The 55,413-nt window shown below is 67.7% G+C and carries 54 protein-coding genes and 1 other RNA gene; 23 read left to right on the top strand and 32 right to left on the bottom strand.

Annotated elements, in window-relative coordinates; translation table 11 throughout:
* Positions 1-170: 170 nt before the first annotated feature.
* Entirely contained in the window at positions 171-1,076 is a 906-nt protein-coding gene (locus HWX08_RS12165; RefSeq protein WP_069255776.1) for a class II glutamine amidotransferase, read from the bottom strand.
* A gap of 205 nt (positions 1,077-1,281) precedes the next feature.
* Here HWX08_RS12165 and pyrC point away from each other — a divergent pair, with 205 nt between their 5' ends.
* From pyrC to rnpB, 3 genes are all read left to right on the top strand, one after another.
* A complete protein-coding gene (pyrC, locus tag HWX08_RS12160; protein WP_174922493.1) occupies positions 1,282-2,346 on the top strand; it encodes a dihydroorotase in 1,065 nt (354 codons plus the stop codon).
* On the top strand, positions 2,343-3,233 hold the full coding sequence (locus tag HWX08_RS12155; protein ID WP_069255778.1) for a DUF3025 domain-containing protein: 891 nt from the start codon (positions 2,343-2,345) through the stop codon (positions 3,231-3,233). Before pyrC ends, HWX08_RS12155 begins: the two co-directional genes overlap by 4 nt.
* Positions 3,234-3,245: 12 nt before the next feature.
* An RNA gene (gene rnpB, locus HWX08_RS12150) (RNase P RNA component class A) lies at positions 3,246-3,657 on the top strand.
* Between the two features lie 69 nt (positions 3,658-3,726).
* Here the strand turns inward: rnpB and HWX08_RS12145 are convergent.
* Both HWX08_RS12145 and HWX08_RS12140 read right to left on the bottom strand, forming a co-directional pair.
* Positions 3,727-4,191 (bottom strand): OsmC family protein, encoded by a 465-nt coding sequence (locus HWX08_RS12145; RefSeq protein ID WP_076605865.1) that lies wholly within the window; start codon positions 4,189-4,191, stop codon positions 3,727-3,729.
* A 411-nt stretch (positions 4,192-4,602) separates the two neighbouring features.
* Positions 4,603-4,908: a DUF1090 family protein gene (locus HWX08_RS12140; RefSeq protein ID WP_174922492.1), complete on the bottom strand. Its 306-nt coding sequence runs from the start codon at positions 4,906-4,908 to the stop codon at positions 4,603-4,605.
* A gap of 311 nt (positions 4,909-5,219) precedes the next feature.
* On the opposite strand from HWX08_RS12140, the gene rplM reads away from it, so the two are divergent.
* The 4 genes from rplM to erpA are packed head-to-tail and all read left to right on the top strand — an operon-like array spanning position 5,220 to position 6,642.
* The gene (gene rplM / locus HWX08_RS12135) at positions 5,220-5,648 is read left to right on the top strand and encodes a 50S ribosomal protein L13 (RefSeq protein WP_009687896.1); all 429 of its coding nucleotides are present in this window, start codon (positions 5,220-5,222) and stop codon (positions 5,646-5,648) included.
* A gap of 11 nt (positions 5,649-5,659) precedes the next feature.
* Positions 5,660-6,052, top strand: a complete 393-nt coding sequence (rpsI, locus tag HWX08_RS12130; RefSeq protein ID WP_011883283.1) for a 30S ribosomal protein S9 — start codon at positions 5,660-5,662, stop codon at positions 6,050-6,052.
* Positions 6,053-6,061: 9 nt separating this feature from the next.
* Positions 6,062-6,250 (top strand): hypothetical protein, encoded by a 189-nt coding sequence (locus HWX08_RS12125; RefSeq protein WP_226240777.1) that lies wholly within the window; start codon positions 6,062-6,064, stop codon positions 6,248-6,250.
* Positions 6,251-6,270: 20 nt separating this feature from the next.
* A complete protein-coding gene (gene erpA, locus HWX08_RS12120; RefSeq protein WP_069255781.1) occupies positions 6,271-6,642 on the top strand; it encodes an iron-sulfur cluster insertion protein ErpA in 372 nt (123 codons plus the stop codon).
* Between the two features lie 112 nt (positions 6,643-6,754).
* Here the strand turns inward: erpA and HWX08_RS12115 are convergent, their stop codons facing one another.
* Positions 6,755-7,915, bottom strand: coding sequence for an anhydro-N-acetylmuramic acid kinase (locus tag HWX08_RS12115; RefSeq protein ID WP_174922491.1), 1,161 nt, complete (start codon positions 7,913-7,915; stop codon positions 6,755-6,757).
* A gap of 142 nt (positions 7,916-8,057) precedes the next feature.
* Here HWX08_RS12115 and tyrS point away from each other — a divergent pair, with 142 nt between their 5' ends.
* The 3 genes from tyrS to HWX08_RS12100 are packed head-to-tail and all read left to right on the top strand — an operon-like array spanning position 8,058 to position 10,440.
* On the top strand, positions 8,058-9,299 hold the full coding sequence (gene tyrS / locus HWX08_RS12110) for a tyrosine--tRNA ligase (RefSeq protein WP_069255783.1): 1,242 nt from the start codon (positions 8,058-8,060) through the stop codon (positions 9,297-9,299).
* Complete coding sequence (dtd, locus tag HWX08_RS12105; RefSeq protein ID WP_069255784.1) at positions 9,296-9,754, top strand: D-aminoacyl-tRNA deacylase; 459 nt, start codon at positions 9,296-9,298, stop codon at positions 9,752-9,754. The genes tyrS and dtd overlap by 4 nt, the downstream gene beginning before the upstream one ends.
* 23 nt (positions 9,755-9,777) lie before the next feature.
* Positions 9,778-10,440: a histidine phosphatase family protein gene (locus tag HWX08_RS12100; protein ID WP_069255785.1), complete on the top strand. Its 663-nt coding sequence runs from the start codon at positions 9,778-9,780 to the stop codon at positions 10,438-10,440.
* Positions 10,441-10,499: 59 nt separating this feature from the next.
* Here the strand turns inward: HWX08_RS12100 and HWX08_RS12095 are convergent, their stop codons facing one another.
* The 10 genes from HWX08_RS12095 to HWX08_RS12050 all read right to left on the bottom strand — a co-directional run bounded on the left by HWX08_RS12095 (position 10,500) and on the right by HWX08_RS12050 (position 21,048).
* Positions 10,500-11,627 (bottom strand): ParB/Srx family N-terminal domain-containing protein, encoded by a 1,128-nt coding sequence (locus HWX08_RS12095; protein ID WP_174922490.1) that lies wholly within the window; start codon positions 11,625-11,627, stop codon positions 10,500-10,502.
* 162 nt (positions 11,628-11,789) lie between these two features.
* A complete protein-coding gene (locus tag HWX08_RS12090; protein ID WP_174922489.1) occupies positions 11,790-12,740 on the bottom strand; it encodes an oxygenase MpaB family protein in 951 nt (316 codons plus the stop codon).
* A 28-nt stretch (positions 12,741-12,768) separates the two neighbouring features.
* Positions 12,769-13,839 (bottom strand): Holliday junction branch migration DNA helicase RuvB, encoded by a 1,071-nt coding sequence (gene ruvB, locus HWX08_RS12085; protein WP_069255787.1) that lies wholly within the window; start codon positions 13,837-13,839, stop codon positions 12,769-12,771.
* A gap of 133 nt (positions 13,840-13,972) precedes the next feature.
* Complete coding sequence (gene ruvA / locus HWX08_RS12080) at positions 13,973-14,554, bottom strand: Holliday junction branch migration protein RuvA (protein ID WP_174922488.1); 582 nt, start codon at positions 14,552-14,554, stop codon at positions 13,973-13,975.
* Between the two features lie 154 nt (positions 14,555-14,708).
* The gene (gene ruvC, locus HWX08_RS12075; RefSeq protein ID WP_069255789.1) at positions 14,709-15,251 is read right to left on the bottom strand and encodes a crossover junction endodeoxyribonuclease RuvC; all 543 of its coding nucleotides are present in this window, start codon (positions 15,249-15,251) and stop codon (positions 14,709-14,711) included.
* Positions 15,252-15,402: 151 nt separating this feature from the next.
* Positions 15,403-16,968, bottom strand: a complete 1,566-nt coding sequence (gene purH, locus HWX08_RS12070) for a bifunctional phosphoribosylaminoimidazolecarboxamide formyltransferase/IMP cyclohydrolase (RefSeq protein ID WP_069255790.1) — start codon at positions 16,966-16,968, stop codon at positions 15,403-15,405.
* A gap of 44 nt (positions 16,969-17,012) precedes the next feature.
* A complete protein-coding gene (locus HWX08_RS12065) occupies positions 17,013-17,246 on the bottom strand; it encodes a Fis family transcriptional regulator (protein ID WP_006476892.1) in 234 nt (77 codons plus the stop codon).
* On the bottom strand, positions 17,243-18,310 hold the full coding sequence (gene dusB, locus HWX08_RS12060) for a tRNA dihydrouridine synthase DusB (protein WP_006497523.1): 1,068 nt from the start codon (positions 18,308-18,310) through the stop codon (positions 17,243-17,245). The genes HWX08_RS12065 and dusB overlap by 4 nt, the downstream gene beginning before the upstream one ends.
* 124 nt (positions 18,311-18,434) lie before the next feature.
* Complete coding sequence (locus HWX08_RS12055; protein ID WP_174922487.1) at positions 18,435-19,622, bottom strand: UbiH/UbiF/VisC/COQ6 family ubiquinone biosynthesis hydroxylase; 1,188 nt, start codon at positions 19,620-19,622, stop codon at positions 18,435-18,437.
* Positions 19,623-19,662: 40 nt separating this feature from the next.
* Complete coding sequence (locus HWX08_RS12050; RefSeq protein WP_174922486.1) at positions 19,663-21,048, bottom strand: aminopeptidase P N-terminal domain-containing protein; 1,386 nt, start codon at positions 21,046-21,048, stop codon at positions 19,663-19,665.
* 183 nt (positions 21,049-21,231) lie between these two features.
* Between HWX08_RS12050 and HWX08_RS12045 the strand changes: the two genes are divergently transcribed.
* Positions 21,232-21,846, top strand: a complete 615-nt coding sequence (locus tag HWX08_RS12045; protein ID WP_069255793.1) for a glutathione S-transferase family protein — start codon at positions 21,232-21,234, stop codon at positions 21,844-21,846.
* 116 nt (positions 21,847-21,962) lie between these two features.
* Here the strand turns inward: HWX08_RS12045 and HWX08_RS12040 are convergent, their stop codons facing one another.
* From HWX08_RS12040 to HWX08_RS12020, 4 genes are all read right to left on the bottom strand, one after another.
* Positions 21,963-23,582: an FMN-binding glutamate synthase family protein gene (locus HWX08_RS12040; RefSeq protein ID WP_069255794.1), complete on the bottom strand. Its 1,620-nt coding sequence runs from the start codon at positions 23,580-23,582 to the stop codon at positions 21,963-21,965.
* 600 nt (positions 23,583-24,182) lie between these two features.
* Entirely contained in the window at positions 24,183-25,331 is a 1,149-nt protein-coding gene (gene mnmA / locus HWX08_RS12030) for a tRNA 2-thiouridine(34) synthase MnmA (protein ID WP_174922485.1), read from the bottom strand.
* Entirely contained in the window at positions 25,328-25,837 is a 510-nt protein-coding gene (locus HWX08_RS12025; RefSeq protein ID WP_069255796.1) for an NUDIX hydrolase, read from the bottom strand. Before HWX08_RS12025 ends, mnmA begins: the two co-directional genes overlap by 4 nt.
* Before the next feature lie 234 nt (positions 25,838-26,071).
* Positions 26,072-26,992, bottom strand: coding sequence for a LysR family transcriptional regulator (locus tag HWX08_RS12020; RefSeq protein WP_069255797.1), 921 nt, complete (start codon positions 26,990-26,992; stop codon positions 26,072-26,074).
* Between the two features lie 80 nt (positions 26,993-27,072).
* Between HWX08_RS12020 and HWX08_RS12015 the strand changes: the two genes are divergently transcribed.
* On the top strand, positions 27,073-27,996 hold the full coding sequence (locus tag HWX08_RS12015) for a carbon-nitrogen hydrolase family protein (protein ID WP_174922484.1): 924 nt from the start codon (positions 27,073-27,075) through the stop codon (positions 27,994-27,996).
* A 79-nt stretch (positions 27,997-28,075) separates the two neighbouring features.
* Here the strand turns inward: HWX08_RS12015 and HWX08_RS12010 are convergent, their stop codons facing one another.
* Together HWX08_RS12010 and HWX08_RS12005 are read right to left on the bottom strand one after the other, a co-directional pair.
* The gene (locus tag HWX08_RS12010) at positions 28,076-28,762 is read right to left on the bottom strand and encodes a helix-turn-helix transcriptional regulator (RefSeq protein ID WP_069255799.1); all 687 of its coding nucleotides are present in this window, start codon (positions 28,760-28,762) and stop codon (positions 28,076-28,078) included.
* A gap of 73 nt (positions 28,763-28,835) precedes the next feature.
* Entirely contained in the window at positions 28,836-29,240 is a 405-nt protein-coding gene (locus HWX08_RS12005; protein WP_047851604.1) for a VOC family protein, read from the bottom strand.
* A 169-nt stretch (positions 29,241-29,409) separates the two neighbouring features.
* Between HWX08_RS12005 and HWX08_RS12000 the strand changes: the two genes are divergently transcribed.
* Both HWX08_RS12000 and HWX08_RS11995 read left to right on the top strand, forming a co-directional pair.
* Complete coding sequence (locus tag HWX08_RS12000; protein ID WP_069255800.1) at positions 29,410-29,742, top strand: ArsR/SmtB family transcription factor; 333 nt, start codon at positions 29,410-29,412, stop codon at positions 29,740-29,742.
* The gene (locus HWX08_RS11995; protein WP_069255801.1) at positions 29,735-30,199 is read left to right on the top strand and encodes an SRPBCC family protein; all 465 of its coding nucleotides are present in this window, start codon (positions 29,735-29,737) and stop codon (positions 30,197-30,199) included. Before HWX08_RS12000 ends, HWX08_RS11995 begins: the two co-directional genes overlap by 8 nt.
* Positions 30,200-30,295: 96 nt before the next feature.
* Here the strand turns inward: HWX08_RS11995 and HWX08_RS11990 are convergent, their stop codons facing one another.
* From HWX08_RS11990 to HWX08_RS11965, 6 genes are all read right to left on the bottom strand, one after another.
* Complete coding sequence (locus HWX08_RS11990; protein ID WP_069255802.1) at positions 30,296-31,609, bottom strand: THUMP domain-containing class I SAM-dependent RNA methyltransferase; 1,314 nt, start codon at positions 31,607-31,609, stop codon at positions 30,296-30,298.
* Between the two features lie 166 nt (positions 31,610-31,775).
* Positions 31,776-33,899, bottom strand: a complete 2,124-nt coding sequence (locus HWX08_RS11985; protein ID WP_175807115.1) for a site-specific recombinase — start codon at positions 33,897-33,899, stop codon at positions 31,776-31,778.
* Between the two features lie 412 nt (positions 33,900-34,311).
* Positions 34,312-35,037, bottom strand: a complete 726-nt coding sequence (locus HWX08_RS11980) for a PqiC family protein (RefSeq protein ID WP_175807113.1) — start codon at positions 35,035-35,037, stop codon at positions 34,312-34,314.
* Entirely contained in the window at positions 35,034-36,653 is a 1,620-nt protein-coding gene (locus HWX08_RS11975) for a PqiB family protein (protein ID WP_069255805.1), read from the bottom strand. The genes HWX08_RS11980 and HWX08_RS11975 overlap by 4 nt, the downstream gene beginning before the upstream one ends.
* Positions 36,646-37,275: a paraquat-inducible protein A gene (locus HWX08_RS11970; protein WP_069255806.1), complete on the bottom strand. Its 630-nt coding sequence runs from the start codon at positions 37,273-37,275 to the stop codon at positions 36,646-36,648. The genes HWX08_RS11975 and HWX08_RS11970 overlap by 8 nt, the downstream gene beginning before the upstream one ends.
* On the bottom strand, positions 37,272-37,937 hold the full coding sequence (locus tag HWX08_RS11965) for a paraquat-inducible protein A (protein WP_174923130.1): 666 nt from the start codon (positions 37,935-37,937) through the stop codon (positions 37,272-37,274). The genes HWX08_RS11970 and HWX08_RS11965 overlap by 4 nt, the downstream gene beginning before the upstream one ends.
* Before the next feature lie 257 nt (positions 37,938-38,194).
* Here HWX08_RS11965 and HWX08_RS11960 point away from each other — a divergent pair, with 257 nt between their 5' ends.
* The 4 genes from HWX08_RS11960 to HWX08_RS11945 all read left to right on the top strand — a co-directional run bounded on the left by HWX08_RS11960 (position 38,195) and on the right by HWX08_RS11945 (position 41,434).
* Positions 38,195-38,755 (top strand): cytochrome b, encoded by a 561-nt coding sequence (locus tag HWX08_RS11960; RefSeq protein ID WP_174923128.1) that lies wholly within the window; start codon positions 38,195-38,197, stop codon positions 38,753-38,755.
* An 8-nt stretch (positions 38,756-38,763) separates the two neighbouring features.
* Positions 38,764-39,324, top strand: coding sequence for a YceI family protein (locus tag HWX08_RS11955; RefSeq protein WP_069257936.1), 561 nt, complete (start codon positions 38,764-38,766; stop codon positions 39,322-39,324).
* 64 nt (positions 39,325-39,388) lie between these two features.
* Entirely contained in the window at positions 39,389-39,970 is a 582-nt protein-coding gene (locus HWX08_RS11950) for a YceI family protein (RefSeq protein WP_174923126.1), read from the top strand.
* 186 nt (positions 39,971-40,156) lie between these two features.
* On the top strand, positions 40,157-41,434 hold the full coding sequence (locus HWX08_RS11945) for an MFS transporter (RefSeq protein WP_069255810.1): 1,278 nt from the start codon (positions 40,157-40,159) through the stop codon (positions 41,432-41,434).
* Positions 41,435-41,452: 18 nt separating this feature from the next.
* Here the strand turns inward: HWX08_RS11945 and HWX08_RS11940 are convergent, their stop codons facing one another.
* Entirely contained in the window at positions 41,453-43,009 is a 1,557-nt protein-coding gene (locus tag HWX08_RS11940) for a S41 family peptidase (protein ID WP_174923125.1), read from the bottom strand.
* 488 nt (positions 43,010-43,497) lie between these two features.
* Here HWX08_RS11940 and HWX08_RS11935 point away from each other — a divergent pair, with 488 nt between their 5' ends.
* Positions 43,498-44,004, top strand: a complete 507-nt coding sequence (locus HWX08_RS11935; RefSeq protein WP_175807111.1) for a lysozyme inhibitor LprI family protein — start codon at positions 43,498-43,500, stop codon at positions 44,002-44,004.
* A gap of 109 nt (positions 44,005-44,113) precedes the next feature.
* Here the strand turns inward: HWX08_RS11935 and secF are convergent, their stop codons facing one another.
* The 5 genes from secF to queA form a co-directional block, all read right to left on the bottom strand.
* Positions 44,114-45,064 carry a protein translocase subunit SecF gene (gene secF, locus HWX08_RS11930; RefSeq protein ID WP_069255812.1) on the bottom strand — a complete coding sequence of 317 codons (951 nt, stop codon included), beginning with the start codon at positions 45,062-45,064 and terminating at the stop codon, positions 44,114-44,116.
* 18 nt (positions 45,065-45,082) lie between these two features.
* Positions 45,083-47,104, bottom strand: a complete 2,022-nt coding sequence (gene secD, locus HWX08_RS11925) for a protein translocase subunit SecD (RefSeq protein WP_174923121.1) — start codon at positions 47,102-47,104, stop codon at positions 45,083-45,085.
* A 106-nt stretch (positions 47,105-47,210) separates the two neighbouring features.
* On the bottom strand, positions 47,211-47,534 hold the full coding sequence (yajC, locus tag HWX08_RS11920; RefSeq protein ID WP_006476868.1) for a preprotein translocase subunit YajC: 324 nt from the start codon (positions 47,532-47,534) through the stop codon (positions 47,211-47,213).
* 246 nt (positions 47,535-47,780) lie between these two features.
* Positions 47,781-48,968 carry a tRNA guanosine(34) transglycosylase Tgt gene (gene tgt, locus HWX08_RS11915; protein ID WP_069255814.1) on the bottom strand — a complete coding sequence of 396 codons (1,188 nt, stop codon included), beginning with the start codon at positions 48,966-48,968 and terminating at the stop codon, positions 47,781-47,783.
* A 206-nt stretch (positions 48,969-49,174) separates the two neighbouring features.
* Complete coding sequence (gene queA / locus HWX08_RS11910) at positions 49,175-50,254, bottom strand: tRNA preQ1(34) S-adenosylmethionine ribosyltransferase-isomerase QueA (protein ID WP_107314780.1); 1,080 nt, start codon at positions 50,252-50,254, stop codon at positions 49,175-49,177.
* A gap of 167 nt (positions 50,255-50,421) precedes the next feature.
* Between queA and recG the strand changes: the two genes are divergently transcribed.
* The 4 genes from recG to HWX08_RS34365 form a co-directional block, all read left to right on the top strand.
* Positions 50,422-52,758 (top strand): ATP-dependent DNA helicase RecG, encoded by a 2,337-nt coding sequence (gene recG, locus HWX08_RS11905; RefSeq protein ID WP_069255816.1) that lies wholly within the window; start codon positions 50,422-50,424, stop codon positions 52,756-52,758.
* A gap of 125 nt (positions 52,759-52,883) precedes the next feature.
* Positions 52,884-53,843 carry a hydrogen peroxide-inducible genes activator gene (locus HWX08_RS11900; protein ID WP_069255817.1) on the top strand — a complete coding sequence of 320 codons (960 nt, stop codon included), beginning with the start codon at positions 52,884-52,886 and terminating at the stop codon, positions 53,841-53,843.
* Between the two features lie 393 nt (positions 53,844-54,236).
* Complete coding sequence (locus HWX08_RS34600) at positions 54,237-54,365, top strand: hypothetical protein (protein ID WP_257785856.1); 129 nt, start codon at positions 54,237-54,239, stop codon at positions 54,363-54,365.
* A gap of 101 nt (positions 54,366-54,466) precedes the next feature.
* A partial coding sequence (locus HWX08_RS34365) for a peroxidase family protein (RefSeq protein ID WP_341773828.1) occupies positions 54,467-55,413 on the top strand: 947 nt, incomplete at its 3' end.

Genomic DNA, 55,413 nt, shown 5'->3' with positions numbered 1-55,413 from the left:
CGGTTTCCGGATTATACGTATTTCGATCGCGTGATTTATTCGTTTTAGAATTTAATCATTTTCTATGGGAAATGAATTAAATCAAGCGAATGCTGGATGACGACGCGTCGATTTGCCGGGGCGGGCGATATGGCCATGCGACACGCATCACGAAAGCGGGCGCGGCGCGCTCAGAAGTCGATCGCGTCGTCGGAATCGACTTCGGTGGCGAGCGCCTCGCGCGCATCGCGCGGCGCCGACGCCGATGCGTCGAGCGCCGGATTGCGCAGCTTCTCGAGCACGCGCTCGGGCACCGGAATCCGCATCCGCGCGGCGACGTCGCCGCACTGGAACATGATCAGCTCGCCCGGCTCGAACGCGGTCCAGACTTCGTTGTCGGTGAGCGGTTGCGTCGCGATCACGGCGACGCGATCCTCGGGCGTCGTGTATTTCGCGAAGTCGATCGACAGGTCTTCGTCGACGAGGTGCGCGGTCGAGAACGGCCAGCGCCGCACGAGGTAGTGCAGCCGCGTCGAGCAGTGCGCGAACAGCGCCTGGCCGTTCGACATCAGGAAGTTGAACACGCCGTGATCGGTGATGCCGCGCGTCAGCTCGCCGACGCGCTCGAACAGTTCGGGCAGCGGCGGCTGCGCGCCGGGGAACGCTTCGCGCAGCCCCTGCATCAGCACGCAGAACGCCTGCTCGCTGTCGGTCGTGCCGACCGGATGGTAGACGCTGCCGTCCATGTCCGGTGCGTAGTCCTGCAGATCGCCGTTGTGCGCGAAGATCCAGTGCCGGCCCCACAGCTCGCGCATGAACGGATGGCTGTTTTCGAGCAGGATGTGCCCCTGCGTCGCCTTGCGGATGTGCGCGATCGTGTTCTTGGACTTGATCGGGTAGCGCTTCACCATTTCGGCGATCGGCGACGTGGCCGATGCCTGGTGATCGATGAACAGGCGGCAGGCCTTGTCTTCGAAGAACGCGATGCCCCAGCCGTCGGCATGGTGATCGGTGAGCCCGCCCCGGGCCGCGAAACCTGTGAAGGAGAATGTGACGTCCGTCGGCGCGGCGCAGTTCATTCCTAAGAGTTGGCACATTTTACTTGGGGCAGCAGGCTGAGGCGGGGGGTAACGAACCGGGCGAACCCCGGTACAATGCGGCTTCTAGCATATCACCGAGCCCTGAGCGGTAAAAAGCGGATTCCGCCGGCCGAAGGCCCCGTGTTGCGGTTTGCCGTCAGTCGGCCCGCACGCGCGCGTTCCGGCCCCGCCGATGGCCAGCCTCATCCTCACGACGCCTTCTATGACTGCCTCGAACGCTTCCTCCCCGGCGACGCTCTCGCTCGCCCGTCCCGACGACTGGCACCTGCACCTGCGAGACGGCGACATGCTGGCCGCCGTGCTGCCGCACACCGCCCGCCAGTTCGGCCGCGCGATCGTCATGCCGAACCTGAAGCCGCCGGTCACGACCACCGCGCAGGCGCACGCGTATCGCGAGCGCATCCTCGCCGCGCTGCCGGCCGGGATGACGTTCGAGCCGCTGATGACGCTGTATCTGACCGACAACACGCCGCCCGACGAAATCCGCCGCGCGCGCGAAAGCGGCTTCGTGCACGGCGTGAAGCTGTATCCGGCCGGCGCGACGACGAATTCCGACCACGGCGTCACCGATCTCGCGAAATGCGCGAAGACGCTCGAGGCGATGCAGGAAACCGGCATGCCGCTGCTCGTGCACGGCGAGGTGACCGATGCGTCGATCGACCTGTTCGACCGCGAGAAAGTGTTCATCGACCGCGTGATGACGCCGCTGCGCCGCGATTTCCCGGGCCTGAAAGTCGTGTTCGAACACATCACGACGAAGGACGCGGCCGACTACGTGCGCGACGCCGACGCGGCGCCCGGCCTGCTCGGCGCGACGATCACCGCGCATCACCTGCTGTACAACCGCAACGCGCTGTTCGTCGGCGGGATTCGCCCGCATTACTATTGCCTGCCGGTGCTCAAGCGCGAGACGCATCGCGTCGCGCTGGTCGAAGCCGCGACGTCGGGCAACCCGCGCTTCTTCCTCGGCACCGACAGCGCGCCGCATGCGCGCGACGCGAAGGAAACCGCGTGCGGCTGCGCGGGCTGCTACACGGCGCTGCACGCGCTCGAACTGTATGCGGAAGCGTTCGACACCGCCGGCGCGCTCGACAAGCTGGAAGGCTTCGCGAGCTTCTTCGGCGCCGATTTCTACGGGCTGCCGCGCAGCGCCGAGACGGTCACGCTGCGCCGCGAGGCATGGGAGCTGCCGCGCGAGATCTTCGCGGGCGATACGCCCGTCGTGCCGCTGCGCGGCGGCGAGACGATCGGCTGGAAACTGGCGTGACATTCGCGCCGCCGCGCGAACCCGGCCATGCGGCCGGCCGCGCGGCGGCGGATTTTGCGCGGATCGACTGGTCCGTGCCGTGGCTCGCGCCCTACGCGGCGCGCGGCCGCGCGATACAGGCGGCCGTACGGGCAGGCGAGGCCGCGCTGCTCGACGCGCTGAACCGCGCGTCGCGCGACGCCGGGCCCGACGGTCCGCGTGTCAGCGGCTGCGGCCGGCGGCTCCGGTTCGTGCCGCAGGCCGCGTTGCCGCCCGGCGTCGCGTACGAGACCCATATCGCGGAGACGGGCCATGTTCCGACCCGCCACAATCTGCACGACTTCTTCAATGCGCTCGTCTGGTTCGCGTATCCGCGCATCAAGGCCGCACTGAATGCGCGCCAGGCCGCGGCGATCGACGCGGCGGGCGGGGTCGGCCCGGTGCGCGGCACGCTGCGCGATGCGCTCACGCTGTTCGACGAAAATGCCGCGCTGTTCGTGACGGCCGACCGCACGCTTGCCGACGCGCTGCGCGGGTTCGATTGGGCGCGGCTGCTGGTCGCCGCGCGCGATGCATGGGGCACGCGCTGCGAAGCGCGGCTCGTCGGCCATGCGCTGCTGGAGAAGCTCGTCGCGCCCTACAAGTCCTGCACCGCGCACACGTGGATCGTCGAAGTGAGCGCCGACTATTTCTCGTGGCCCGATGCGCAGCGGATCGCGCATGTCGATGCGCGCGTCGCCGCCGAACTCGCCACGCGCGCGCTCACGAGCCGCGATTTCGCGCCGCTCCCGGTGCTCGGTGTGCCGGGCTGGTGCGAGGCGAATGGCGAGGCCGCGTTCTACGACGATCCGGCCGTGTTTCGCAGCGGCCGCCGCTCGCGCGCTGCCGGCGGCGGCGCGCAGTGCTAGAATGCGCGTCGCAAAGCAGGCCAGGCAGTCGCGGCCTCGCCGCCTTCGGGCGCGCGGGGGCGAGGAAAGTCCGGACTCCACAGGGCAGGGTGATGGCTAACGGCCATCCGTGGCGACACGCGGAACAGGGCAACAGAAAGCAAACCGCCGATGGCCCGGCGCAAGCCGGGATCAGGTAAGGGTGAAACGGTGCGGTAAGAGCGCACCGCGGCGACGGCGACGTTCGCCGGCACGGTAACCTCCACCCGGAGCAATTCCAAGTAGGCAGGCGCGCATTTTCGGATGCAGGACGGGGCCCCCGTCTCGTCTGCGGGTAGGAAGCTTGAGCGCGTCAGCAATGGCGCGCCTAGAGGAATGGCTGCCACGCGTTGCGTGCTTCGGCGCGCAGCGTGCACAGAATCCGGCTTATCGGCCTGCTTTGCCGTTCGAATGCGAAAAGGCCGGCGTCTCCCAACGGAGCGCCGGCCTTTTTTCATGCGCGTTCGCCGTGCGTTCAGCCGGCGACGATGTCGAACGAATGCGTGAGTTCGGCCGTCTTCGCGATCATGATCGACGCGGAGCAATACTTGTCGTGCGACAGGTTGATCGCGCGTTCGACCGTGGCCGGGTTCAGGTTGCGGCCGGTGACGGTGAAGTGGAAGTGCACCTTCGTGAACACCTTCGGATCTTCGCTCGCGCGCTCGGCCTTCAGCGTGACCGAGCAGCCGCTGACTTCCTGGCGGCTCTTCTTCAGGATCAGCACGACGTCATAGGCCGTGCAGCCGCCGGTGCCGAGCAGCACCATTTCCATCGGGCGCGGCGCGAGATTGTGACCGCCGCCTTCGGGCGCGCCGTCCATCGTGACGAGATGGCCGCTGCCGGTCTCGGCGGAAAACGCCATGCCGTCCTGGCCCATCCAGCTTACTTTGCATTCCATGCTTGCACTCCAGCGTTGCCTGATTCGGATTCGATCCGGCATTGTAGCCCGCTGCGCAACGGTCGGCTGATGCGCTGCACGACGCGCAATGCCGGCGCCGCCCGCGCGGCCTGCCGAACGGCCAATTCCCCTGCGGAATTAGGGGTTTTGTTCTAGACGAAGGCGGTCACCGATCATGCTTGCTGCGATCATGTGATTGATTTAAAAGGGAAAATCGTTTTCTCAAGCGGGCCGTCAAAAAATCCCACATTGTGATGTTCGATTTCGTAATGCAAATTTTCTTGTGAAGTCGACGACGCGTTCGTATAATGAGCCTCATTGGTTGTCGCGCTGCGGCAACCTCCGAATGTCTCCTCCACCCTCCTCCTATGGTGGATTAAGCCCGAACCAGCCGTTCGGGCTTTTTTTCGTCTGATGCAAACATCGGCGCGCGGCTTGCGCGGCCCGGCAGCGTCACGCGGGCTGTCTGGCCGCCGGCTGCGACGTCGCCCCGGGCGGCGTGGCGGGCGAGCGTGCGTCGGGCCCCGGCGCGCGGACGGCCGACGCATGGCCGTGGCCGCGTGAGCAGAATTGGCGAACGCGTTCGCGCACCGCGCGCAGGCGGGCGACGCGCTCCTCGGCATGGGCGGCCCGGGCGTCGGCCAGGCGGGTATCGAGTGCGTCGAGCTTGGCTTCGCAGTCGGCGCGGGCAGCGGTGGCAGGCGTCGCTGCGGCCAGCAGCGCGGCCGCAAGGAAGGGCGTGAGTCGTTGATTCATCATGCTTGTTTGTTGTTTTCCGTGTTCGGCCGGTCTGGCGCGGCAAGGTCGCGTGCCGCGCGTCGATGGGTGCCTCCCCGGGCGCTCGGTTCGCCTGGCTGGTCGGGGCACGACCGGATTTTGGCCCATTTCGGCCGCCGTGCGCACGGGAAGTGGATTCTCTTTGACCGCGTTGCCGTATTTCCTTTATAATTCAGGGCTTTTCCGCATTCATGCCCACGGAAAAAGAACAGGGAGAGCCTGCACCGCGCCTCGAAGCGCACACAGACAAGCAGGAAGAACACATCGGGCAAAGCAATTTTTTTGGATCGATCATGAAGACGTTTTCCGCAAAAGCCCATGAGGTGACGCGCGAATGGTACGTGATTGACGCGACGGATAAGGTTCTCGGCCGTGTTGCCAGCGAAGTGGCACGCCGTCTGCGCGGCAAGCACAAGCCTGAGTTCACCCCGCACGTCGACACTGGTGATTTCATCATCATCATCAACGCAAGCAAGTTGAAGGTCACGGGCAACAAGACTCTGGACAAGAAGTACTACCGTCACTCGGGCTACCCGGGCGGTATCTATGAGACGACGTTCGGCAAGATGCAGGAACGCTTCCCGGGCCGCGCGCTCGAGAAAGCGGTCAAGGGCATGCTGCCGAAGGGCCCGCTCGGCTACGCGATGATCAAGAAGCTGAAGGTCTACGCTGAAGCTACGCATCCGCATTCGGCTCAACAGCCGAAGGCGCTCGAGATCTAAGGGGAGCCCACATGATCGGTAACTGGAACTACGGTACGGGCCGCCGCAAGAGCGCAGTCGCACGTGTCTTCATCAAGGCTGGCAAGGGCGACATCATCGTCAACGGCAAGCCCATCGCTGACTACTTCTCGCGCGAAACGTCGCTGATGATCGTGCGTCAACCGCTGGAACTCACGAACCACGGCCAGACGTTCGACATCAAGGTCAACGTCAACGGCGGCGGCGAAACGGGTCAGGCAGGTGCAGTGCGCCACGGCATCACCCGTGCACTGATCGACTACGATGCGACGCTGAAGCCGTCGCTGTCGAACGCAGGCTTCGTCACGCGCGATGCACGTGAAGTCGAGCGTAAGAAGGTCGGTCTGCGCAAGGCACGCCGCGCAAAGCAGTTCTCGAAGCGTTAATTCCGCTTCATGGCCGCGCCGCTTTCGGGCGGCGTTCGCCGAAAAAACCGCCAGCTTTCGCGCTGGCGGTTTTTTTATGGCCGCTTCCAGGCCGCCGCAGCGGCAGCCCGCGCGGGTCCGCTTGATGAAATCGACAAGAACCTGTTGATTTCATGGACTTCAGCACGATCTTCCGAACGGCCCTACAATAGCGGCTAAAGCTTCTTGGAGAGTTCGCAATGAACGCTGTTACCGAATCCGCAGCAACGACCACCGACATGCCGGTTCCGTTCGTCTTCACCGACGCGGCGGCCGACAAGGTCAAGCAACTGATCGACGAAGAGGGCAATCCCGACCTGAAGCTGCGCGTGTTCGTGCAGGGTGGCGGCTGCTCCGGCTTCCAGTATGGCTTCACGTTCGACGAGGAAGTCAACGAGGACGACACCGTGATGGACAAGAACGGCGTCCAGCTCCTGATCGACTCGATGAGCTACCAGTACCTGGTCGGCGCCGAGATCGACTACAAGGACGACCTCAACGGCGCCCAGTTCGTGATCAAGAACCCGAACGCGTCCACCACCTGCGGGTGCGGTTCGTCGTTCTCGGTCTGAGCGCACGACAGATCCGATCCGGTTCGCCGGAACGAGAAACGGGGCTTCATGCCCCGTTTTTTATGCCCGTTTGCGATGAAAAGACGACGCCTGCCGTGCGGCAGGCGTCGCGTCAGCGCGGATAGAGCGCGCCGAGCACGCGGTTGCCGGCCGCCCCTGTGACCGTCGCGAGATTGCCGGGCAGGCGCGCGGTGAAGCGGTACGCGAGCCATGCGAACGCGAGCGCCTCGACCTGCTGCGGCGGCACGCCGAGCGCGGCCGTCGTATCGACGGTGGCCGGCACGCCCGCGTCACGCAACGCGTGCCGGAGCGCGTCGAGCAGCACCGGATTGCGTGCGCCGCCGCCGCATACGAACACGGCCTTGCAGCCTGGCGCGTGCTGCGCGATCTCGCGTGCGATCGACACGGCCGTGAGCGCCGTGAGCGTTGCCTGCACGTCCTGCGGCGCGATTTGCGCAAACGCGGCGAGTTTCGCGTCGAGCCACGCCGGATTGAACAGGTCGCGACCGGTGCTTTTCGGCGGCGGTGCGCGGAAATAGGGCTCGTCGAGCAGCGCGTCGAGCAGCGCCGCATGGACGGTGCCGCGCGCGGCGAACTTGCCGCCGTCGTCGTACGGCTTGCCGAGATGGCGGGTCGCCCATTCGTCGAGCAGCGCATTCGCGGGGCCGCAGTCGAAGCCGCGCACTTCGCCGCGCTGCGCGTTCGTATCGCCGGGCAGGATCGTGATGTTGCTGATCCCGCCGAGATTGCAGACGACGCGCGTTTCGCCCGGCGCACCGAACACCGTCGCGTGGAACGCCGGCGCGAGCGGCGCGCCGTGGCCGCCGGCGGCCACATCGCGGCTGCGGAAATCGGCGATGACGTCGACCTGGGTCAGCTCGGCGAGCAGCGCCGGGTTGTTGATCTGCCGCGTGTAGCCGCGCTCGGGGCGATGGCGCACGGTCTGCCCGTGCACGCCGATCGCGCGGATCTCGTCGCGCGACAGCCCGGCCGTGCGCTGCAATTCGTGGCAACACACCGCATAGCGCGTGACCAGCGCGTTCGCCGCGACCGATTCGCGGTCGATCTCGTCGTCGCCGGGCCGTTGCAGCGCGAACAGCGTGTCGCGCAGCGATTGCGCGAAGCCGACGAACGCTTCCGCGAGCACGACCGGCGCGTTGCCGGCCTCGAAACGCACGGCGACGCCGTCGACGCCGTCCATGCTGGTTCCCGACATCAGCCCGAAGTAGATGCCGTCGGCCGGGTGGGCGTGTTGCGGCTGTCGTTGCGGCACGTTGGGTCCTCCTGGATCGTGCGGCGCGGGCCGGTGCCGCGCGCCTTGCGCCCGATTATCCGCGCAACGTGGCGCGCCGTTAAGCGATGCGCGCGCAAGTTATGGGAAAATCACTGTTTTTGCGACATTCTTCCTGGCACCGATGAGCACCGAACCCAGTTCCAAGCCTGTTTTCCCGATCACCGACGAAGTCCGGCATGCGCTCGCCGTCACGAAGCGCGGCGTCGACGAGCTGCTGATCGAGGAAGAGTTCGCGCAGAAGCTCGCGCGCAGCGCGGCCACGAACACGCCGCTTCGCATCAAGCTCGGCCTCGATCCGACCGCGCCCGACATCCACATCGGTCATACGGTCGTGCTGAACAAGATGCGTCAGCTGCAGGATCTCGGCCACACGGTGATCTTCCTGATCGGCGATTTCACGTCGCTGATCGGCGATCCGTCGGGCCGCAACGCGACGCGCCCGCCGCTCACGCGCGAGCAGATCGAATCGAACGCGAAGACCTACTTCGAGCAGGCCGCGCTCGTGCTCGACCGCGACAAGACCGAGATCCGCTACAACAGCGAGTGGTCGATGCCGCTCGGCGCGGACGGGATGATCAAGCTCGCGTCGCGCTACACGGTTGCGCGAATCCTCGAGCGCGAGGATTTCACGAAGCGCTTCCAGGGCGGCGTGCCGATCTCGATCCACGAATTCCTGTACCCGCTGATGCAGGGCTACGATTCGGTCGCGCTGAATGCCGATCTCGAACTCGGCGGCACCGATCAGAAGTTCAACCTGCTGGTCGGCCGCGAACTGCAGAAGCAGTACGGACAGGAACAGCAGTGCATTCTCACGATGCCGCTGCTCGAGGGCCTCGACGGCGTCGAGAAGATGTCGAAGTCGAAGGGCAACTACGTCGGTATCAGCGAGAAGCCGACCGAAATGTTCGGCAAGCTGATGAGCATCTCGGACACGCTGATGTGGCGTTACTTCGAACTGCTGTCGTTCCGTCCGATGGACGAGATCGCCGGCTTCAAGCGCGAGATCGAAGGCGGCCGCAACCCGCGCGACTTCAAGGTGCTGCTCGCGCAGGAAATCGTCGCGCGCTTCCACTCGCAGGCCGACGCGGAGCGTGCGCTCGAGGACTTCAACCACCGCGCGAAGGGCGGCGTGCCCGACGACATTCCGTCGGTCACGCTCGCTGGCGCACCGCTCGCGATCGGCCAGTTGCTGAAGCAGGCCGGCCTCGTGCCGTCGACGAGCGAAGCGCTGCGCAACATCGAGCAGGGCGGTGTGAAGATCGACGGCGCGACCGTGTCGGACAAGGGCCTGAAGGTCGAGGCCGGCGAATTCGTCGTGCAGGTCGGCAAGCGCCGCTTCGCCCGCGTCACGCTGACCGCATGATCGCGCTGATCCAGCGCGTGAAGCGCGCCGACGTGCGCGTCGGCGATCGCACGACGGGCGAGATCGGCGCGGGCCTGCTCGCGCTGGTCTGCGCGGAGCGAGGCGACACCGAAGCCGCGGCCGACAAGCTGCTCGCGAAAATGCTCGGCTACCGCGTGTTCAGCGATGCCGCCGGCAAGATGAACCTGCCGGTGTCGAACATCGACGGCGCGGGCCGCGCAGGCGGCCTGCTGCTCGTGTCGCAGTTCACGCTGGCAGCCGATACCAACAGCGGGCTGCGTCCGAGCTTCACGCCGGCCGCGCCGCCCGACGAAGGCGCGCGGCTGTTCGACTATTTCGTCGCGGCCGCGCGGGCGCGTCATCCGGTCGTCGAGACGGGCGAGTTCGGCGCCGACATGCAGGTATCGCTCGTCAACGACGGCCCCGTGACGTTCTGGCTGCAAGTGCGGCCCTGATTCCTCCCCCGAGATGCACCGCGATGGCCACCACCCAGATACTTTTCATCCGCCACGGCGAGACGGCCTGGAACCGCATCAAGCGCATCCAGGGGCACATCGACATCCCGCTGGCCGACACCGGGCTCGCACAGGCGCAAAAGCTCGCCGCGCGGCTCGTACGCGACGCGCGTGACGGTGCGCGGATCGACGCGGTCTATTCAAGCGACCTGATGCGTGCGCAGCAGACCGCGCAGCCGTTCGCCGACGCGCTCGGGTTGCCGCTGCTGCTGCGCGACGGGTTGCGCGAACGCTCGTACGGTGCGTTCCAGGGGCACGACAGCAGCGAGATCGAGGCGCTGTTTCCGGACGCGTACGCGGCGTGGCAGACGCGCGACCCCGGCTTCGCACCGGAAGGCGGCGAGTCGCAGCGCGCGTTCTATCACCGCGTGCTGCATGCGCTCGAGCCGATCGTGGCCGCGCATCCGGGCGGCCGGATCGCGTGCGTCGCGCACGGCGGCGTGCTCGACTGCGTGTACCGGTTTGCGAACGGCATCGAGCTGTCGGCGCCGCGCAGCTATCAGTTGCTCAACACGAGCATCAACGTCGTCGATTACGTGGACGGGCGCGCACAGGTTGTGCAGTGGGCCGACGTGTCGCATCTGGACGCCGCCAGCGACGACGACGGGTACCGCAAGGTGCTCTGAGCCGGCAGGCCCCGTCCGGCACGGCCGGCCGGGGTGTTCTTCTGCGCGGTGCGCGCCGCTTACTGCGGCAGTGCGTGGCGCGTCTTGTAGTCGAGCGCGTACGCGATCTTGCCGGGCTTGTCGGCCGTGATCGGCTGGCGCAGCTTGTCGAATTCCCCCTTGTTGTACTTCTTCCCGCCGTTGATCGCGTCCGCGCGCCCGAGATCGGCGCCCGTCTTGCCGTCGATCACCGGGTCCGTGGCCGCGACCATGCGCGTCGACGCGTTCCAGACCGCGTTCAGGTAGCCCGTGTCGGCCTTCGCCGGGTCCGGGTCGGTCGTGCCGGCGCGCGTCAGGTCATAGGCGGCGAGCGAGAACGTGCCCGGTTGCGCGCGCAGCCAGTCGGCCCAGTAGAACTCGAGGTAGTCCGTGGATTGAGCGGGCTTGCTGTAGCCGATGTCGCGCGTGAAATAGACGAGCGAGCGGTAGCGGTCGTTCGTCATCCCGAGTTTCAGGCCGAGCCCGGTCGGCAGTTGTGCGGCGCTGATCGGCTCGCCTTCGCCGTTCTTCAGGCGCAAGTAGCCGCGGCTTTGCATCTGCTGCCAGAACGCGTCGCCCGAGTAGTCGCTGAGGTTGTCCTTGACGACGACGTGCACGTGCAGCGCGGGGCCGCCGTCGGGCGTCTCGTAGTAGGTCGACAGACCGTGGTGGCCGTCGGTCAGGTACAGCGCGTCGCCGTTCGGGCCGATCACGACCGGGTTCAGCACCGAGCGGTCGCGGGCGTTCGCGTCGGTCGTCATGCACGTGTAGCTCGCGGGCTCGCGCAGCACCGACCTGGCCGTGTAGCCGCCCGAAGCGACGCCGCCGAGGCCTTCGTCCGCGCAGAAGTCGTCGAATTTCTTGTCGGGCTGCAGTTCGTAGCGGCCGAGCTTGTAGTAGATCTGGTCGTAGCCGATCGCACCCTGCGTCGGATGGAGATCGCCGAGCGTCACGTCGATCAGGTCGCCCGCGCGAGCGGCCTTCCACTTGCCCGCCGGCGGCGTGACGGTGGCGGGCGGCGTGGGGGCAGGCGCGGCCGGGGTGCCGCCGGACGGCGTTTGCGCGTCCGAGCGCGCGACGGCGGTGACGTCGTCGCCCCCGCAGGCGGCGAGCGCGAAGACGGTGGACAGGCTGGCGGCAAGGGCGAAACGGATCGGCAGGCGTGGCATCGCGGGCATCGGTGTCGGTCGGGTGTCAGTCTGGTGGGCGGGACACCGCGCGGGTCACGGCCAGGCGGGACGGACGGCGCGTGCGACCGTGCGCGGGTGCAAGCCCGTCAGCTTGTCACAGGTATTTGACAGTAAATTGAAATGATTCGAGAAAACGGATCGTCAGGCGGGCGGTGTGCCGTCGGGCGGTACCGCGGTGGCGCGGCGGCGCGCGCGCTTCGACGCGCCGTTCACGAGCGCCCAGCGCAGCACGGGTGCGACGGCCCGGATGCCGGGCCGGACCACCGCGCGTCGCAGCGGCGCGAACGTCGACATGCCGAGCATGCGCTGCGCCCATGGCGGCAGCAGGTCGATCCCGGCGTGCATGACCAGCGACGCCGCCGGCCGCAGCGCGGGCCTCGCGACCGGCACGTTCAGCAGGATGGACATCACGTCGAACGTGCGCGGGCCAGCCTCGAGTTCGGGCTGCATGCGCGCGAGATACGCGGCGACTTCGGCGCGCGAACGGGGGACCGCATGTGCGCCGAGCAGTTCGGCGACCAGCGCCGTTTCGGCGTAGTAGCGGTCCTGCAACTCGCCCGGCAGGGCCGGATTCACGTAGCGCAGATGCGCGGCGAGGAAGCTCGACACTTCGGCGACGTGCACCCAGGTCAGCAACGCCGGATCGTCGGCGCGATAGGGCCGGCCGTCCGGCGCGGTGCCCGATATGCGCGCGTGAATCGCTTTCACGCGCTCGATCAGCGCGAGTGCGTCCGCGCGACTGCCGAACGTCGTGCCGGTGATGAACGTCGCGGTGCGCCGCAAGCGGCCCAGGATGTCGGTGCGAAACGACGAGTGATCCCAGACGCCGGCGAGTGCGAGCGGATGGAGCGCCTGCAGCAGCAGCGCGGCGATGCCGCCCGTCATCATCGACGTGAAGTCGGCATGCACGCGCCAGCAGATCGCGTCGGGGCCGAACAGCCCCGGGTCGCCCGGCGGCGAAGAGAGGTCGAGCGACGGGCCACCGCCGCCCACCGTCAGGTGCGTGACGCCGGCCACGAGCCGCTTGCGGATCGGCTCGGCCCAGCGCGGGCCCGGTGCGGGTGCGGCGGGGTGGCTGGGGGGCGTGGTCATGGCGGGCGCGGCTCGGGCGACGGGTGGGTTAGTCCCCGTCGGGCGTATCCCATTCGCCGCGTTCGGTGCGACGGGCGTCGGGTACGGAAAGCCCGAAGTGGCGATAGGTGAGCAGCGTCGCGACGCGCCCGCGCGGCGTGCGCTGCAGGAAGCCCTGCTGGATCAGGTACGGTTCGAGCACGTCCTCGATCGTGTCGCGCTCTTCGCCGATCGCCGCCGCGAGGTTGTCGATCCCGACCGGGCCGCCGTCGAACTTGTACAGGATCGCTTCGAGCAGCTTGCGGTCCATTAGGTCGAAGCCGACCGGATCGACGTCGAGCATCGCCAGCGCGGCATCGGCGACGGCCGCGGTGATCTGGCCGTCCGCCTTCACTTCCGCGAAGTCGCGCACGCGGCGCAGCAGCCGGTTCGCGATCCGCGGCGTGCCGCGCGCACGCTTCGCGATTTCGAGCGCACCGTTCGGATCGATCTGCGCGTTCAGCAGCGACGCCGAACGCCGCACGATGCGCGACAGCTGATCGGCGTCGTAGAACTCGAGGCGCGCGACGATCCCGAAACGGTCGCGCAGCGGGTTGGTCAGCATCCCGGCGCGGGTGGTGGCGCCGACCAGCGTGAACGGCTGCAGGTCGAGCTTCACGCTGCGCGCGGCCGGCCCTTCGCCGATCATGATGTCGATCTGGTAATCCTCGAGTGCCGGATACAGGATTTCCTCGACGACCGGCGACAGCCGGTGAATCTCGTCGATGAACAGCACGTCGTTCGCTTCGAGGTTCGTCAGCAGCGCGGCGAGATCGCCCGCGCGCTCGAGCACGGGGCCGGACGTCTGGCGCAGGTTCACGCCCATCTCGCGCGCGATGATGTGCGCGAGCGTCGTCTTGCCGAGACCCGGCGGCCCGAACAGCAGCACGTGATCGAGCGGCTCGGAGCGGCGCTTGGCGGCTTCGATGAAGATTTCGAGCTGGCCGCGCACCTTTTCCTGGCCGACGTAGTCGTCGAGCTGGCGCGGCCGCAGCGCACGTTCGAACACCTCCTCGTGCGACGAGGCGGGCGTGGCGGCGATGATCCGCGGCTCGGTGGCGAGTTTGTCGGTTTCAATCATGCGGCCATTGTACCGCGCGCCGCTGTCCCGCCTACCTGGCCGAACGGCCGACTGGCGGGTGCCGCGCCGCCGCGCGACACTGGCTTCGACGCACCGCTTTCAGCGTACCGCCCGGCGGCGCGTCATGCGCACGTCATGCCTTCGACAGCGCCTTCAGCGCGAGCTTGATGCCTTCGGACACACCGGTGCCGGCCGGCACGTTCTTGATCGCGGCGAGGCCTTCCTTATCGGAATAGCCGAGCGCGAGCAGCGCGTTGAGGATGTCGGTCGCGTGGTCCGACGGCGAAGCGGCGCCGGCGAGCGCGCCGAGATCGGCGCCGAGCTTGCCCTTCAGTTCGAGCAGCAGGCGCTCGGCCGTCTTCTTGCCGATGCCGGGCACGCGCGTGAGGCGCGCGGCGTCCTGCATCGTCACGGCCTGGGCGAGTTCCTGCACGCTCATGCCGGACAGCACGCCGAGCGCCATGCGCGCGCCGATGCCGGTGATCTTCAGCAGCTCGCGGAAGGTCGTGCGCTCCTGCGGCGTCAGGAAGCCGTACAGCAGGTGCGCGTCCTCGCGCACGATCTGCTGCGTGAGCAGCACGACGCGTTCGCCCGTTTGCGGCAGGTTGTAGAAGGTGCTCATCGGCACGTCGATTTCGTAGCCGACGCCGTTGCAGTCGACGAGCAGGTGAGGCGGGTTCTTTTCGAGCAGGATGCCGGCGATGCGACCGATCATGGATGGCGGGATGCGAAGAAGAAAGCGCGAGTGTAGCGCACGTGCGGCGCCATGCCGACGGGATCGGCCATCACGCCGGTGCGATGGCGGCGCGCGGGCGCGCCGCGTGCGGTCACGACGGTCGATCGGGCGCGCCGCGCGCGGGCAGCCGGTGTCAGCCGACGAGGCGCCCGCGCCGCACGCGCAGGCCTTTCTTCGCGAGCGCCGGCGCGAGGCCGCCGAGCGTGCTGAGGGTGTTGCCGCCGTGCGCGTGGCAGATCGCCATGCCGAGCGCGTCGGCCGCGTCCGAGCCGGGCTGGCCGGAAAGGTTGAGCAGGCGCGTGACCATTTCCTGCATCTGCGTCTTGGTCGCGCGGCCGTAGCCGACCACCGCCTGCTTGAGCTGCAGCGCCGTGTATTCGGCGACGGGCAGGCCGCCCGCGACGAGGCCGCAGATCGCGGCGCCGCGCGCCTGGCCGAGCAGCAGCGTCGACTGCGGGTTCACGTTGACGAACACCTTTTCGATCGCGGCCTGATCGGGCGCGTGCTCGCGCACGATGGTCGAGATGCCCTGAAAGATCGTGCCGAGCCGGGTGGCCAGATCGGCGGTCGGCGTGCGGATCACGCCGCTCGCGACATACGCGAGCCGATGGCCGCTGACGTCGATGATGCCGAAGCCGGTGACGCGCAGGCCGGGGTCGATGCCGAGGATTCGCATGAGTAAGGAGAAAAGCCCGATGCAGCGATACTACAACGAATGGTGCGGGGCGCCGGCCGCACGGTGGCGCGCGAGGGCGCCGCGCAATAAAAAACCCGGCGGGTGCGATGCCGCCGGGTTGTCGTGCAGCGGCCGCGCGGGCCGCATGCGATCAGTGACGGAAGTGGCGTACGCCCGTCAGGACCATCGCGATGCCATGCTCGTCGGCCGCCGCGATCACTTCGTCGTCGCGCATCGAGCCGCCCGGCTGGATCACGCAGGTCGCGCCTGCCGCCACGACGACGTCGAGGCCGTCGCGGAACGGGAAGAACGCATCCGATGCCACGGCCGAGCCGGCCAGCGTGAGGCCCGCGTTCTGCGCCTTGATGCTCGCGATGCGCGCGGAATCGACGCGGCTCATCTGGCCAGCGCCGACGCCGAGCGTCATGCCGTTGCCGCAGAACACGATCGCGTTCGACTTCACGTACTTCGCGACTCGCCATGCGAACAGCAGGTCGTCCATTTCCTTCGCCGTGGGCTGGCGCTTCGTGACGACGCGCAGCTCGCTCGGCTGCACGTTGCGCGAATCGAGCGACTGCACGAGCAGGCCGCCGCCCACGCGCTTCAGGTCGAATGCATTGTGGCCGTCGCCGAGTGCGATTTCGAGCAGGCGCACGTTCTGCTTCGCGGCGAATACCTGCTTCGCGGCGTCGGAGAACGACGGGGCGATCAGCACTTCGACGAACTGCTTGGCCACCGCCTGGGCGGCCGCTTCGTCGACTTCGCGGTTGAACGCGATGATGCCGCCGAATGCGGAGGTCGGGTCCGTCTGGAATGCCTTCGCGTACGCGTCGGCCGAATCGTTGCCGACCGCGACGCCGCACGGGTTCGCGTGCTTGATGATCACGCAGGCCGGCGCGTCGAATGTCTTCACGCATTCCCACGCCGCGTCGGAATCGGCGATGTTGTTGTACGACAGTTCCTTGCCCTGCAGCTGGCGGTAGTTCGCCAGTGCGCCGGCCGGCGTCGCGAGGTCGCGGTAGAACGCGGCGCTCTGGTGCGGGTTCTCGCCGTAGCGCAGGTCCTGCACCTTGTCGAACGCGATGTTCAGCGTGGCCGGGTATGTGCTGCGCGACGCGTGCTGCAGCTCGTCGGTCAGGCTCGTCAGGTAGTTCGTGATCGCGCCGTCGTATTGCGCGGTGTGTGCGAACACCTTCGTCGCGAGGCGGAAGTTGGTCGGGTAGCCGATCGCATTGCCGTTCGCCTTCATTTCATCGAGCACGACCGCGTAGTCGGCCGGGTCGACGACGACCGTCACGTCGCGGTGGTTCTTCGCAGCGGAGCGCAGCATCGTCGGGCCGCCGATGTCGATGTTCTCGATCGCGTCGGCAAGCGTGCAGTCGTCCTTCGCGATCGTCGCGACGAACGGGTACAGGTTCACGACGAGCAGGTCGATCGTCGGGATGCCGTGCTGTTCCAGCGCCTGCATGTGCTCGGGCAGGTCGCGGCGGGCCAGGATGCCGCCGTGCACCTTCGGGTGCAGCGTCTTCACGCGCCCATCGAGCATTTCCGGGAAGCCCGTGTAGTCGGCCACTTCGGTAACGGGCAGGCCCGCGTCGGCGAGGAGTTTCGCGGTGCCGCCCGTCGACAGCAGCTTGACGCCGAGGTCGGACAGCGACTTCGCGAAGTCGACGATGCCGGTCTTGTCGGAAACGGAAATGAGCGCTTGCTTGATCATGATGGAACCACCAGTAGCCAGGGAAACGGGGACGGGACGGCCGCTTACAGCAGGCCGTGCTGCTGCAGCTTTTTGCGCAGCGTATTGCGATTGATGCCGAGGTACTCGGCGGCGAGCGACTGGTTGCCGCCTGCCTGTACGAGCACGACCTCGAGCATCGGCTTTTCGACGCAGGACATCACCATTTCATAGACGTCGTGCGGATTGGAGCCGTCTAGATCCCGGAAATACACGTCCAGGCTCTCGCGGACACATTGTTCGATGTTGTGCTTGCTCATGCTGCTAACTGGTTATGGTCGTCCGACTCGCCCTGGCCGTTTTCCTCTTCGTCATCGACGTAGACGAGGTGGTCCGACAGCGCCTTTTGCGCCTCGAAGAATGCATTGACGGCGGCGAGCTGCTCGCGGGTGGAATCGAGCGTGTTCATCCTGTGCCGGAACCCGTTGGCACCGGAAAGGCCGCGAGTGTACCAGCCGATGTGCTTGCGCGCAGTACGGACGCCCGTGAATTCACCATAGAACGCGTAGTGGTCTTCCAGGTGTTCGTTCATCACGTGCTGGATCTCGTCGATCCGCGGCGGGGGCAGCAGCTCGCCGGTTTGCAGGAAATGATCGATTTCGCGGAACAGCCACGGCCGGCCTTGCGCGGCGCGACCGATCATCAGTGCATCGGCGCCGGTGGCATCGAGCACGGCCTTCGCCTTCGCGGGCGACGTGATGTCGCCGTTCGCGACGACCGGAATCCGCACGGCCGCCTTCACGGCCGCGATGGTGTCGTACTCGGCGTCGCCGCGGTACAGGTCGGCGCGCGTGCGGCCGTGCACGGTGAGCATCGAGATGCCGGCGGCTTCGGCCAGGCGTGCCACCGTGATCGCGTTCTTGTGCTCGCGATCCCAGCCGGTGCGGATCTTCAGCGTGACGGGCACCGCATCGGGCCCCGTGCCGACCGCCGCGACCACGGCCTCGACGATTCGCTGCACGAGCGGCTCGTTCTGCAGCAGCGCGGAGCCGGCCGCGACGTTGCAGACCTTCTTCGCCGGGCAGCCCATGTTGATGTCGATGATCTGCGCGCCGTTGTCGACGTTGTAGCGGGCCGCTTCGGCCATCATCGCCGGATCGGCGCCGGCGATCTGCACCGCGATCGGCTCGACTTCGCCTTCGTGGTTCGCGCGGCGCATCGTCTTCGCGCTTTTCCACAGCTGCGCGTTGGACGCGACCATCTCGGACACCGCGTAACCGGCGCCCAGCCGCTTGCAGAGCTGGCGGAACGGACGATCCGTCACGCCGGCCATCGGGGCGACGAACAGGTTGTTACGCAATACGTGAGGGCCGATAACGGGCATCGCAATGGCGCCGCCCGCGGCGGGCGCGGGCAGGAAAAGGGCAGACGGAAACGCGCATTTTACCGTATTCCCATGCCCCGCCGATTTGACCCGGTTTGAGTGACGCGGCCGGGCGCGCCGCACGTCAGTTGCGCTGGCCGAACATCATATGGCGCGCGATCATCCGCTTGAGCGGCGGCACGAACTCGAGCGCGGTGAGCGCGGCGCCGCGCAGCAGGGGGAGCGGGCCCGAATCGATCGTGAACAGGCGCGCCAGCGTATCGGTTGCGCCGATCGTGAAGCGCCGGTCGAGCGCGCGGCGCGCGTTGAAGGCGGCGAGCGCGATCGGCTCGAAGCCTTGCGCGGATAGCGTATCGACGAGCGTATGCGCGTCGCGCAGCCCGAGGTTGAGCCCCTGGCCCGCGACGGGGTGCAGGGTTTGCGCGGCATTGCCGACGATGGCGACGCGGCCGTTGACGAGCGTCTGCGCGGCGTTCAGCCCGAGCGGGAACGACGCGCGGCCCGCGATCGCGACGAACTCGCCCATGCGTTCGCCGAATGCGCCGCCGAGCTCGCGCAGGAATGCGTCGTCGGGCAGCGCGGCGCGGCGCGCCGCTTCGTCGGGCGTGCAGCACCAGACGAGCGCGTACTCGGCCTGACGCGGACCGCCGAGCGGCAGCAGCGCGAGCGGGCCTTCGTGCGTGAAGCGTTCCCATGCGACGTTCGGGCGCGGCGCGGATACCGTGACGGTGCCGACGAGCGCGGTCTGCCCGTAGTCGCGGCGATGCTTGGCCGTATCGGCCTGCTGTTCGTGGAACAGCCCGCCCTCGGCATTGATGACGATGCGTGCGCGCAGCGTGCGCTCGCCTTGCGGGCCGTCGAGCGTCAGCATGACGCCGTCGGCGTCCTGCTGCGGCGCGCGCGCGGTGGTCGACGTGAGCCAGTCGACGCGCGTGCCGCGCACGGCGCCCGCGAGCGCCTGCACGAGCGAGCCGTAGCGCACGACGTAACCGAGCGCGGCGAGGTCGTGCTCGTCGCGCTCGATCAGCGTGCGGCCGAAATGGCCGCGCTGCGACACGTGGATATGTTCGATCGGCGTCGCGTCGGCGGGCCATCCGAGCGCGTCGAGCAGCACGCGGCTGCCGTGCGACACGGCGATCGCGCGCGGATCGTTCGCGCTCGCGGCCGGTTCGCGCGCATCGATCAGCGCGATCGACGCGTGCTGCGTGGCGCTGCGGCGCGCGAGCCAGCCGGCGAGTGCGAGCCCGACGGGGCCCGCGCCGACGATGGCGAGGTCGTAGTCCGGCGTGGCCGGGGAAGAAGCGGTCGTCATCTTGAGTGGTGAAACGGAGGTAACGGTCGGCGGCAGCCGGTCATGCGCCCGCGCGCATCAGCGCTTCGATCTCGTCCGCCGCGACGGGCACGCCGCGCGTGATCAGTTCGCAGCCGTGCTCGCGCACGATGGCGTCGTCCTCGATGCGGATGCCGATGTTCCAATATTCGGGCGGCACGTCGTCGGCGGCGCGCACGTACAGGCCGGGTTCGATCGTCAGCGTCATGCCGGCCTTCAGCGTGCGCCACGGCAGCGCGCCGTTGCCGTCGCGCTCGGCGAGCCGCTCGCGGTAGTCGCCGCAATCGTGCACGTCCATGCCGATCCAGTGGCCGGTGCGGTGCATGTAGAAGCGCGTGTATGCGCGCTCGGCGATCACGTCGTCGACGTTCGAGAAGCGTGTTTTCGGGATGATGCCGGTGTCGAGCAGGCCCTGCGCGAGCACGCGCACGGCAGCGTCGTGCGGCGCCTCGAACGGCACGCCCGCGCGCGTCGCATCGATCGCGGCCTGCTGCGCGGCAAGCACGATGTCGTACAGCGTGCGCTGCGCGGGCGAGAAGCGCCCGTTCGCCGGGAACGTGCGCGTGATGTCCGACGCGTAGCCGTCGAGTTCGCACGCGGCGTCGATCAGGATCAGGTCGCCGTCCTGCGCGACCGCGTTGCCGGCCGGGTAGTGCAGCACGCACGCGTTCGCGCCGGCCGCGACGATCGAGCCGTATGCGGGCGACTGCGCGCCGTGCTTGCGGAATACGTACAGGAGCTCGGCCTCGAGTTCGTATTCGCGGATGCCGGGGCGGCACGCCTGCATCGCGCGGCGGTGCGCGAGCGCGGAGATGTGCGCGGCGCGCATCATGATCGCGAGCTCGTGCTCGTCCTTCACGAGCCGCATGTCGTCGAGCAGCGGCGTGAGGTCGAGCATCGCGTCCGGCGCGGCGACGCCCGTGCGCGCGAGCGCCCGCACCGCGTCGAGCCAGCCGGCGAGCTGGCGCTCGAAGGCGGCCGATGCGCCGAACCGGTAGTGCACGGTGCCCGCGTCGGCGAGCAGGCGCGGCATTTCGGTGTCGATCACGTCGACCGCGAACGCCGTGTCGAAGCCGAACGTGTCGCGCGCGGCGTCGGGCCCGTAATGGAAACCTTCCCAGATCTCGCGGTCGGCATTCTTGCCGCGGCAGAACAGGATCGACTCCGGCGCGCCGTGCGGCGCGGCCGCGTTCAGCACGAGCACGGCATCCGGCTCGGTGAAGCCCGTCAGGTAGTGGAAGTAGCTGTCGAACCGGTACGGATAGTCCGTATCGCGGTTGCGCGGCACTTCGGGCGCGGTGGGGACGATGGCGACGCCGCCGCCGGCGGCACGCAGTGCGGCAAGCACGCGTTCACGGCGCTGGCGGTAGACGTCGACGGCGATGGCGGTATCGAGGGGCGCATTCATCGTGCGATTGTAGCGCTGCGGGACGCCGTGCGTGAGAGGAGGGGCGGCAAGCCGCCCGGGAAGGCCCGCGCCGCGGTTGTTGCAAACCATCCACAGGCCGGCCGGGCGATTTTCTGTCGCGCCGCGCTGGCCGGTTATGATCGGCGACAACGTATACTCTCGGCGGTTCCCTTAAAAAGGCAGATGATGAAATTAATCGGTTCGCTCAGCAGCCCGTACGTCCGCAAGGCGCGGATCGTGCTGGCTGAAAAGAAGATCGACTACAAGCTGGAGCTCGAGAACGTGTGGGCGCCGGAGACGGATATTCATGCGGCGAATCCGCTCGGCAAGGTCCCGTGCCTCGTGATGGAAGATGGTGCCGCAGTGTTCGATTCCCGCGTGATCTGCGAATACGTCGATACGCTGTCGCCGGTCGGCAAGCTGATTCCGCCGTCGGGCCGCGAGCGCGTCGAGGTGCGCTGCTGGGAAGCGCTGGGCGACGGCGTGATCGAAGCGGCGGTCGCGATTCGTCTCGAACACACGATGCGCGACGAGGCGCAGCGCAGCGCGAGCTGGATCGCGCGCCAGCAGCGCAAGATCGACGACGGGCTCGTCGCGATGTCGCAGGGTCTCGGCGGCAAGACGTGGTGCGTCGGTAATCATTACTCGCTCGCCGACATCGCACTCGGCTGCGCGCTCGGCTATCTCGACTTCCGGATGCCCGAGCTCAACTGGCGCGATCGTCACCCGAACCTAGACAAGCATTTCGTAAAGCTGCAGCAGCGGCAATCGTTCGCCGACACGCTGCCGCAGAACTGAGCCGCAGCCGCTCACGCATTCACGCACGCAAGCATTCGCCAGACGAAAGAAAAGCGCCCCGCGGGGCGCTTTTCTTTTTGCCGCGCAGGCCGCCGCCGGCGCGGGGCGGCAGCGCGTCACTCGATCGACGCGTACACGGCTTCGCCGAGCGTGAACGAATCGCTGCGCGCGATCGGCCACCATTTGTCGTACAGCGTGAAGCCGCAGGTGTTGCCGTCGAGCAGTGCGCCCGGCTTCAGGTACTTCAGCAACTGCGACATCAGCCGTACCTCGTGCGGCGCGACCCGCTGCACGATGTGATGCGCGCGCAGTTCGGACGGATGCGCGAGGCCGGCGGCCTGCACGAGTTCCTGCAGCGCGTGCAGCGTATTGCGGTGGAAGTTGTACACGCGCTCGGCCTTGTCGGGCACGACGAGCGCGCGCTGGCGCACCGGGTCCTGCGTCGCGACGCCGGTCGGGCAGCGGTCGGTGTGGCAGTGCTGCGCCTGGATGCAGCCGACCGCGAACATGAAGCCGCGCGCCGAGTTCACCCAGTCCGCGCCGATCGCGAGCGTGCGGGCGATGTCGAACGCGGAGATGATCTTGCCGCTCGCGCCGATCTTCACGCGATCGCGCACGCCGATCCCGACGAGCGTGTTGTGCACGAGCAGCAGCCCTTCCTGCAGCGGCACGCCGACGTGATCGGTGAATTCGAGCGGCGCCGCGCCCGTGCCGCCTTCCGCGCCGTCGACGACGATGAAGTCCGGCACGATGCCCGTCTCGAGCATCGCCTTCGCGATCCCGAAGAATTCCCACGGATGGCCGATGCACAGCTTGAAGCCCGTCGGCTTGCCGCCTGACAGCGTGCGCAGCCGTTCGACGAATTCGAGCAGGCCGCGCGGCGTCGAGAATTCCGAGTGCGTCGCGGGCGAGATGCAGTCCTTGCCCATCGGCACGCCGCGCGTCTCGGCGATCTCCGGCGTGATCTTCGCGGCGGGCAGCACGCCGCCGTGGCCGGGCTTCGCGCCCTGCGACAGCTTCACCTCGATCATCTTGACCTGCGGATCGGCGGCCTGCTTCGCGAACTTGTCGGGGTTGAACGTGCCGTCGTCGTTGCGGCAGCCGAAGTAGCCGGACGCGATTTCCCAGATGATGTCGCCGCCGTTCTCGCGGTGGTATTTCGACAGCGAGCCTTCGCCGGTGTCGTGCGCGAAACCGCCTTTCTTCGCGCCGAGGTTCAGCGAGCGGATCGCGTTCGCGGACAGCGAGCCGAAGCTCATCGCCGAGATGTTGAAGATCGAAATGTCGTACGGTTGCGCGCGATTCGCGCCGACGCGGATGCGGAAATCGTGGTTCGGCAGCTTCGTCGGCGCGAGCGAATGGCTGATCCATTCGTGCGCGACGGCCTTCACGTTCAGTTCGGTGCCGTACGGGCGATTGTCGGCGACGTTCTTCGCACGCTGGTAGACGAGGCTGCGCTGCGCACGCGAGAACGGCTTTTCGTCGGTGTCGTCCTCGACGAAATACTGGCGGATTTCAGGTCGGATGAATTCGAACAGGAAGCGGAAGTGGCCCCAGAGCGGATAGTTGCGCAGGATCGCGTGGCGGTCCTGCTTCAGATCGTACAGGCCGAGCGCGACGAGCGCGGCCGGGATCACGAGCCACAGCCACGCGATCGTGTGCCGGGCGGCGAGCGCCGCGACGGCCACGAACAGCAGGGCCGCGCACCACATCGCGATATAGCGTCGGGAAAACATGGGGACTCCATCGTAATTGTATGGATGGCCGTCACGTCGCCAGGATCGCGCGGCGGCCGGCAGGTCGGCGCCCGAGGCATCGCGCAGGCCCGGCGGGCATGCTGCCCGTGCCGTACCCGCCGCCGCCGGCGCCCACGATGGTCGAGAGTCTACTACGGGTGTCGTGAAGCTCGCGTTGCCGAGCGGGTGTCGCCTGCCGGCCGGCTTCGGCCGGGCGGATGAACGGGCTGTAACGGGTTGTGCGCCAGTGCGCCGGGTTTCAGCCGGGGATCGTTGCTGAAATCTTCATCGCGGTTGAACGGCACGTGCGGCCATGCGGCCCTGCGGCCCGGTCGCGCAGCCGCGAGCGATAGTCGGCGACACATCGCGCGACGCGCGTGTCCTGCCGGCGCGCGGCGCGCGCACGTCGAGTACCGGCTGCGGCGGTGGCGGGATTGCTGGTGGAGACGCTCGTGGCGCTCGACCGTTGGGCCGAGCGCCATTTCCCCGAGCTGGACGCGGCGCGCGAGCGCTACGACGCGTCGGTGCGGAACAAGCGGTGAGCGGCTCGGCCGCTTGTCGTCGGCTTCCGCGTGCGCGGCACCGGCCGCACCGCGTGCGTCAGCGGGCGAGCGCGAGGGCGGGCGCCGGGTCCGCCTGCATGTTGCCGGACAGCGCGGATTCGATGATCCCGCCGCCGAGGCAGATTTCGCCGTCGTACAGCACGGCCGATTGGCCGGGCGTGACGGCCCACTGCGGGTCGTCGAACGAGAGCGAGAAACGCGCTTCGCCCGCCGGGCCGGGGGTGGCGGCGCCGAATGCGCACGCGGCGTCGGCCTGCCGGTAGCGGGTCTTCGCGCCGCACGCGAAGCCCTCGGCCGGCGGTTCGCCGGCGACCCAGCTCACGTTGCCGGCGACGAGCTGCCGCGCCAGCAGCCACGGATGATCGTGACCCTGCACGACGTACAGCGTGTTCGACGCGATGTCCTTCGCGGCGACGAACCACGGTTCGCCGCTGCCGCTCTTGCTGCCGCCGAGCCCGATGCCCTTGCGCTGGCCGAACGTGTAGAACGCGAGGCCGATGTGCTCACCGACGACCTTGCCGTCCGGCGTCTTCATCGGGCCGGGTTTCGTCGGCAGATAGCGGTTCAGGAAATCGCGGAACGGCCGTTCGCCGATGAAGCAGATGCCCGTCGAATCCTTCTTCTTCGCATTCGGCAGCCCGATCTGCGCGGCGATCTCGCGCACCTTCGTCTTCGGGATCTCGCCGAGCGGGAACATCGTCTTCGACAGTTGCGCCTGGTTCAGCCGGTGCAGGAAGTACGACTGGTCTTTCGTATGATCGAAGGCCTTCAGCAGTTCGAAACGCCCGTCGCGCTCGCGCACGCGCGCATAGTGGCCGGTCGCGATCATTTCCGCGTCGAGCGACATCGCGTGATCGAGGAACGCCTTGAACTTGATTTCGGCGTTGCACAGCACGTCGGGGTTCGGCGTACGGCCGGCCGAGTATTCGCGCAGGAATTCGGCGAACACGCGGTCCTTGTATTCGGCCGCGAAGTTCACGGCTTCCACGTCGATGCCGATCAGGTCGGCCACCGACACGACATCGATCCAGTCCTGGCGCGTCGAGCAGTATTCGCCGTCGTCGTCGTCTTCCCAGTTCTTCATGAACAGGCCGACCACGTCGTAACCCTGTTCCTTCAGCAGCCACGCGGTCACCGACGAATCGACGCCGCCCGACATGCCCACTACTACACGGCGCTTGCTCATTTGTTGACCGCCTGACGTTCGAATGCTTCGGCGCGCGGCGCGACCGAATGCGTGTGCACGAAATCGAGCGGAATGCGCCGCCCGGCGAGGTAATCGTCGACGCAGCGCAGCACCGCGGGCGAGCGATGGCGCTCGCTGCATGCGCGCAGTTCGTCGGCGGTCATCCACAGCGTGCGGACGATGCCGTCGTCGAGCGCGTGGCCCGCGATCGGCTCGCCGGCCGTGCCGCAGAACGTGAAACGCAGGTAGGTTGCGCCGGCGGTGCCGGGGCGGTCGTAGTGCGCGAGATAGACGCCGACCAGCGCGTCGGGGGTGAACGGGTGCGCGGTTTCCTCGAGCGTCTCTCGGATCACGGCGTCGGCCAGCGTTTCGCCGGCTTCGAGATGGCCTGCCGGCTGGTTGATGCGCAGGCCCGACGAGGTTTCTTCCTCGATCATGAGAAAGCGGCCCGCGCGCTCGACGAGCGCCGCGACCGTCACATGCGGGGTCCAGATTTCGGGTTTCATGGTTCGGCATTTTACCGGTTGCGCCCGAACGCTGCCGGTCGCTGCGTCAAACGAATCCGACCCCGTAAGCTCGAATCCTGCGGATGGCGGCGTCGCAGGCCCGCTCGACGTGGCATGCGTGCATGACCGAACCGGATGCGCCGCCGCCGACCCGCATGAAGGTGCGGCGTCAGCGCCATTGCGCGTGCGAGACACGCGTTGGCGCCACGATCGGCACTGCCGCTGCGCGTTCGCTCATGGTGCGACGAGATTCGCGACACATGCGGCAATCGTGTCACGTACGCGCACGATCGCCGGATCGCGCTGCGTGCTCGTGCGCCAGCCGATTTCCACCGGGTAGTGCGGCAGGTCGACCGGGCATGCGAGCGCGCGCAGCGGGGTTGATTGCGCGATCGTGCGTGCCGCGTGCGCGGGAATCGTCGCGATCGCGCCGGAGCCGGCGAGCAGGTACGGCAATGCGGCGAAATGCGTGGTCGACGCCGCGACGCGCCGCTTGCGGCCGAGCGGGGCCAGCGCCTCGTCGACGATCCCGATCACGCCGCCCGACGACACGAGCAGGTGGTCGCGCCGCAGGAAATCGGCGAGCGTCAGCGTGCGCGGCGGCTTCGGGCGGGCGGCCGGGTCGATCAGGCACGCATAGCCGCCCGTCGCGACCGCGCGCCGGCTCAGCCCGTTCGCCGAAAAGCCGCCGGATGCGATCGCGAGGTCGACACCGTGACGCAGCAGCGCGTCGCCGGCGATGCCGCTGTGCGTCTGCCGGAAGATCAGCCGGATGCCGGCGGCTTCCCGCGCAACGGCGTCGATCAGCGCGCGGCCGAGCGCGATCTCGAAGTCGTCCGACAGCCCGATCGAGATCGTGCGGCCGATACGATCGCCACCGTCGGCCGCGATCGCGAGGCTTTCGCGGCAACGGTCGAGCGCGTCGGACAGGATCGGCTTCAGTTCGTCCGCGCGTGGCGTCGGCGCAAGCCCGCGCCCGGTGCGCACGAACAGCGGATCGGCATAGATCATGCGCAGCCGCGCCAGCGCCGCGCTCACCGCCGACTGCGTGAGGCCGAGCCGCAGCGCTGCGCGGCTCGCGCCGCCTTCCTCGTACAGCGCCTCGAACACTTTCAGCAGGTTCAGGTCGAGACTGGCGATATCATCCGCATTCATGACACATATCGTTCTATCGATTTGATCGATGACATCATATCGATAAAGATGGCGTTACCCCATTCACCGGAGACGCCCTCATGTCCACGTCAGTCATCGCCGCGCTGCAGATCGGCGCCTCGCCCGCCGGCACGCGCGCCACGCTCGACACGATCCTCGGCTACGAAACCGCGATCCGCGACAGCGGCGCGTCGCTCATCGTGCTGCCCGAGGCCGTGCTCGGCGGCTATCCGAAAGGCGAGATCTTCGGCACGCGACTCGGCTACCGGTTGCCGGAAGGCCGCGACGCATACGCGCGCTACGCCGCGCAGGCGATCGACGTGCCGGGGCCCGAAACCGACGAGCTGGCCGCGCTGTCGCAGCGCACCGGCGCGAGCCTCGTGGTCGGCGTGATCGAGCGCGGCGGCAGCTCGCTGTACTGCACGGCGCTGTTCTTCGATCCGTGCGACGGGCTCGTCGCGAAGCACCGCAAGCTGATGCCGACCGGCACCGAGCGGCTGATCTGGGGGCAGGGCGACGGCTCGACGCTGCCCGTCGTCGACACGGCCGCGGGCCGCGCAGGCGCCGCGATCTGCTGGGAGAACCACATGCCGCTGCTGCGCTGCGCGATGTACGCGAAGGGCGTGCAGATCTGGTGCGCGCCGACCGTCGACGAACGCGACGTCTGGCAGAGCTCGATGCGGCATATCGCGCACGAAGGGCGCTGCTTTGTCGTCAGTGCGTGCCAGGTGCAGCCATCGCCGCGCGCGCTCGGCATCGACGTACCGGGCTGGGATTCGGAGCGGCCGCTGATTCGCGGCGGCAGCGTGATCGTCGGGCCGCTCGGGGATCTGCTGACGGAGCCGCTGATCGGCGAAGCCGGGCTCGTGACCGCGCGCATCGATACCGATGAACTCGTGCGGGCGCGCTACGACTTCGACGTGGTCGGCCATTACGCGCGGCCCGACGTGTTCTCGTTGCACGTCGACGAGCGGCCGAAGCGGACGGTGGTGTTCGGCGCGTAGGGAAGGGCGGGCCGGGCGCTGCATCGCGGCCCGGAACGCGAACGACGGCGACGCGCAACGCGCCCGCCGTCGTGCCGCATCAGCGCATCGGCGCTTCCGCGATCCGCATGTAATCGGCGATCCGCCGTCCTTCCATGTCCGGAAACTGCTCGTGCACGGTGATGTCGCCCATCCGCGCGATGTCGAACGTGCGGAAGTCGCCGCGCAGCTCGCACCATGCGCCGATCGTCCAGCGGCCGCCCCAGTAGACGAGCCCGAGCGGCCACACGCGGCGCTGCGAATGCGCGCCGAGCCGGTCGCGGTAGCCGAAGCTGACCACATGGCGTGTGTCGATGGCCTGGTGGATCGCATCGACCTTCGCGCAAAACGTTTCGTCGATGTGGAACGACGGCGCGAACACGGGCAGCCGGTCGAGCGCCGTGCGCTTGTCGGCCGGCATCGCCGACGCGATCTTCGCGAGCGCCGAGCGCGCGCCGCTCGCGAAGCGCGCGCCACCCCAGGTCTCGAGCATGCGCGCGCCGGTGGCGAGCGCCGCCAGCTCCTCGGCGGTGAACGTGAGCGGCGGCAGGCTCGCGTTGCGGTTCAGCCGGTAGCCGATGCCGGCTTCGCCTTCGATCGGCACCCCTGACAGTTGCAGGTCGCGCACGTCGCGATAGACGGTGCGCGGCGACACCGACAGCCAGTCGGCCAGTTGCTGCGCGGTCGTGAGGCGACGTCCGCGCAACAGCTCGGCGATCTGGAACAAGCGGTCGGCACGGCGCGTCATGACGGCACCTCGACTCCAACGGCGGTGGGGATGTCGCGATGATAGCGCCGCGTGTGCCGGGCGGCCGGTGCGCTCAGTGGCATTTCGGCGCGTGCAGGCCGACGCGGTTGCCTTCGGTGTCGATCAGGTAGCCGACGTAGCCGTAGTTGTTCGGCAGCTCGACGACCGAACCCTGCACGACGCCGCCCGCGCGCTTCGCGCGTTCGAGCGCCGCGACGACCGATTCGCCGGCGTTCAGGTAGACGAGCACGCCGTTCGCGCTCGGCTTCATCTGCTGCGGATCGAACACGATGCTGCCGCCCGTGCTCGACGCGTCGCGGTCGAACGTGGCCATCGGCACGCCGCCGATCACCGCGCGCTGCAGCGTCGTTTGCAGCACGGTTTCGTAAAAGCGGATCGCCCGGTCGAAATCGAGGGACGGAATGTCGAACCACGCGATCGCGCGCTCGAGGGTAGCGGTGGCAGTTGCGGACGTCATGGCGTGCTCCTTGTTGCGTTGTTGTTCGGGTTTCGTGCGGAAACCAGCGTTGTATTGCGCCGGGATTGCAGTGTGATCGCGGCCTGCTGACACCGTATTGTCAGTAGAGTTGTCACCCTTGACATGCAACCATTTGGTTGCATAATAAGGCCATCGACCCGGGAGCGGCATGGATCTCGTTTTCAAGGCGCTGGCCGATGCCACGCGCCGCCAGTTGCTTGATTTGCTGCATGCGAAAAGCGGCCAGACGCTGTCCGAGCTGTGCGACGGGCTCGCGATGAGCCGGCAGGCCGTGAGCAAGCATCTCGCGCTGCTCGAGGCCGCGAATCTCGTCGCGACCACCTGGCGCGGCAGGGAGAAGCTGCATTACTTGAATCCGGTGCCGATCCACGACATCGCGGAACGCTGGATCGGCAAGTTCGAGCGTCAGCGCCTGCAGGCGCTGGCGGATCTCAAGCGCGGGCTGGAAGCGGCCGGCGATTCTGGAGGCAACGATGAGTAATCCCGCCTTTGTGTACGTGACGTTCATCGCGTCGACGCCCGAGCGCGTGTTCGATGCGCTGACCAACGCCGAGCTGACGAAGGACTACTGGGTGCGGCATCGCAACGTGTCGCCCGACTGGCGGCCGGGCTCGCGCTGGGAACATCAGGACTACGACGATCCGTCGCGGGTCGACATCGTCGGCGAAGTGGTCGAGCGCGACCCGCCGCGCAAGCTGGTCGTCACGTGGCGCACGCCGTCGGGGGAGGGAGAGGAGTCGCGCGTGACCTACGTCGTCGAGCCGCACGAGGGCGTCGTGAAGCTGACCGTCACGCACGACGGACTGGTGCCGGGCTCGGAGATGGATCGCGGGATTCGCGGCGGGTGGCCGGTCGTATTGTCGAGTCTCAAGACGCTGCTCGAGACGGGGCAGGCGCTGCCGTTCACGATGGGGCGCTGGGCGTGCTCGAAGCACTGAACGAAGCACTGAAACGAAACGCCGCCGTAGCCGCGGGTGCGGTAACGGCGGCGTTCCGGTTGCCGCAGAGGGGCCACGCAAGCGGCCCCATTGCGATCATGAGGCGGATGACGCGTCGCCTTCCGGCGCGGCCGGGCGCGCCTTCACGCTGCCGGCGATCAGGTCGAAGCGGAACAGCCGGCATTCGAGCGCGCCGTTGAACAGCGGCGTCTTCGCCGATTCGCGCAGCCGCAGCTGGCCCGGCAGCGAGCGGTCGGACGTCAGCAGGAACGCCTGCCAGCCCGTGAAGCGCTGTTTCAGCGCATCGCCGAGCGCGTTGAAGAACTCGCTGTCAGGGGCGTCGGTGTGGGTGCGGCGGAACGCATCGTCGTTGCCGCGGTTGCGGCCCGTCTCGCGCACTTCGCCGCGCGCGCTGCGGCCGCGCACTTCGATTCGCTCGCCGTACGGCGGGTTCGCGAGGAGGATGCCGGGGCCGTCGCACGGCGGCGTCATCCCGCGCGCGTCGACCTGCTTGAGCCATACCGACGGCACGCCCGCGCGCTCGAGGTTCGCGCGCGCCTTCTCGAGCATGTCGCCGGAGATGTCGCTGCCGTACACGCCGAGCGCTTCGCCGCGTTTGCCGCGCGCCGCGCGCTTCGCGTCCAGCGCCGGCACCTTCAGCCCCTGCCACGCGGTGATGTCGTACTGCTTGAGCTTCTCGAAGCCGAACCGGCGCTCGACGCCGGGCGCGACGCCCAGCGCGATCTGCGCGGCTTCCGCGAGGAACGTGCCGCTGCCGCACATCGGGTCGTACAGCGCGGTGCCGGGCGTCCAGCCCGTCAGGCGCAGGATGCCGGCCGCGAGGTTCTCGCGCAGCGGCGCCGCGCCCTTGTCGAGACGCCAGCCGCGCTTGAACAGCGGCTCGCCCGACGTGTCGAGGTACAGCGTGCACTCGCCCGCCGTCAGGAACGCGAACACGCGGACGTCGGGCGCACCCGTGTCGATGCTCGGGCGCGCGCCGGTCTTGTCGCGCATCCGGTCGCAGATCGCGTCCTTCACGCGCAGCGTCGCGAATTCGAGGCTCTTCAGCGGCGACTTGATCGCGGTGATGTCGACGCGCAGCGTCTGCGTGGCCGCGAACCAGCGCTCCCACGGCTGCTCGAGCGCGAGTGCGTAGACGTCCTGCTCGTTGCGGTACGCGCGGTGCGCGATCTTCAGCAGGACCCGGCTCGCGATCCGCGAATGGAGGTTCGCGGCCATGCCGGCGGCCCAGCCGCCGCTGAAGTGGACGCCGCCCGGCACCTGCGCGCCCGCGGTGAACGGCGCGCCGTTCAGGTGGCGGCCGGCGATTTCGGCCAGCTCGGCGGCAAGCGCCGCTTCGAGGCCGCGCGGGCAGGGGGCGAAGAATTCGTACAGGGTGGGCGAGGACATAAGGCGGGTGAGGACGTGCAAAAGTCCACCATTGTACGCGGCGCAGGCGGCCGGGGCCGGCGTTGCGCCGTATTTCGGTGCCGCGGCGCGGGCCGGGGCGCCATACATGCGGGCCGGGCGCCCGCGCGGCGGCGCCCGGGCGGGCACCGCCCTGCCGCTGCGGGACTCAGTGCGCGCCGGGCTGGCCGGCACGCGCGGCCTGGCCGCTGCCCGGCCAGAACAGCGCGAGCGGATTCGCGAGCACCGTGCGCACGATTGCGGCGACGAGCGCGCGCACCTTGGTCGGGCGCAGGCTGCGCGAGCGCACGGCCATCGTGAACGCGAGCGCGAAACTCACGAGCACGTTGAGGATCGCCATGCTGAGCACGCCGCCGGCGGCCCACCACAGCTCGGGCGTACCGAGCGCGTCCTTTCCCAGCACGCCGAGCGCGATCCCGATCGAACCGGCCGACAGCGTCACGTGCCGCACCTCGAACGGGAACAGGAACACGGTGACGATCGCCGGTACGAGGCCGAGCATCAGGCCGAGGCCGACGTTCGCGACCACGCCGGCAACGTTCGACCGGCAGAAGTGCGCGAGCTTCGCGGCGCCGGCCGCACCGAGCGTGAGGCGCAACCGACGGTTGTACGTGAGCGCATCGCCGACACGGTGCAGCACGAACCAGTTGTCGGCCCAGCCCGCGAGCAGGCTCGACGCCCACAGCAGCACGCCGGTCAGCGCCGCGTAGAGCGGCGTCGGGCCGAGCAGCGAGAACGAGTGCAGCGTCGCATGGGCTTTCTGCGGCGAGATCACGTTCGCGTGCAGCACGTTGCTCGCGAACAGCTGCACCATCAGGCATACGGGCAGCACGACGAGCACGTTGCCGGAAATCGCGGCGGCCTGTGTGCGGATCAGTGCGATCACCGACGACACGAACGCCTTCACGCCTTCGTCGTGGCCGGTGTCGTCGAGCTCGCGCGCGAGCGTCGGCGCGGTCATCGCGGGCTGCTTGGTCGCGAGCGTGAAGTGCAGGAAGTGCATCAGCATGAAGCTGGCCGCGTAGTTGATGCCCGCGAGCAGTCCTTCGAGCATCGACTGCAGGTGCGCGCCCGTGATCGAGAACTTCACGCACACGGTCACGACGGTGACGAGGCCGCCGCCCGCGGCCATCCGCAGCATCTTCAGGTACTCGGCGCGGCCGCGCGAGATGTAATGCTCGCCGGTGTCCGCGTTGGTTTCGACGAGCTTGCGCGCGAACAGCGAGAAGTTGCTGCGCACGAGGTGCGACACGCTCTGGCTGTTGTGGTTCGCGTCGATGAGCTCGGCCGTCAGGTGCGCCATGCCGTGCAGGTCGTCGCGCGCCATCCATGCGTTGAGCAGCATCTCGGCGCGCAGGATGCGCATGCGCATCCGCTCGACCTGGAACACGATGTCGACCGACACGCCGTTGCGGTACAGGTGCGTGAACACGTCGTCGACGGCGATCCGGCATTGGTCGAGCAGCACGCGCAGGTAGTTCACCTCGTGCAGCAGCTTGCTCGGGTCGCCGCCGTCCTCGACGGCCGCGTGCGCGGTTTCAACCGCGAGCATTGCGCGCGTAAGGCGGTAGAACGGCTGCGTTTCGATCGGCTTGCGCGCATCGTCGTCGGAAAGCCGGCTGCGCACCGTCTGCGACAGGCCGGTCGAGCTGATCTGGCAGGTGAGGTTGTGCAGTGCCGCCAGCAGGTCGCGCGAGAACGAGCCCGGCTCGTGGCGCTCTTCGTCGGTCACGTCGAACGCGATCAGCTCGGCGAGGCGCGTGAGGAGGTCGGCCGGCAGCGCGTCGATCCATTGCGCGTCTTCCGGCGTCGGGAACATCAGCGTGAAGAGCGCCGACAGCTCGCGGCGGTTCGGCGCGGGCGGGATCAGCGACGAGTCGATCCGCTCGAACAGCGCGCCGAAGAAGCCGGAGTGCACGGGCATGCCGGCGTCGCACAACAGCGAGATGCCGTCGCATTCGCGCAGGATGCCGCGCAGGATGCGCGCGGCGTGCGTTTTCCACGCGGGATTGCGATCGAGCACGTGGAACAGGTAGCGCAGCCGCGCATGGGCCGGATACGCGCGTGCCTCGGCGTCGCGTTCGGCCGGCGCGTCCTGCACGGCCTGCATCGTGCCGGTGCGGCGCAGCCAGTGCGCGAGCTCGATCAGCCATTCGCTGCGCTCGGCGTACGACGCATCGGCGTCGGCGTGCGCGAGCAGCGCATCGAGCTGGTGACCGGCACTGCGCGACGCGCGCCACTTCTTGATCAGGGTCGTCAGGGAACGAAACATATACGGAATAGCGAAAGCCCTCGGCGGGCGGGTTCGGGATGCCGGCCGGGGAGACGGCGCGGCGCCGGGGGAACGGGTGAGACGGGGCCGGTAGCCGGGCGCCGGGAGGCACGGCGGTCGGGCCGAACGCGGCCCGGCGCCGCTGGCTGGCGCGCACGACGGGCGGCGCGAGCCTGAAAGTGCGTAGGATCGTCAATCGGGCCCGAAAACGCAAGCAGACTACTTTGCATGGCGCCGGTTCCGGCCCACTTTGACAAACAATGCAAATGGCCATCCGGCAGATGGCCGCGATGCGAGGCCGGCTGCGGCACGGCCTCGCCGACGGCTACCGGCGAGCGCGAGGGGGCGCGTTGCGCGGGACGAGGCCGCGCAGGCGAACGCGTCGTCGAGCGTTCGCCCGCGCGCCGCACGCCTACGCGCCGGACTTGCCCGTCGCGCCGGCGTCGCCGCCGGATGTCGGGTTGGCCGGGCACGGCACGACCGGCGCGGCGGCCGTCTTGCCGCCGGCCGCCGGCGCCGTCGCAGCCGGTGCGCTTCGGCGCGCGGCCATCGCGCGCACGCCGGCCGCGGCTTGCGCGGCAATCACGTCGAGTGCGCGCCGGTGGCCGGCGACGAGCGCGTCGTAGCCGTCGGCGACCGGTTCCGCGACGCTCGTGCGGCAGGTCATCACGGCCTGCGTGGCGAGCGAGCGCACGCTCCACACCGCGTCGACCGCCGCACGCTTGCCTGGCCACGACTCGAAGCGCTGCACGTTGACGCTGATCCGATACACGGGCACGCCGGGCGGGTACGCGGAATTCGCGACGTCGATCGTGCCGAGCTGCGCGGCGAGATCGTCAGACAGCGCGCGGCGGATCTCGTCGGCGGGCGGCGACGCCCAGCGTTCCTGCTCGAGCACGTCGACCTGCGCGGCGTTCTTCTGCACGACCAGCTGGTTCTTCGCGACCTGCTCGGGCACGCCGACGGCCGGCACTTCGATCAGGAACGCCGGATTGGCCGGCGCGGTGCGCACGGGCGCTGCGGCGTCGGCAGGGCTGAGCGTGTAGAACCGCGCGGGCGGCGAGCTGCATGCGGCGAGCGCAATAGCGGCGACAGCCGCCGCCGCGCCGCTCGCGAAACCGTTCACGCGTGTCGTCATTGTTTATCTCCTGGCTTGCCCTTGAGCAGCGATTCGGGGTGGCGCTCGAGGTAGTCGGCGAGCGCGTTCAGCGACTGCAGCGTGCGGGTGAGCTCCTTCAGTGCGCCGCGCACGTCGGACTGCAGCGGCGAATCCTGCTGCAGCGTCGCTTCGGCGGTCGAGAAGGTCTGCTTCGCGGCCGACAGCGTGTCGCGCGCTTCCGGCGCGACCTGCGTGTCGAGCTGCTTGAACAGCTTGTCGGCATTCGCGAGCGCGCTGTTCAGGTTCGCGCCGATCTGGTCGAACGGCACCTTGTCGAGCTTCTTCGCGATGTCGGCGACCTGCAGCTGCAGCTCGTCGAGCGTGTTCGGCACCGTCGGCAGCTCGAGCGGCTGGCGTGCGGTGTCGATCTTCACGGGGGGCGCCTTCGGGAAGAAGTCGAGCGCGACGTACAGCTGGCTCGTCAGCAGGTTGCCGGTGCGCAGCTGGCCGCGCAGCCCGTGCTGGACGAGCCGCTCGACGATCTCGCGGCGGGCCGGTTCGCCCTTGCTTTCGATCGTCTCGCGGAAGCGGCGGCCGAGGCGCTCCGGATACACGTTCATCGTCACCGGCATCGTGAAGTTCTTCGTCTTCGGATCGTAGTCGATGCCGATGTTCGTCACTTCGCCGAGCACGATCCCGCGGAAGTCCACCGGTGCGCCGACGGCGAGCCCGCGCAGCGACTGGTTGAAGTTCATCACGACATGCAGCGGCTGGCCGTCCGGGTCGCGCATCGCGTCGCCCTCGTCGGCGGCGAGGCGGAACGTGGTGTTGTTCGGCGCCGTCGCGCCGCTGCCCTGGTTCGGCGGCGTCTGGAACGCGATGCCGCCGAGGATCACCGTCGCGAGCGACTGCGTGTTCAGCTTCAGGCCGCTCGAATCGAGCCGCAGGTCGACGCCGCTCGCCTGCCACCAGCGCGAATTCACGCCGACGTACTGGTCGTACGGTGCATTGACGAATACGTTGAACGTCACGCCCGTGCCGTCCTTGTCGAGCGAGAAGCCGACCACCTGGCCGACCTGCACGCGCCGGTAGTAGACGGGCGAGCCGATGTCGACCGAGCCGAGCGAATCGCCGCGCAGCACGTACTGCGTGCCTTTCTGGTCGCCCGTGACGGCGGGCGGCGTCTCGAGGCCGGTGAAGTCGGTCAGCGTGTCCTGCCCGTGCCCGGCATCGACGCCGATGTACGCGCCGGACAGCAGCGTGCCGAGCCCCGACACGCCGGTCGCGCCGACGCGCGGCCGCACGATCCAGAAGCGCGAGCCCTGCACGGCGAAATCCTCGGCTTCCTTCTTGAGCTGCACCTGGACGAGCACGCGCGACAGGTCTTTCGACAGCTTGATCGTCTTGACCATGCCGATCTCGACGTCCTTGTACTTGACCTGGGTCTTGCCGGGCTCGAGCCCTTCGGCGCTGTGGAAGCTGATCGTGATTTCCGGGCCGCGCTCGCGCACGGACTTGATCACGAGGCCGATGCCGATCAGCGCGGCGATCAGCGGCACGAGCCAGACGAGCGACGGCAGCCAGCCGCTTTTCGTCGAGATCGTCGGATCGGGCGGCCGGGGCGCGTCGTGCTGCGGGCCTTGTGGACTATTCATGGTGATTCCCTGAGGTTTCGACTGGATCCCAGATCAGGCGGGGATCGAACTGCATCGACGCGAGCATCGTCAGGATCACGACGGATCCGAACGCGAGCGCGCCGGGGCCGGCCGTGATGACGGCGAGCGAACGGAAATGGACGAGCGCGACGGTCAGCGTCACGACGAAGATGTCGAGCATCGACCAGCGGCCGATGCGCTCGACAATCCGGAACAGCCGCGTGCGCTGCAGCGGCCGCCACGCGGTGCGGCGCTGCGCGCTGATCACGAGGATCAGCAGCACGCCGAGCTTGAGCATCGGCACGAGGATGCTCGCGACGAACACGACGACGGCGAGCGGCCAGTCGCCGGATACCCAGAAATAGATGACGCCGCTCATGATCGTGTCTTCCTGCGAGCCGACGATCGACGCGGTGCGCATGATCGGCAGCAGGTTCGCCGGAATGTAGAGGATCGCGGCCGCGAGCAGCAGCGCCCACGTGCGCATCAGGCTGTTCGGCGTGCGGAAATGCAGCGCGCCGCCGCAGCGCGCGCAGTGTGCGTGCGGATGGTCGAGCGTCTGCACGAGCCCGCATGCGTGGCAGCTGACGTAGCCTTCGCGGGCGGCGGTCGGGATCGTCATCGGCGGGCGGCTTCCGGCAGCGGGGCGGCATCGTCGGGCTGCCCGGGCGCGCGCCTGGCGCGCAGGTCGTCGGCGATGTCCCACAGCGTGCGCGGATCGAACATCAGCACGACCGCGATCATCAGCGTGAGCGCGGCGAACGCGAACAGCGCGGCTTCCGGCACCACGCGCGCGAGGCTGACCATCTTCACGATCGTCACGAGGATGCCGAGCATGAACACCTCGATCATCCCCCACGGCCGCACCAGCTCGATCGCGCGCAGCACCAGGTTGAAACCGGGCGGCACGACGCCGCGCCGTATCGGCAGCAGCAGGTACAGCAGCGCGGCCATTTCGATGAGCGGGAACAGCACGGTCGAGCAGAACACCATCACGCCGACGATTTCCATGCCCTGGTGCCACAGCGAATCGATCGCGCCGATCAGCGTGGTCTGCACGCGGTTGCCGTTCACGTCCATTTCGAGGATCGGAAAGCCCTGCGCGATCGTGAACGTGATCAGCGCCGCGAGCGCGAGCGCGCAGATCCGCTCGATCTGCGCGGCGCTGTTGCGATAGAGCAGCGCGTCGCAGCGCGGACAGCGCGCGATTTCACGCCCGCTCAGGCGTGGTTTGTGCAACAGTGCGTCGCACTCGTGACAGGCAATCAGGTCGTTTCGTTGCATGGAAAAGGCGGTGGTGCGACGGCTGGGGCAGGCGTCGACGGGGCCGGAACCCGCGCCAATCTTACCAAAAGGCATTTTTCGGCGTGTCAACGCACGGCTGAACAGTGACTGGTCGGTAACATGACAGGAAACCGTCGGCCGGCTGACGCGCCTGTCTTCAGAGTCCGCGCGGGTCAAAAGGTTGCGGTAGCATGGCGCCCTTGACAAGCGTCGGACGCATGGCCGGCGCAGCCGTTCGCTGAACTGAGGAATCCAAGATGGCATCGAAATCGCTGCCGGCCCCGCCGGTCCGCTACACGCAGACCGCGATCGCGCTGCACTGGCTGATCGCGCTGCTGATCGTCTGCGCGTTCGCGCTGGGCTGGGTGATGACCGACATCCCCGGCTTCACGCCGACCAAGCTGAAGTATTTCTCGTGGCACAAGTGGATCGGCGTGACGGCGTTCGCGCTGGCCGTCATCCGCGTGCTGTGGCGTGCGACCCACGTGCCGCCGCCGCTGCCGGGCGGCACGCCCGCGTGGCAGCGGGCGGCGTCGCACGGCGTGCACATCCTGCTGTACCTGCTGATGATCGTGATTCCGGTGACGGGCTACCTGTACAGCTCGGCGTCGAACATCCCGGTCGTCTACCTCGGCATCGTGCCGCTGCCGCGGCTGATCGACCCCGATCCGGTGCTGAAGGAAACCTTCAAGATGCTTCACGTGTCATTGAATTACATTCTGCTTGCGCTCGTGTCGCTGCACGTGGTCGCGGCGCTCAAGCACCAGTTGTTGGACCGCGACGGCCTGTTGTCGCGAATGCTTCCCTTTGCCAAATGAAGGATCCCATGAAAGTGTCTTTCTCCCGCTCCGTGCTGACCGCGTTCGCCGCGGTGTCACTTGTCGCGTCGGGCGCGGCGCTCGCCGATGTCGATCTCGCGAAGAGCAAGGTGTCCGCCGTGTCGAAGCAGATGAACGTGCCGACCGAAGGCGTGTTCAAGAAGTTCGCCGCGCAGGTGAAGTTCGATCCGGCGAAAGCCGCGCAGGGCAGCGCCCAGATGACGATCGACGTCGCCAGCTACGATCTCGGCGACAAGATGTACAACGACCAGGTCGCCGGCAAGGACTGGTTCGACGCGAAGGCGTATCCGCAGGCGACGTTCGTGTCGTCGGCGATCGCGCCGGCGGGTGGCAACAAGTACAACGTGACCGGCAAGCTGACGATCAAGGGCAAGGCCGAGACCGTCACGGTGCCCGTCACGGTCACGCAGAGCGGCGCGACGCAGACCTTCGACGGCGTGCTGCCGATCAAGCGTTCGACGTTCAACGTCGGCACCGGCGAGTGGAAGGACACGTCGGTCGTCGCGGACGAAGTGCAGATCAAGTTCCATCTCGTCGCCACGAAGTAAGCGGCGGCCTGTTGCCTCACCCGAATGCCGCGCGATGGCGCGGCGCTGTTCCAAGGAGAATGATTTGAAAAAGCATCTGTTGATCGCCGCCGGCGCGCTGGCCGCTTCGCTGTCGTTCTCGGCGTTCGCCGAAAGCGCGACCTACCAGTTCGACCCGAGCCACACGTACCCGAGCTTCGAGGCCGACCACTTCGGCGGCCTGTCGGTCTGGCGCGGCAAGTTCGACAAGTCGAGCGGCACCGTGACGCTCGACCGCGCGGCGAAGACCGGCACGGTCGACGTGACGACCGACATCGCGTCGATCCACACCGGCAGTGCGAAGCTCGACGAGCACCTGCAGACGAACGAATTCTTCGACGTCGCGAAATTCCCGCAGGCCAACTACAAGGGCACGATCAAGTTCGACGGCGACAAGCCGGTGTCGGTGGTCGGCAACCTGACGCTGCATGGCGTCACGAAGCCGCTCACGCTGAAGATCGATTCGTTCAAGTGCATGCCGCACCCGATGCTCAAGCGTGAGGTGTGCGGCGTCGACGCGGTCGGTGAATTCAGCCGCGACGATTTCGGCCTCGACTACGGCAAGCAGTACGGCTTCAAGATGAAGACGAAGCTGCTGATCACGGCCGAAGCCGTCAAGCAGCAGTAAGCCCGCCGGCCGGGCCTGACTTCGCGCCGGCCCGCCGCAAGCACGCCGCCGCGTTCCCGTCAGGGGGCGCGGCGTTTTTTTTTGCGCGCCTATAATCGCCCGAGCGTCGCACGCGGCGCCGGGGGCAGGCCGACGGCGCGCGAGCGGCCGCCTCGAACAGAACGTACAACGACAAGGAGATCGCCGATGCATGCCGTCACGCCGTCCCGTTCCATGGCCTCGTCGCCGCGCGTGTGGCGCGCGGTGGTCGCCGCGTCGATCGGCAACGCGCTCGAGTGGTTCGATCTCGTCGTCTACGGCTTCTTCGCGGTGACGATCTCGAAGCTGTTCTTCCCGGCCGGCAACGACACCGTGTCGCTGCTGCTCACGCTCGGCACGTTCGGCGTGTCGTTCTTCATGCGCCCGCTCGGCGCGATCGTGCTCGGCGCGTATGCCGACCGCGCGGGCCGCAAGGCCGCGCTCACGCTGTCGATCCTGCTGATGATGGCCGGCACGCTGATCATCGCGGTGCTGCCGACCTACGAGACGATCGGCGTCGCCGCGCCGGTGATTCTCGTGGCCGCGCGGCTGATGCAGGGCTTCTCGGCCGGCGGCGAATTCGGCAGCGCGACCGCATTTCTCGCCGAACACGTGCCGGGGCGACGCGGCTTCTTCGCGAGCTGGCAGGTGGCGAGCCAGGGGCTCACGACGCTGCTCGCCGCCGGCTTCGGCACCGTGCTGAACGCGCAGCTGTCGGCCGCGCAGATGGCGTCGTGGGGCTGGCGCGTGCCGTTCTTCTTCGGGCTGCTGCTCGGGCCCGTCGCGTACTACATCCGCACGAAGGTCGACGAGACGCCCGAGTTCCTCGCCGCCGAAGGCACCGCGAACCCGCTGCGCGACACGTTCGCGTCGCACAAGGCGCGCCTCGTCGCCGCGATGGGCGTGGTCGTGCTCGGCACCGTCGCCACCTATCTCGTGCTGTTCATGCCGACTTACGGCGTGAAGCAGCTCGGCCTCGCGCCGTCGGCCGCGTTCGCGGCGATCCTCGTGGTCGGCGTGATCCAGATGGCGTTCGCGCCGCTCGTCGGCCACTGGTCGGACACATACGGCCGCGTGCGCGTGATGATCGCGCCGGCCGTCGGCATCCTCGTGCTGATCTATCCGGCGTTCGCGTACCTGGTCGCGCATCCGGGCTTCGGCACGCTGATCGCGCTGCAGGTGCTGCTCGCGTTCCTGATGACGGGCTACTTCGCGGCGCTGCCGGGTCTGTTGTCCGAAGTGTTTCCGGTGCAGACGCGCACGACCGGGATGTCGCTCGCGTACAACGTCGCGGTGACGATCTTCGGCGGCTTCGGGCCGTTCATCATCGCGTGGCTGATCAAGGCGACCGGGATGAAGACCGCGCCGAGCTTCTACCTGATGTTCGCGGCCGTGCTGAGCCTCGCGGCGCTGGTCGTGCTGCGCAGGCGGTTCGGGTTCCGGTAACAGGACGGGCGGCGCGCGTCAGTTGCCGGCGCGCTCGCACACGGGCCGTGCGGGCATCAGTTGCGGATTGGGGGCGATCGTCTGCACGTGGCGCCCGGCCAGTGCGGCAAGCGCCTGCGCGAGCTGCCAGTCGGCTGCCGTGCCGAACTCGCGCTGCGGCAGCGCCGCGCTCTTCGCCGTATCGATCTTCGCGAGCGCACGCTGCTCGCGCAGCTTCTGCCGTTCCTTGCGCACCTTCGCGAACGGATCGGGCGCCAGCCGGTCCGCATACGGCGCACGGGGGAGATCGGCTTCCCGGTACCACAGCAGCACGCCGTCGATGTCCGAGTCGCGGCGCGGCGGCACGAGCCAGTCCGGTACGACGCCGTAGCCGTCCATCGGGCAGCCGTTCGGCCGCAGGTTGCGCGCGAACGTGAAATTCAGGCGTGTGCCGTCGATCAGGTCGACGCCCGTCTGAGCGAGCCCCTTCCCGTAGGTCGGCATGCCGAGCAGCTTCGCGCGGCCGAGATCCTTCAGCGCGGCTGCGGTCGCTTCGGCGGCCGACGCGCTCTGTCCGTCGACGAGCACGACGAGCGGCACGGTGCGCCACCAGTCGTCGGCCTGCAGTGGCGCGAGCGGATCCTGTTCATGCATGACCGGCAATGCGTAATCGGGCCAGTTGGTCGTGTAGCGGCGGCGGTTGGCGTCGCCGCGCTCGACCGTCACCATCGCGGTGCGGTCGCGTCCCGCGAACAGCGCGGTGATGCCGATCGCCGCGTTGAGCGCGCCGCCGCCGTTGATGCGCAGATCGAGAATCAGGCCTTTCACCGGCGGCCCCGCGCGGCGCGCGGCCTGCACCGCGTCGATGTAGTCGCCGACCGCCGGTTCCGGAAAGCTCGACAGCCGCGTGTACAGGATGTCGCCGTCGAGCCGTTTCGCAGTCGCCGGATGCGGCTTGAGGATCGTCCGTACCGGCGCGAAGCCCAGCACCGCATGCGAGCGGCCGCGCTGGACCGTCAGTTTCAGCGGCACACCCGCGTCGCCCTTGGCGAGCCGGGCCAGATCGGCGGCGTCGATGCCGACGACGCTCGTGTCGTTCATCGCGACGACGAGATCGTCGGGGCGCACGCCGGCCTTTTCCGCGGGCGCGTCGGGGATCACGTCGACGATGTGCAGCCCGTCTGGCCGCGTCTCGAACACGATGCCGATGCCGGGCGTGCCGTCGCGGGCGTGCCGTTCGTCTTCGCGCCGTTCCTGCTCTTCCTTCGGATCGAAGAAACGCGCGTACGGCAACGTCTTGATGCCCGCGTGAGTCGTTGCGTCGAGCAGTGCGCCGATGTCGACGTCGGTCAGGTGCTGCCGCTTCAGGACTTCGACCGCCGCCTTGAGTTCGCAGATCTGCGGCTCCCAGTCGGGCGGGCAGGGCGAAGGCGGGCGGGGGGCGGCCGGGGCGGAAGCGGGAGCCGAAGCAGGCGCAGAAGCGGGTGGGGCCGACGCTGGCTGTTGCGCATCGGCGGATGAAACGCCCGGCAGAAGCGCGGCCATGACGGCTGCACGAACGGCAAGGCGGAGAACGGCACGCGTCGGAGGCATCATCGGGACCGCACGTTTGAACGGAGGGCGAAGGCGCTGTCCCGCCGGTTTGCGGCCGGCATGCGGCGCGGCGGGACGGCACGATTGTAGCCGACGCGCGCGACGGGCCGGCGCGAGCGGGTTGCGCGATGCGTGGTGATCGCGCGGGCATGAAAAAGGACATCGCAGAAAACCATGGAGGGTTTGAGAGCGATTGTCAGTGGCTCAATGAGCAATCGTCGTCAAAGCTGGCGACAGCCTCGACAAGACAAGATTGCGAAGACGCAAGGAAGCACGGTCGAGGTACTGAAAAAGTTAAATCCGGCCGTTAGTGTTTTGCGACCTGGTCACGTGTTGAAGTATCGGAAAGCATCCGTGCAACGTGTCATTACAAGCTGGCGGTACATCTCTACAACATTGATGGCGCAACGCTACAACGGAGGTCGCGATATCAATTACGCCACGAAACTTGATTACGTGTTGAAGGTGATGCAAAAAGGGAGGGAGACGGTATGCGCAAGATAGTACTGCTAGTAGCCGCTACTTTTTCCCCACTCATCTCGATAGCCGCCCCGAGTACTCCAGTGCAAAGCGAGCGCGAACTGCGCGGCGAATGCTCGTATGAAATAACCGGCGTAAGAGAATGTTTGCAGCGGAAGCAAGAAGCAAGCGAGGTCGAGCTCAAGCGTGCCGAAGAAAAAGTACGAGAGGCGTTTGCCAAGTGGGATGAGGATTCCAGGTACATCAATCTGGCCAAGACCAGGCTGGCCGCGTCGAAGAAAGCCTTCGTTAAATACCGCGAAGCGCAATGTGCATTTGCCTCTGCGTTGGGTGGCGGTGCTATTGGCAATGCGCTCGAGATGCAGCGTCTGCCGCGCTTTGCGCACCGGCGCGAACGGGTCGGACGTGGTCCGGTCCGCATAGGGCGCGCGAGATCGACTTCCCGGTACTACGGCGGCACACGGTCGACATCCGCATTGCGAGACGGCGGCACGAGTCAGCCCGATACGACGCCGTAGCCGGCCACCCGTACCGTCGCGCCGCGAGAACAGGGCGGCGACGCGCGCATGAAAAAAGGCCGGTCCACGAGGGACCGGCCTTCCTGTATCCGTCGAAGCAGCGTGACGCTTAAACCTGCGCGCCCGCGTTCGGATCGTCCGGATCGTGCGCGGACTTCTTTTCCTTGATCAGATCTTCGCGCTTGATGCCGAGCCACATCGCGAGCGAGCCCGCGACGAACACCGACGAGTAGATACCGAACATGATGCCGACCGTCAGCGCGAGTGCGAAGTAGTGCAGCGTCGGGCCGCCGAAGAAGAACATCGACAGCACCATCATTTCCGTCGACGTGTGCGTGATGATCGTACGCGACATCGTGGTCGTGATCGCGTGGTTGATCACTTCCTGCACGCTCATTCTGCGCTCGCGGCGGAACGTTTCGCGGATCCGGTCGAAGATGACGACCGACTCGTTGACCGAGTAGCCGAGCACCGCGAGGATCGCCGCGAGCACCGCCAGCGAGAACTCCCACTGGAAGAACGCGAAGAAGCCGAGAATGATCACGACGTCGTGCAGGTTGGCGATGATGCCGGCCACTGCGTACTTCCACTCGAAGCGGAACGACAGGTAGATCACGATGCCGATCACGACGCACGCGAGCGCGAGCAGACCGTCGGTCGCGAGTTCCCGGCCAACCTGCGGGCCGACGAACTCGACGCGTTGCAGCGTGACGTCCGGGCTCTGCGCCTTCAGCGCGCCCATCACCTGGTCGCTCTGCTGCGCGGACGTGAGGCCTTCCTTCAGCTGCAGGCGGATCAGCACGTTGCGCGACGTACCGAAGTTCTGTACCTGCGCATCGGCGTAGCCGAGCTTGCCGAGCGTCGCGCGCACGGGTTCGAGTTCAGCGGCCTGCTGGTACTGCACCTCGATCACCGTCCCGCCGGTGAATTCGACGGACAGGTGCAGCCCGCGATGGAACAGGAAGAACACCGCGGCGAGGAACGTGACCAGCGAGATCACGTTGAACACCAGCGCGTGCCGCATGAACGGAATGTCTTTACGGATGCGGAAAAATTCCATGGTCTCGTCTCCGGGGCCTTATTGGGTCGAGCCCGGTTTCTTCGGCGACACGCCCTGCTGCGCGCGGTTGCGCAGCTGCGGCTTGCCGGCGCGCGGCGCGTTGCCCTTCGCCGGGACGGCGAGCTTCGCGGCGCGCGCGGTATCGGTCGATTCGTCGGCATCGGTGAACGATGCGGCGGCAGCGGCGCCTTCCGGCTTCCACACCTGGCCGATCGCGAGCGACTTCAGCTTCTTGCGGCCGCCGTACCAGAGGTTGACGATCCCGCGCGAGAAGAACACCGCGGAGAACATCGACGTCAGGATACCGAGGCAGTGCACGATCGCGAACGCGCGAACCGGGCCCGAACCGAACGCGAGCAGCGCGAGGCCGGCGATCAGCGTCGTGACGTTCGAGTCGAGAATCGTCGCCCACGCGTGCGCGTAGCCGGCCTGGATCGCGAGCTGCGGCGGCTGGCCGGCGCGCAGTTCTTCACGCACGCGCTCGTTGATCAGCACGTTCGAGTCGATCGCCATACCGAGCGCGAGCGCGATTGCCGCGATACCGGGCAGCGTCAGCGTGGCCTGCATCAGCGACAGCACGGCGACGAGCAGCAGCAGGTTCACCGACAGGCCGATCACCGACACCACGCCGAACAGCATGTAGTACGCGATCATGAACACGGCGATCGCGCAGAAGCCCCAGATCACCGAGTGGACGCCCATCTTGATGTTGTCGGCGCCGAGGCTCGGGCCGATCGTGCGTTCCTCGATGATGTCCATCGGCGCCGCGAGCGAACCGGCGCGCAGCAGCAGCGCGAGGTCGGCCGCGGCCTGCGGCGTCGGCTGGCCGGTGATCTGGAAGCGGTCGCCGAGTTCCGACTGGATCGTCGCGACCGTCAGCACTTCGCCCTTGCCCTTTTCGAACAGCACCATCGCCATCGGCTTGCCGATGTTCTCGCGCGAAACCGCGCGCACCGAGCGGCCGCCCGCCGAATCGAGGCGGATGTTGACCGACGGACGCTGGTGTTCGTCGAAGCCGGCCGACGCATCGATGATGCGGTCGCCCGTGAAGATCACGTCCTTCTTCAGCAGCACGGGGGCCTGGTTGCCCTGCGTGAACAGCTCTTCGCCCGGCGGCACCGGATCGTTCGGGTTCGGGTGCGTGTTGATCGGGTCGGCGAGGCGCGCCTCGAGCGTCGCGGTGCGGCCGATGATGTCCTTTGCCTTCGCGGTGTCCTGCACGCCCGGCAGTTCGACGACGATACGGTCGCTGCCCTGCTGCTGCAGGATCGGCTCGGACACGCCGAGTTCGTTCACGCGGTTGTGGAGCGTGGTCAGGTTCTGCTTGAGCGCGGCGTCTTCCACGGCCTTCTGCACGGCCGGCGTGAACGTGCCGACGACCTGCGTGCCGCCGCCGCCGGGCTGGGTCGCCCATTGCAGTTCGGTGATCGACGCGGCGAGCACCTTGCGGGCGTCGTCCGCAGTCTGCGCATCGCTGAAGTTGACGACCACGGACTGGTCGACGCGGCTCACGCCGCCGTCGCGGATGTTCTTGTCGCGCAGCAGCGTGCGCGCGTCGGACGCGTCGGAATCGAGCTTCTTCGTGAGCGCGCCCGTCATGTCGACCTGGAGCAGGAAGTGGACGCCGCCGCGCAGGTCGAGGCCGAGATACATCGGCAGCGCGTGCAGCGCAGTCAGCCAGCGCGGCGATGCGCTCTGCAGGTTCAGCGCGACGACGTACTGCGGATCGTTCGGGTCGGCGTTCAGCGACTTCTGCAGCAGGTCCTTGACGCGCAGCTGCGTATCGGTGTCCTTCAGGCGCACGCGGATGTTCGCGTTGGTCGCCGTGTTCTCGAAGGTGATGTCGTCCGGCTTGATCTGCGCGGATGCGAGTGCCGATTCGACCTGGGTCAGCGTGGTCGAGTCGAGCTTGACCGTGGCCTTGCCGCTCGACACCTGCACCGCCGGCGCTTCGCCGAAGAAGTTGGGCAATGTGTACAGAAGGCCGATGGCGAGCGCCACGACCATCACGACATATTTCCAGAGTGGATAACGATTCATGAGGGGGCCGAACGGGTGGTTGGCGTGAAAGCGTCGCGTCCGGCGCCGCGGCGGCCCGCTCTCTCAGGCGGGCACGGCGCGGGGGGCCGGACGCTCGGTGAAGGGCTTACAGCGACTTGATCGTGCCCTTCGGCAGAATGGTCGTGACGGCAGCCTTCTGCACGGTGATTTCGGTGCCTTCGGCGATCTCGACGCCGATGTAGCCTTCGGTGACCTTCGTCACCTTGCCCACGAGGCCGCCGCTCGTGACGACTTCGTCGCCCTTGGCCATGGCCGCGAGCATGTTGCGGTGCTCCTTCTGACGCTTCATCTGCGGACGGATCATGATGAAGTAGAGCACGGCGAACATCAGGATGAGCGGCAGGAAGCTCATCAGGCTCGATTCGGCGCCACCGGCACCTTGCGCGAAGGCATTGGAAATGAACGGCACGTTGGTCTCTCCGTAGGGGAAGATCGAAAAATAAGCCGGTTATTCTACCACCGGCCCCATGCGCAAACGGTTCGGCAAATGCGCTTTCGGATCAAGCTGTTAAAGCGCGAACCGATACCGTTGCGACTTGTTTGGAAAGGCAATTGTAATGTTTGGCGGTCGGGACCGACAGTTGGGCCGTGACATTTAGTACGCGTCCTATGTGACGGGCCGCCCATCTGGCCGCCCGCCTAGGTTGCCGGCCCGTCAGTCGACCCCTCTCGCGCGGTCCTCCGCGAAGCGCTGGCGGAACGCATCGAACGTATGGGTTTCGATCGCTTCGCGAATCTCGCTCATCAGCTGCAGGTAGTAGTGCAGGTTGTGGATCGTGTTGAGCTGCGCGCCGAGGATTTCGCCGACGCGGTGCAGGTGATGCAGGTAGCCGCGCGAGAAGTTCTGGCACGTGTAGCACGTGCAGCTCGCGTCGAGCGGCTTCAGCGAGTTCTTGTGCGTCGCGTTGCGGATCTTCACGTCGCCGAAGCGCGTGAACAGCCAGCCGTTGCGCGCGTTGCGGGTCGGCATCACGCAGTCGAACATGTCGACGCCGTTCGCGACGCCCTCGACCAGATCCTCCGGCGTGCCGACGCCCATCAGGTAGTGCGGCTTGTTGGCCGGCAGCTTCGGGCCCACATGGCGCAGCACGCGCATCATGTCTTCTTTCGGCTCGCCGACCGACAGCCCGCCGATCGCGAGGCCGTGGAAGCCGAGTTCCGCGAGGCCCGCGAGCGATTCGTCGCGCAGGTCCTCGAACATTCCGCCCTGGACGATCCCGAACAGCGCATTCGGGTTGCCGAGCCGGTTGAACTCGTCGAGCGAGCGCTTCGCCCAGCGCAGCGACATGCGCATCGAGTCGGCCGCTTCCTTGTGCGTGGTCGGCACGCCGTTGGTCGCGTACGGCGTGCACTCGTCGAACTGCATCACGACGTCGGAGTTCAGCACCTTCTGGATCTGCATCGACACTTCCGGCGACAGGAACAGCTTGTCGCCGTTGATCGGCGACGCGAACGTGACGCCGTCCTCGGTGATCTTGCGCAGGTCGCCGAGCGAGAACACCTGGAAGCCGCCCGAGTCGGTCAGGATCGGCTTGTTCCAGCCCATGAAGCCGTGCAGCCCGCCGTGCGCGTCGATCGTGTCGAGGCCCGGGCGCAGCCACAGGTGGAACGTGTTGCCGAGGATGATCTGGGCCTTGATCTCGTGCAGCTCGCGCGGCTGGATCGCCTTCACGGTGCCGTACGTGCCGACCGGCATGAAGATCGGCGTCTCGACCGTGCCGTGGTTGAGCTTCACACGGCCGCGGCGCGCATGGCCGTCGGTCGTCAGCAGTTCGAATTCGAGCCCGCCCACGGGGCGGTCCTGCACGGGGGCGTGCGTATCGTGGGATGAACCTTCGGTCATCGCGTCATTCTCCTTGCCACCGGAAGAAGCTTTGCATGGGACCGGAGTATGCGCTGAAGCGCTGACTCCGGATCGCAAGTCCGGCGCATGTTGGAAACGCCGCCGGAAGCCCGGCGACGGGGAAAGGCGGTGCGCGCCATCATAGCGCGCAGCGGGAACGTGGCTGCGGCGGCCGCGCGGTGCGTGGGCCATCGCGCATGCCGCGCTTACGCGCGCGGTGCTTGCGGCTCCTGCTCCGGCGTGTCGCGCCGCGTGAGCAGCATCGCGTCGCCGTAGCTGAAGAAGCGATAGCGTTCGTCGATCGCATGCCGGTACGCGGCGCGGATCGTGTCGACGCCGGCGAACGCGGACACCAGCATCAGCAGCGTCGACTTCGGCAGGTGGAAGTTCGTGATCAGCCGGTCGACCACGCGGAAACGATAGCCGGGCGTGATGAAGATGTCGGTCTCGGCCTGCGTGGCCGCGAGCGGGCGGCCCGCTTCGTCGGCGGCGCGCGCCGCGGCTTCGAGCGCGCGCATCGACGTCGTGCCGACCGCGATCACGTTGCCGCCGCGTGCGCGGGTCGCGGCGATCCTGTCGACCAGCGACTGCGGCAGGTCGTACCACTCGCTGTGCATCTTGTGCTCGGCGATGTTGTCGACGCGCACCGGCTGGAACGTGCCGGCGCCGACGTGCAGCGTCAGCGTCGCGCGCTCGACGCCCATCGCGTCGAGCCGCTCGAGCATCGGCTGGTCGAAGTGCAGCCCGGCCGTCGGCGCGGCGACCGCGCCCGGATTGCTCGCGTAGACGGTCTGGTAGCGCGTCTCGTCGGTCGCGTCCGGATCGTGTTCGATATAGGGCGGCAGCGGCAGGCGGCCGTATTGCTCGATCAGGTCGAGGCACGGCTCGGGGAAGTTCAGCGTGAAGAACGGCTCGACGCGCTCGCCGACGGTCACGTCGAACGCGTCGGCGAGCCGCAGCGTGGTGCCGGCGCCCGGCGACTTGCTTGCGCGGATCTGCGCGAGCGCCGTGTGCGTGCCCGTCACGCGCTCGATCAGCACTTCGACCTTGCCGCCGCTGGCCTTCTGGCCGAAGAAACGCGCCTTCAGCACCTTGGTATCGTTGAAGACGAGCAGGTCGCCGGCTGCGATGCACGACGGCAGCTCGGTGAAACGACGGTCGACGAGGCGCGCGGGCGCGACGGTGCCGTCGACCTCGAGCAGGCGGCTCGCGGTGCGATCGGGCAGCGCGGTTTGTGCAATCAGCTCGGGCGGCAGATTGAAATCGAAATCGGAAAGCGTGAACATGCGGGCTGGTTCGAAGCGGCCGGCGCGCGTCGCCGACCGGGCGGAAACGCGTAAATGGGGCGCGCGAGCCGCTATGATGACGGGATGCGCGGCCTGGCCGGCGTCGCTGGTTCGGACGACGTGAAAGCCGCTATTGTACTTGCCTTGCGAAGCACCCAGACGATCCGATGCCTGTGTCACCACGCCGTTCTCCCGCCGCAGTAGCCGATTCCGCCGATCCGTTCGACGCGGACGATGTCGCGCTCCCCGCGCAAAGCACGGACGAGCGCGGTTCCACGGAACGTGCCGCGCCGCGCCGCGCGGGCCCGAAACGCGGCGCCGACGGGCGGCTCGCGCAACCGGCCGCCGCCGCGCCCGATGCCGAAGGCGCGGATGGCGCAGAGGGCGACCCGGCGGCCGCGGCCGGCACGAAGCGCAAGAAGAAGCCGGCCGCCGACAAGCCCGTGAAGACCGTCGACAAGCTCGCGAAGCTCGGCCTCACGCGCTCGATCGACCTCGTGCTGCATCTGCCGATGCGCTACGAGGACGAAACCACGCTCACGCCGATCGGCGAATTGCTGCCGGGCGGCATCGCGCAGACCGAAGGCGTCGTGTTCGACAACGAGGTCGCGTACCGGCCGCGCCGCCAACTCGTCGTGAAGATCCAGGACGACGACGGCGATCACCTCGTGCTGCGCTTCCTGAATTTCTACGGCTCGCAGGTCAAGCAGATGGCCGTCGGCCAGCGGCTGCGCGTGCGCGGCGACGTGCGCGGCGGCTTCTTCGGGCTGGAGATGGTGCATCCGGCGGTGCGCGTCGTCGAAGCCGATGCGCCGCTGCCGCAGGTGCTCACGCCCGTCTATCCGAGCACGGCCGGCGTGTCGCAGGCCTATCTGCGCAAGGCGATCGAGAACGCGGTCGAGCGCACGCCGCTGCCCGAACTGCTGCCGCCCGAGATCCAGCGCGACTACCTGAAGCCGCTCGACGTGCCGTCGCTCGAGCAGGCGGTGCGCATCCTGCACCACCCGCGCGTCGATTCCGACGAGGCCGCGCTGATGGACGGCTCGCATCCGGCGTGGACGCGCATCAAGTTCGAGGAGCTGCTCGCGCAGCAACTGTCGCTCAAGCGTGCGCACGAGGAGCGCCGCACGCGCGCGGCGCCCGCGATGCCGCGCCGCGCCGCGAGCGATGCGCAGGCGCTGACGACGCGGCTCTACGCGGCGCTGCCGTTCACGCTGACGGGCGCACAGGCACGCGTCGTCGACGAGATCGCGCACGACCTCACGCTCGCGCACCCGATGCAGCGCCTGCTGCAAGGCGACGTCGGCAGCGGCAAGACGGTCGTCGCGGCACTGGCGGCCACACAGGCGATCGACGCCGGCTACCAGGCCGCGCTGATGGCGCCGACCGAGATCCTCGCGGAACAGCACGCGCGCAAGCTGCGCGCGTGGCTCGAGCCGCTCGGCGTCACGGTCGCGTGGCTCGCGGGCAGCCTGAAGGCGAAGGACAAGCGCGCGGCGATCGAGGCGGCCGCGCTCGGCACCGCGCAGCTCGTGATCGGCACGCACGCGATCATCCAGGACACGGTCGAATTCGCGCGCCTCGGCCTCGTGATCGTCGACGAGCAGCACCGTTTCGGCGTCGAGCAGCGGCTCGCGCTGCGCGCGAAGGCCGCGAATGCGGCCAACGGCGCGCGCGACTTTCAGCCGCACCAGCTGATGATGTCGGCCACGCCGATTCCGCGCACGCTCGCGATGACGTACTACGCGGATCTCGAGGTGTCGACCATCGACGAACTGCCGCCCGGCCGCACGCCGGTGCTGACGCGCCTCGTCGGCGATGCGCGGCGCGACGAGGTGATCGCCCGTGTGCGCGAGGCCGCGCTGACCGGGCGCCAGGTGTACTGGGTGTGCCCGCTGATCGAGGAGAGCGAGACGCTGCAGCTGCAGACTGCCGTCGAAACCTACGAGACGCTGGCGGCGGCGCTTCCCGAACTGAAGGTCGGGCTCGTGCACGGCCGGCTGTCGCCGGCCGACAAGGCGGCCGTGATGGAAGCGTTCACGCGCAACGAGGTGCAGCTGCTCGTCGCGACGACCGTGATCGAAGTCGGCGTGGACGTGCCGAACGCGTCGCTGATGGTGATCGAGCATGCGGAGCGCTTCGGCCTCGCGCAGCTGCACCAGTTGCGCGGCCGGGTCGGGCGCGGCACCGCGGCGTCGGTGTGCGTGCTGCTGTACACGGGGCCGCTGTCGCCGACCGGCCGCGAGCGGCTGAAGACGATGCGCGAGACGACCGACGGCTTCGAGATCGCCCGGCGCGATCTGGAAATTCGCGGCCCCGGAGAATTCCTCGGCGCCCGCCAGTCGGGCGCGGCGATGCTGCGCTTCGCGAATCTCGAGACCGACGGCTGGCTGATCGATCCGGCCCGGGAAGCCGCGTCGCGGCTGATTGCCGCGTATCCCGAGATCGTCACACAGCATCTCGCACGCTGGCTCGGCGCGCGGGAGCAGTATCTGAAGGCCTGATCCGTCGATTGGGGGCGGATTTAAAATCGCCGTTCGACGTATTCCGATGCAGAGAAACTTGGCGAACCGGTGCCACAGGGTGTATAAATTAAACCTATCGCCTGTATATCCCTGATTGACCCACAATGACGCTGACTGAATTGAAATACATCGTCGCGGTTGCGCGCGAGCGGCATTTCGGCCGCGCGGCCGAAGCCTGCTTCGTGAGCCAGCCGACGCTGTCGGTGGCGATCAAGAAGCTGGAAGACGAGCTCAACGTGCAGATTTTCGAGCGCGGCGCGAGCGAAGTGAGCGTGACGCCGATCGGCGACCAGATCGTCACACAGGCGCAGCGCGTGCTCGAGCAGACCTTCGCGATCAAGGAGATCGCGAAGCAGGGCAAGGACCCGCTGGTCGGCCCGTTCCGGCTCGGCGTGATCTATACGATCGGCCCGTACCTGCTGCCGACGCTCGTCAAGCAGATGATCCAGCGTGTGCCGCAGATGCCCTTGATGCTGCAGGAAAACTACACGCTGAAGCTGCTCGAACTGCTGAAGCAGGGCGAGATCGACGCCGCGATCATGGCGCTGCCGTTCCCTGAAACCGGCCTGATGGTGCGCCCGCTGTACGACGAGCCGTTCGTCGTCGCGCTGCCGGCAGGGCACCCGTGGGAAAAGCGCGAGGAAATCGACGCCGAGGATCTGAAGCAGGAAACCATGCTGCTGCTCGGCAACGGTCACTGTTTCCGCGATCACGTGCTCGGCGTGTGCCCGGAGCTGATGCGCTTCTCGCAGACGGCCGACGGCATCCAGAAGACCTTCGAGGGCTCGTCGCTCGAGACGATCCGCCACATGGTCGCGAGCGGTGTCGGCATCACCGTGCTGCCGCGGATGTCGGTCGCGGAAATCGGCCCGCGCGCGAACGGTCCCGATGCCGAGCTGTTGTCGTACGTGCCGTTCAACGAGCCGGTACCCGACCGCCGCGTGGTGCTCGTGTGGCGCAAGAGCTTCACGCGGATGCCCGCGATCGATGCGATCAGCGACGCGATTGCCGCGTGCGAACTGCCGGGCGTCGCGAAGCTCGACATGCCGGCGACGATGAACTGAGCACGCTCCGGCATGCACTTAGGGCAGCACGATGAACGGGGTTTGCGACCCCGTTTATTTTTCTCTATCGCATAGATGAAATTTATCAAATTCAAATATTTGATAGATGTGGATAGAATCTTCTTCATGGATCGACGTCGTGTCGACTGCCGATCTTCACGTTCGATGCAAGCGTCAAAGGAGGATGTCATGATGCGGTCGGTATTGCAGCACGCGCAGCGGAACATCCTCGCGCGCGACGTGGTCGTACATCGCGCCAGGGCCGCGGTTCGCAGCCTGCGTCCGATTGCGTTCGCGTACCTGGCGGACCGTGTGTATGGCGGATGAGTGCCGCCGCACGCCGGTTTCCTGTTCCCCCGATTCACCCGTCGTCAAGTCATGAGGGAGCATTGCATGTCCGACAGCTGGAACACCACACGCATCGCCGGCACGACGACTGCCGGCCGCCGCTTCCCCGAGCGCACCGCCTGCGGCGCGTTGCAGCGGGAACGCGCGCCGAACGCCGCACACGACATCCCGTAGTACGACAGGAGGACCCGCCTGTTCCGTTTCTTATCCCCCGCAATGCTCCACGAACCGCGCCCGGCACGTGGGGGCCTACGAGCAAGTAAAGGAGAAAAAGCATGTCGAACGAAACGAAGTGCCCGTTCAACCACACCGCAAGCAGCGGCACGACGAACAAGGACTGGTGGCCGAACCAGCTGAACCTGAACGTCCTGCATCGGCACTCGCCGCTGTCCGATCCGATGGACAAGGATTTCGACTACGCCGAGGCGTTCAAGAAGCTCGACCTCGCGGCGGTAAAGAAGGACCTGCACGCGCTGATGACGACGTCGCAGGACTGGTGGCCGGCCGACTTCGGCCACTACGGCGGCCTGTTCGTCCGCATGGCCTGGCACAGCGCCGGCACCTACCGCACGGCCGACGGCCGCGGCGGCGCGGGCGGCGGGCAGCAGCGCTTCGCGCCGCTGAACAGCTGGCCGGACAACGTGAGTCTCGACAAGGCGCGCCGCCTGCTGTGGCCGATCAAGCAGAAGTACGGCCGCAACATCTCGTGGGCCGACCTGCTGATCCTGACCGGCAACGTCGCGCTCGAATCGATGGGCTTCAAGACCTTCGGCTATGCCGGCGGCCGCGTCGACACGTGGGAACCGGACGACGTGTACTGGGGCTCGGAAAAGATCTGGCTGGAACTGAGCGGCGGCCCGAACAGCCGCTACTCGGGCAAGCGCGAGCTCGAAAGCCCGCTCGCCGCCGTGCAGATGGGCCTCATCTACGTGAACCCGGAAGGCCCGGACGGCAACCCCGACCCGGTCGCCGCCGCGCACGACATCCGCGAGACGTTCGCGCGCATGGCGATGAACGACGAGGAAACGGTCGCGCTGATCGCGGGCGGCCACACGTTCGGCAAGACGCACGGCGCGGGTCCGGCCTCGAACGTCGGCCCCGAGCCGGAAGCCGCGGGCCTCGAGCAGCAGGGTCTCGGCTGGAAGAGCACGTTCGGCACGGGCAAGGGCAAGGACACGATCACGAGCGGCCTCGAAGTCACGTGGACGTCGACGCCGACCCA

The organism is Burkholderia metallica (genome assembly GCF_902832845.1).
GTDB lineage: Bacteria > Pseudomonadota > Gammaproteobacteria > Burkholderiales > Burkholderiaceae > Burkholderia > Burkholderia metallica.
This window is presented reverse-complemented; position numbering and strand designations above follow the sequence as displayed.

Excerpts from the sequence above, each read along its gene's own strand:
- HWX08_RS12165 (WP_069255776.1), bottom strand. The coding sequence starts at position 1,076 with ATGTGCCAACTCTTAGGAATGAACTGCGCCGCGCCGACGGACGTCACA.
- pyrC (WP_174922493.1), top strand. The coding sequence starts at position 1,282 with ATGACTGCCTCGAACGCTTCCTCCCCGGCGACGCTCTCGCTCGCCCGT.
- HWX08_RS12145 (WP_076605865.1), bottom strand. The coding sequence starts at position 4,191 with ATGCCGGATCGAATCCGAATCAGGCAACGCTGGAGTGCAAGCATGGAA.
- HWX08_RS12140 (WP_174922492.1), bottom strand. The coding sequence starts at position 4,908 with ATGATGAATCAACGACTCACGCCCTTCCTTGCGGCCGCGCTGCTGGCC.
- rplM (WP_009687896.1), top strand. The coding sequence starts at position 5,220 with ATGAAGACGTTTTCCGCAAAAGCCCATGAGGTGACGCGCGAATGGTAC.
- rpsI (WP_011883283.1), top strand. The coding sequence starts at position 5,660 with ATGATCGGTAACTGGAACTACGGTACGGGCCGCCGCAAGAGCGCAGTC.
- HWX08_RS12125 (WP_226240777.1), top strand. The coding sequence starts at position 6,062 with ATGGCCGCGCCGCTTTCGGGCGGCGTTCGCCGAAAAAACCGCCAGCTT.
- erpA (WP_069255781.1), top strand. The coding sequence starts at position 6,271 with ATGAACGCTGTTACCGAATCCGCAGCAACGACCACCGACATGCCGGTT.
- tyrS (WP_069255783.1), top strand. The coding sequence starts at position 8,058 with ATGAGCACCGAACCCAGTTCCAAGCCTGTTTTCCCGATCACCGACGAA.
- dtd (WP_069255784.1), top strand. The coding sequence starts at position 9,296 with ATGATCGCGCTGATCCAGCGCGTGAAGCGCGCCGACGTGCGCGTCGGC.
- HWX08_RS12100 (WP_069255785.1), top strand. The coding sequence starts at position 9,778 with ATGGCCACCACCCAGATACTTTTCATCCGCCACGGCGAGACGGCCTGG.
- HWX08_RS12095 (WP_174922490.1), bottom strand. The coding sequence starts at position 11,627 with ATGCCACGCCTGCCGATCCGTTTCGCCCTTGCCGCCAGCCTGTCCACC.
- HWX08_RS12090 (WP_174922489.1), bottom strand. The coding sequence starts at position 12,740 with ATGACCACGCCCCCCAGCCACCCCGCCGCACCCGCACCGGGCCCGCGC.
- ruvB (WP_069255787.1), bottom strand. The coding sequence starts at position 13,839 with ATGATTGAAACCGACAAACTCGCCACCGAGCCGCGGATCATCGCCGCC.
- ruvA (WP_174922488.1), bottom strand. The coding sequence starts at position 14,554 with ATGATCGGTCGCATCGCCGGCATCCTGCTCGAAAAGAACCCGCCTCAC.
- ruvC (WP_069255789.1), bottom strand. The coding sequence starts at position 15,251 with ATGCGAATCCTCGGCATCGACCCCGGCCTGCGCGTCACCGGCTTCGGC.
- purH (WP_069255790.1), bottom strand. The coding sequence starts at position 16,968 with ATGATCAAGCAAGCGCTCATTTCCGTTTCCGACAAGACCGGCATCGTC.
- HWX08_RS12065 (WP_006476892.1), bottom strand. The coding sequence starts at position 17,246 with ATGAGCAAGCACAACATCGAACAATGTGTCCGCGAGAGCCTGGACGTG.
- dusB (WP_006497523.1), bottom strand. The coding sequence starts at position 18,310 with ATGCCCGTTATCGGCCCTCACGTATTGCGTAACAACCTGTTCGTCGCC.
- HWX08_RS12055 (WP_174922487.1), bottom strand. The coding sequence starts at position 19,622 with ATGACGACCGCTTCTTCCCCGGCCACGCCGGACTACGACCTCGCCATC.
- HWX08_RS12050 (WP_174922486.1), bottom strand. The coding sequence starts at position 21,048 with ATGAATGCGCCCCTCGATACCGCCATCGCCGTCGACGTCTACCGCCAG.
- HWX08_RS12045 (WP_069255793.1), top strand. The coding sequence starts at position 21,232 with ATGATGAAATTAATCGGTTCGCTCAGCAGCCCGTACGTCCGCAAGGCG.
- HWX08_RS12040 (WP_069255794.1), bottom strand. The coding sequence starts at position 23,582 with ATGTTTTCCCGACGCTATATCGCGATGTGGTGCGCGGCCCTGCTGTTC.
- mnmA (WP_174922485.1), bottom strand. The coding sequence starts at position 25,331 with ATGAGCAAGCGCCGTGTAGTAGTGGGCATGTCGGGCGGCGTCGATTCG.
- HWX08_RS12025 (WP_069255796.1), bottom strand. The coding sequence starts at position 25,837 with ATGAAACCCGAAATCTGGACCCCGCATGTGACGGTCGCGGCGCTCGTC.
- HWX08_RS12020 (WP_069255797.1), bottom strand. The coding sequence starts at position 26,992 with ATGAATGCGGATGATATCGCCAGTCTCGACCTGAACCTGCTGAAAGTG.
- HWX08_RS12015 (WP_174922484.1), top strand. The coding sequence starts at position 27,073 with ATGTCCACGTCAGTCATCGCCGCGCTGCAGATCGGCGCCTCGCCCGCC.
- HWX08_RS12010 (WP_069255799.1), bottom strand. The coding sequence starts at position 28,762 with ATGACGCGCCGTGCCGACCGCTTGTTCCAGATCGCCGAGCTGTTGCGC.
- HWX08_RS12005 (WP_047851604.1), bottom strand. The coding sequence starts at position 29,240 with ATGACGTCCGCAACTGCCACCGCTACCCTCGAGCGCGCGATCGCGTGG.
- HWX08_RS12000 (WP_069255800.1), top strand. The coding sequence starts at position 29,410 with ATGGATCTCGTTTTCAAGGCGCTGGCCGATGCCACGCGCCGCCAGTTG.
- HWX08_RS11995 (WP_069255801.1), top strand. The coding sequence starts at position 29,735 with ATGAGTAATCCCGCCTTTGTGTACGTGACGTTCATCGCGTCGACGCCC.
- HWX08_RS11990 (WP_069255802.1), bottom strand. The coding sequence starts at position 31,609 with ATGTCCTCGCCCACCCTGTACGAATTCTTCGCCCCCTGCCCGCGCGGC.
- HWX08_RS11985 (WP_175807115.1), bottom strand. The coding sequence starts at position 33,899 with ATGTTTCGTTCCCTGACGACCCTGATCAAGAAGTGGCGCGCGTCGCGC.
- HWX08_RS11980 (WP_175807113.1), bottom strand. The coding sequence starts at position 35,037 with ATGACGACACGCGTGAACGGTTTCGCGAGCGGCGCGGCGGCGGCTGTC.
- HWX08_RS11975 (WP_069255805.1), bottom strand. The coding sequence starts at position 36,653 with ATGAATAGTCCACAAGGCCCGCAGCACGACGCGCCCCGGCCGCCCGAT.
- HWX08_RS11970 (WP_069255806.1), bottom strand. The coding sequence starts at position 37,275 with ATGACGATCCCGACCGCCGCCCGCGAAGGCTACGTCAGCTGCCACGCA.
- HWX08_RS11965 (WP_174923130.1), bottom strand. The coding sequence starts at position 37,937 with ATGCAACGAAACGACCTGATTGCCTGTCACGAGTGCGACGCACTGTTG.
- HWX08_RS11960 (WP_174923128.1), top strand. The coding sequence starts at position 38,195 with ATGGCATCGAAATCGCTGCCGGCCCCGCCGGTCCGCTACACGCAGACC.
- HWX08_RS11955 (WP_069257936.1), top strand. The coding sequence starts at position 38,764 with ATGAAAGTGTCTTTCTCCCGCTCCGTGCTGACCGCGTTCGCCGCGGTG.
- HWX08_RS11945 (WP_069255810.1), top strand. The coding sequence starts at position 40,157 with ATGCATGCCGTCACGCCGTCCCGTTCCATGGCCTCGTCGCCGCGCGTG.
- HWX08_RS11940 (WP_174923125.1), bottom strand. The coding sequence starts at position 43,009 with ATGATGCCTCCGACGCGTGCCGTTCTCCGCCTTGCCGTTCGTGCAGCC.
- HWX08_RS11935 (WP_175807111.1), top strand. The coding sequence starts at position 43,498 with ATGCGCAAGATAGTACTGCTAGTAGCCGCTACTTTTTCCCCACTCATC.
- secF (WP_069255812.1), bottom strand. The coding sequence starts at position 45,064 with ATGGAATTTTTCCGCATCCGTAAAGACATTCCGTTCATGCGGCACGCG.
- secD (WP_174923121.1), bottom strand. The coding sequence starts at position 47,104 with ATGAATCGTTATCCACTCTGGAAATATGTCGTGATGGTCGTGGCGCTC.
- tgt (WP_069255814.1), bottom strand. The coding sequence starts at position 48,968 with ATGACCGAAGGTTCATCCCACGATACGCACGCCCCCGTGCAGGACCGC.
- queA (WP_107314780.1), bottom strand. The coding sequence starts at position 50,254 with ATGTTCACGCTTTCCGATTTCGATTTCAATCTGCCGCCCGAGCTGATT.
- recG (WP_069255816.1), top strand. The coding sequence starts at position 50,422 with ATGCCTGTGTCACCACGCCGTTCTCCCGCCGCAGTAGCCGATTCCGCC.
- HWX08_RS11900 (WP_069255817.1), top strand. The coding sequence starts at position 52,884 with ATGACGCTGACTGAATTGAAATACATCGTCGCGGTTGCGCGCGAGCGG.
- HWX08_RS34600 (WP_257785856.1), top strand. The coding sequence starts at position 54,237 with ATGTCCGACAGCTGGAACACCACACGCATCGCCGGCACGACGACTGCC.